General features: G+C 58.8%; 44 protein-coding genes and 3 pseudogenes. 12 read left to right on the top strand and 35 right to left on the bottom strand.

Going from position 1 to position 57,671, the window contains the following annotated elements; all coding sequences use genetic code 11:
• Positions 1–95 precede the first annotated feature (95 nt).
• Positions 96–2,657, top strand: a complete 2,562-nt coding sequence (locus tag IB238_RS00230; RefSeq protein WP_192242309.1) for an FAD-dependent oxidoreductase — start codon at positions 96–98, stop codon at positions 2,655–2,657.
• Between the two features lie 69 nt (positions 2,658–2,726).
• Here IB238_RS00230 and IB238_RS00225 read toward each other — a convergent pair whose 3' ends face one another.
• Positions 2,727–3,152 carry a TIGR02594 family protein gene (locus IB238_RS00225; RefSeq protein ID WP_192242308.1) on the bottom strand — a complete coding sequence of 142 codons (426 nt, stop codon included), beginning with the start codon at positions 3,150–3,152 and terminating at the stop codon, positions 2,727–2,729.
• Positions 3,153–3,169: 17 nt separating this feature from the next.
• A complete protein-coding gene (locus tag IB238_RS00220) occupies positions 3,170–3,322 on the bottom strand; it encodes a hypothetical protein (protein ID WP_192242307.1) in 153 nt (50 codons plus the stop codon).
• Positions 3,323–3,607: 285 nt separating this feature from the next.
• Between IB238_RS00220 and IB238_RS00215 the strand changes: the two genes are divergently transcribed.
• The 4 genes from IB238_RS00215 (at position 3,608) to fabI (ending at position 9,005) form a co-directional block, all read left to right on the top strand.
• Positions 3,608–5,860, top strand: a complete 2,253-nt coding sequence (locus IB238_RS00215; protein WP_192242306.1) for a DUF3141 domain-containing protein — start codon at positions 3,608–3,610, stop codon at positions 5,858–5,860.
• Positions 5,861–6,021: 161 nt separating this feature from the next.
• Positions 6,022–6,987, top strand: a complete 966-nt coding sequence (locus IB238_RS00210; RefSeq protein ID WP_192242305.1) for a phosphate acetyltransferase — start codon at positions 6,022–6,024, stop codon at positions 6,985–6,987.
• 5 nt (positions 6,988–6,992) lie between these two features.
• Positions 6,993–8,162 (top strand): acetate kinase, encoded by a 1,170-nt coding sequence (locus IB238_RS00205; protein WP_192242304.1) that lies wholly within the window; start codon positions 6,993–6,995, stop codon positions 8,160–8,162.
• 60 nt (positions 8,163–8,222) lie between these two features.
• Entirely contained in the window at positions 8,223–9,005 is a 783-nt protein-coding gene (gene fabI / locus IB238_RS00200) for an enoyl-ACP reductase FabI (RefSeq protein WP_192242303.1), read from the top strand.
• A 24-nt stretch (positions 9,006–9,029) separates the two neighbouring features.
• On the opposite strand, the gene IB238_RS00195 is transcribed toward fabI, so the two are convergent.
• From IB238_RS00195 to IB238_RS00165, 7 genes are all read right to left on the bottom strand, one after another.
• Positions 9,030–9,869: an alkaline phosphatase family protein gene (locus IB238_RS00195; RefSeq protein WP_192242302.1), complete on the bottom strand. Its 840-nt coding sequence runs from the start codon at positions 9,867–9,869 to the stop codon at positions 9,030–9,032.
• A 90-nt stretch (positions 9,870–9,959) separates the two neighbouring features.
• Positions 9,960–11,549: an ABC transporter substrate-binding protein gene (locus IB238_RS00190; protein WP_192242301.1), complete on the bottom strand. Its 1,590-nt coding sequence runs from the start codon at positions 11,547–11,549 to the stop codon at positions 9,960–9,962.
• 68 nt (positions 11,550–11,617) lie between these two features.
• A complete protein-coding gene (gene ugpC / locus IB238_RS00185) occupies positions 11,618–12,682 on the bottom strand; it encodes a sn-glycerol-3-phosphate ABC transporter ATP-binding protein UgpC (protein WP_246723455.1) in 1,065 nt (354 codons plus the stop codon).
• Positions 12,683–12,713: 31 nt separating this feature from the next.
• Complete coding sequence (locus tag IB238_RS00180) at positions 12,714–14,750, bottom strand: aldo/keto reductase (protein WP_192242299.1); 2,037 nt, start codon at positions 14,748–14,750, stop codon at positions 12,714–12,716.
• A gap of 20 nt (positions 14,751–14,770) precedes the next feature.
• A complete protein-coding gene (locus IB238_RS00175; protein ID WP_192242298.1) occupies positions 14,771–15,619 on the bottom strand; it encodes a carbohydrate ABC transporter permease in 849 nt (282 codons plus the stop codon).
• A gap of 1 nt (position 15,620) precedes the next feature.
• A complete protein-coding gene (locus IB238_RS00170) occupies positions 15,621–16,601 on the bottom strand; it encodes a sugar ABC transporter permease (protein ID WP_192242297.1) in 981 nt (326 codons plus the stop codon).
• Positions 16,594–17,823: an extracellular solute-binding protein gene (locus IB238_RS00165; protein WP_192242296.1), complete on the bottom strand. Its 1,230-nt coding sequence runs from the start codon at positions 17,821–17,823 to the stop codon at positions 16,594–16,596. Before IB238_RS00165 ends, IB238_RS00170 begins: the two co-directional genes overlap by 8 nt.
• 104 nt (positions 17,824–17,927) lie before the next feature.
• Here IB238_RS00165 and IB238_RS00160 point away from each other — a divergent pair, with 104 nt between their 5' ends.
• Together IB238_RS00160 and IB238_RS00155 are read left to right on the top strand one after the other, a co-directional pair.
• A complete protein-coding gene (locus IB238_RS00160; RefSeq protein WP_246723454.1) occupies positions 17,928–18,878 on the top strand; it encodes a helix-turn-helix domain-containing protein in 951 nt (316 codons plus the stop codon).
• Between the two features lie 222 nt (positions 18,879–19,100).
• Positions 19,101–20,255 (top strand): acyl-CoA dehydrogenase family protein, encoded by a 1,155-nt coding sequence (locus IB238_RS00155; protein ID WP_246723555.1) that lies wholly within the window; start codon positions 19,101–19,103, stop codon positions 20,253–20,255.
• 418 nt (positions 20,256–20,673) lie between these two features.
• Here IB238_RS00155 and IB238_RS00150 read toward each other — a convergent pair whose 3' ends face one another.
• From IB238_RS00150 to IB238_RS00080, 15 genes are all read right to left on the bottom strand, one after another.
• A complete protein-coding gene (locus IB238_RS00150; RefSeq protein ID WP_192242293.1) occupies positions 20,674–21,357 on the bottom strand; it encodes a 3-oxoacid CoA-transferase subunit B in 684 nt (227 codons plus the stop codon).
• A 5-nt stretch (positions 21,358–21,362) separates the two neighbouring features.
• Positions 21,363–22,091, bottom strand: coding sequence for a CoA transferase subunit A (locus IB238_RS00145; protein WP_192242292.1), 729 nt, complete (start codon positions 22,089–22,091; stop codon positions 21,363–21,365).
• A gap of 33 nt (positions 22,092–22,124) precedes the next feature.
• Positions 22,125–23,009 carry a CoA ester lyase gene (locus IB238_RS00140; protein ID WP_192242291.1) on the bottom strand — a complete coding sequence of 295 codons (885 nt, stop codon included), beginning with the start codon at positions 23,007–23,009 and terminating at the stop codon, positions 22,125–22,127.
• A gap of 128 nt (positions 23,010–23,137) precedes the next feature.
• The gene (locus IB238_RS00135; RefSeq protein WP_192247223.1) at positions 23,138–24,370 is read right to left on the bottom strand and encodes an AMP-binding protein; all 1,233 of its coding nucleotides are present in this window, start codon (positions 24,368–24,370) and stop codon (positions 23,138–23,140) included.
• Positions 24,371–24,414: 44 nt separating this feature from the next.
• Positions 24,415–25,260, bottom strand: a complete 846-nt coding sequence (locus IB238_RS00130; protein WP_192242290.1) for an ABC transporter ATP-binding protein — start codon at positions 25,258–25,260, stop codon at positions 24,415–24,417.
• Between the two features lie 129 nt (positions 25,261–25,389).
• Positions 25,390–26,739 (bottom strand): ABC transporter substrate-binding protein, encoded by a 1,350-nt coding sequence (locus IB238_RS00125; RefSeq protein ID WP_246723453.1) that lies wholly within the window; start codon positions 26,737–26,739, stop codon positions 25,390–25,392.
• Positions 26,740–26,797: 58 nt separating this feature from the next.
• Positions 26,798–27,883, bottom strand: coding sequence for a branched-chain amino acid ABC transporter permease (locus tag IB238_RS00120; protein WP_192242289.1), 1,086 nt, complete (start codon positions 27,881–27,883; stop codon positions 26,798–26,800).
• 13 nt (positions 27,884–27,896) lie between these two features.
• The gene (locus IB238_RS00115) at positions 27,897–28,853 is read right to left on the bottom strand and encodes a branched-chain amino acid ABC transporter permease (protein WP_192242288.1); all 957 of its coding nucleotides are present in this window, start codon (positions 28,851–28,853) and stop codon (positions 27,897–27,899) included.
• 8 nt (positions 28,854–28,861) lie between these two features.
• Positions 28,862–29,659, bottom strand: a complete 798-nt coding sequence (locus IB238_RS00110) for an ABC transporter ATP-binding protein (protein ID WP_192242287.1) — start codon at positions 29,657–29,659, stop codon at positions 28,862–28,864.
• Entirely contained in the window at positions 29,656–31,581 is a 1,926-nt protein-coding gene (locus tag IB238_RS00105; RefSeq protein ID WP_348648178.1) for an AMP-binding protein, read from the bottom strand. The genes IB238_RS00110 and IB238_RS00105 overlap by 4 nt, the downstream gene beginning before the upstream one ends.
• 37 nt (positions 31,582–31,618) lie before the next feature.
• Positions 31,619–32,089 carry a MaoC family dehydratase gene (locus IB238_RS00100; RefSeq protein WP_192242285.1) on the bottom strand — a complete coding sequence of 157 codons (471 nt, stop codon included), beginning with the start codon at positions 32,087–32,089 and terminating at the stop codon, positions 31,619–31,621.
• Between the two features lies 1 nt (position 32,090).
• On the bottom strand, positions 32,091–34,100 hold the full coding sequence (locus IB238_RS00095) for a biotin carboxylase N-terminal domain-containing protein (RefSeq protein ID WP_192242284.1): 2,010 nt from the start codon (positions 34,098–34,100) through the stop codon (positions 32,091–32,093).
• Positions 34,101–34,105: 5 nt separating this feature from the next.
• Positions 34,106–35,707, bottom strand: a complete 1,602-nt coding sequence (locus IB238_RS00090; protein ID WP_192242283.1) for a carboxyl transferase domain-containing protein — start codon at positions 35,705–35,707, stop codon at positions 34,106–34,108.
• A gap of 351 nt (positions 35,708–36,058) precedes the next feature.
• Positions 36,059–36,688 carry a TetR/AcrR family transcriptional regulator gene (locus IB238_RS00085; protein WP_192242282.1) on the bottom strand — a complete coding sequence of 210 codons (630 nt, stop codon included), beginning with the start codon at positions 36,686–36,688 and terminating at the stop codon, positions 36,059–36,061.
• A gap of 167 nt (positions 36,689–36,855) precedes the next feature.
• The gene (locus IB238_RS00080; RefSeq protein WP_192242281.1) at positions 36,856–37,404 is read right to left on the bottom strand and encodes a MaoC/PaaZ C-terminal domain-containing protein; all 549 of its coding nucleotides are present in this window, start codon (positions 37,402–37,404) and stop codon (positions 36,856–36,858) included.
• Between the two features lie 129 nt (positions 37,405–37,533).
• On the opposite strand from IB238_RS00080, the gene IB238_RS00075 reads away from it, so the two are divergent.
• Positions 37,534–38,682: a CoA transferase gene (locus IB238_RS00075; protein WP_192242280.1), complete on the top strand. Its 1,149-nt coding sequence runs from the start codon at positions 37,534–37,536 to the stop codon at positions 38,680–38,682.
• 476 nt (positions 38,683–39,158) lie between these two features.
• Here IB238_RS00075 and tnpA read toward each other — a convergent pair.
• From tnpA to IB238_RS00050, 5 genes and pseudogenes are all read right to left on the bottom strand, one after another.
• A pseudogene (gene tnpA, locus IB238_RS00070) lies at positions 39,159–39,593 on the bottom strand (IS200/IS605 family transposase).
• A 576-nt stretch (positions 39,594–40,169) separates the two neighbouring features.
• Positions 40,170–41,240 (bottom strand): adenylate/guanylate cyclase domain-containing protein, encoded by a 1,071-nt coding sequence (locus IB238_RS00065; RefSeq protein WP_192242279.1) that lies wholly within the window; start codon positions 41,238–41,240, stop codon positions 40,170–40,172.
• 3 nt (positions 41,241–41,243) lie between these two features.
• On the bottom strand, positions 41,244–41,735 hold the full coding sequence (locus IB238_RS00060; protein ID WP_246723452.1) for a Rab family GTPase: 492 nt from the start codon (positions 41,733–41,735) through the stop codon (positions 41,244–41,246).
• 15 nt (positions 41,736–41,750) lie between these two features.
• Complete coding sequence (locus IB238_RS00055; protein ID WP_246723451.1) at positions 41,751–44,405, bottom strand: OmpA family protein; 2,655 nt, start codon at positions 44,403–44,405, stop codon at positions 41,751–41,753.
• 10 nt (positions 44,406–44,415) lie between these two features.
• Positions 44,416–45,081, bottom strand: a complete 666-nt coding sequence (locus IB238_RS00050) for a hypothetical protein (protein WP_192242277.1) — start codon at positions 45,079–45,081, stop codon at positions 44,416–44,418.
• 367 nt (positions 45,082–45,448) lie between these two features.
• On the opposite strand from IB238_RS00050, the gene IB238_RS00045 reads away from it, so the two are divergent.
• Positions 45,449–45,835, top strand: a complete 387-nt coding sequence (locus tag IB238_RS00045) for a YkvA family protein (protein ID WP_192247217.1) — start codon at positions 45,449–45,451, stop codon at positions 45,833–45,835.
• Positions 45,836–45,984: 149 nt separating this feature from the next.
• A complete protein-coding gene (locus tag IB238_RS00040) occupies positions 45,985–47,391 on the top strand; it encodes a DUF1254 domain-containing protein (RefSeq protein ID WP_192242276.1) in 1,407 nt (468 codons plus the stop codon).
• A gap of 277 nt (positions 47,392–47,668) precedes the next feature.
• Here IB238_RS00040 and IB238_RS00035 read toward each other — a convergent pair whose 3' ends face one another.
• From IB238_RS00035 to IB238_RS00025, 3 genes are read right to left on the bottom strand one after another with little or no spacing between them, the layout of a single operon-like run.
• On the bottom strand, positions 47,669–49,108 hold the full coding sequence (locus IB238_RS00035) for a DUF1254 domain-containing protein (protein WP_192242275.1): 1,440 nt from the start codon (positions 49,106–49,108) through the stop codon (positions 47,669–47,671).
• 51 nt (positions 49,109–49,159) lie between these two features.
• A complete protein-coding gene (locus IB238_RS00030; protein ID WP_246723450.1) occupies positions 49,160–51,070 on the bottom strand; it encodes a DUF1254 domain-containing protein in 1,911 nt (636 codons plus the stop codon).
• Positions 51,067–52,866 carry an adenylate/guanylate cyclase domain-containing protein gene (locus IB238_RS00025; protein WP_192242274.1) on the bottom strand — a complete coding sequence of 600 codons (1,800 nt, stop codon included), beginning with the start codon at positions 52,864–52,866 and terminating at the stop codon, positions 51,067–51,069. Before IB238_RS00025 ends, IB238_RS00030 begins: the two co-directional genes overlap by 4 nt.
• Before the next feature lie 190 nt (positions 52,867–53,056).
• Here IB238_RS00025 and IB238_RS00020 point away from each other — a divergent pair.
• A pseudogene (locus tag IB238_RS00020) lies at positions 53,057–54,762 on the top strand (Na/Pi symporter).
• 433 nt (positions 54,763–55,195) lie between these two features.
• Here IB238_RS00020 and IB238_RS24415 read toward each other — a convergent pair.
• The 3 genes and pseudogenes from IB238_RS24415 to IB238_RS24410 all read right to left on the bottom strand — a co-directional run.
• Positions 55,196–55,289, bottom strand: a pseudogene (locus tag IB238_RS24415) (NAD(P)(+) transhydrogenase (Re/Si-specific) subunit beta); the annotation flags it as partial.
• A 46-nt stretch (positions 55,290–55,335) separates the two neighbouring features.
• A complete protein-coding gene (locus tag IB238_RS00010; protein WP_192242273.1) occupies positions 55,336–55,911 on the bottom strand; it encodes an XdhC family protein in 576 nt (191 codons plus the stop codon).
• An 87-nt stretch (positions 55,912–55,998) separates the two neighbouring features.
• Positions 55,999–56,415, bottom strand: coding sequence for a hypothetical protein (locus tag IB238_RS24410; protein WP_246723666.1), 417 nt, complete (start codon positions 56,413–56,415; stop codon positions 55,999–56,001).
• Here IB238_RS24410 and IB238_RS00005 point away from each other — a divergent pair.
• Complete coding sequence (locus tag IB238_RS00005; protein WP_246723552.1) at positions 56,392–57,663, top strand: recombinase family protein; 1,272 nt, start codon at positions 56,392–56,394, stop codon at positions 57,661–57,663. The genes IB238_RS24410 and IB238_RS00005 overlap by 24 nt on opposite strands.
• Positions 57,664–57,671: the final 8 nt, after the last annotated feature.

Raw genomic sequence — 57,671 nt, 5'->3', positions numbered from 1 at the left:
TCGTGCCGTACGATGATTATGTCGTAGACAGGCTGTAGTCGCAGCTTGGCGCGTTCTAATATCCGGCGCAAAATTTCCAACTAGGGTCGCAATCAATGGCAGAGTTTCCGAACAAGGCGAAGGTCGTAATTGTTGGTCTGGGCGGGATCGTCGGCGCGTCGATCGCCCATCACCTGATTGAACGTGGGTGGGACGATATCGTCGGCATCGACAAGTCCGGCATCCCGACCGATATCGGCTCGACCGCGCATGCCTCCGACTTCTGCTACACGACGAGCCACGACTATCTCTCGGTCTGGACCACGCAGTACTCGATCGATTTCTTCGAGAAGATGGGCCACTACGCCCGCATCGGCGGCTTGGAAGTGGCCCGCACCGGCGACGATGTCTGGATGGAAGAAATCAAGCGCAAGCTGACGTCCGCGAAGGCTTTCGGCACGCGCGCCCACTACGTGTCGCCAGCGGAAATCAAGGAACGGTTCCCGCTGATCGAGGAAGATCAGGTGATGGGCGGGATGTTCGATCCCGACGCCGGCCTTGTCATTCCACGCTCGCAGACGGTTGCCGGCAAGCTCGTCGATGCGGGTGAAAAGTCCGGCAAGCTGAAGGTGTTCGGCAACACGCCGGCGACCTCGCTCCTCGTCGAGAACGGCCGCATCAAGGGCGTCGTCACCCATCGCGGTACGATCATGGCCGACCATGTAGTCGTCTGCGCCGGTATCTGGGGCCGCCTGATCGCCGAAATGGTCGGCGAAGACCTGCCGGTCATGCCCGTCGACCACCCGCTGACCTTCTTCGGCCCGTACAACGAATTCGAAGGCACCGGCAAGGAAATCGGCTTCCCGCTTCTGCGCGACCAGGGCAACTCCGCCTACATGCGCGACACGGGCGATCCGAAGACCACCGAAGGCGGCCAGATCGAGTGGGGCTACTACGAGACCAAAAATCCGCGCCTCTGCCACCCGCGCGACATCCTCGAAAAGCACGAGGCGCGCCTTTCGCCCTCGCAGCGCGACCTCGACATGGAACAGATCCTCGAGCCGCTGGAAAAGGCCATCGAACTCACGCCGATCCTCGGCGAACTCGGCTACAACGAAGGCCACTCCTTCAACGGCCTGCTTCAGGTATCGGCTGCCGGCGGCCCGTCCTGCGGCGAGAGCCAGAAGGTGCGCGGCCTCTGGTACTGCGTCGCGATCTGGGTCAAGGACGGCCCGGGCTACGGCAAGCTGATCGCCGACTGGATGACGGACGGCCGCACCGAGATCGACCACAACGGGATCGATTACGCGCGCTTCTACCCGCACCAGCTGGAAGAGAAGTTCATCGAGGGTCGCACTTACGAGGCCGCCCAGAAGATTTACTTCCCGGCGGTTCACACCCGCGAGCCCTACGCCACCGGCCGCAATATCAAGCGCTCACCCTTCTACGAGCGTGAGAAGGAACTCGGCGGCTACTTCATGGAACTCGGTGGCTGGGAGCGCGCGCACGGCTATGCCGCCAACGAGCACCTGCTCGAAAAGTACGGCGACAAGGTTCCGGTGCGCGAGAACGAGTGGGACAGCCGCCACTTCTGGCGCGTCTCCAACGCCGAGCATCTGGCGATGAGCGAGGATTGCGGCATCGTCAACCTCTCGCACTTCCACATGGTGGACATCGAGGGACCGGATCATGTCGAACTGCTCGAATGGCTTTGCGCGGCCAAGATCGGCGGCGATGGCAACATCGGCAAGGGCATCTATACCCACTTCCTCGATGATGAGGGCATGGTGCGCGCCGACTTCACCGTCTTCCGCATGGCCGACCGCTGCCGCCTCGTGAACGGTGCCGATGCCGGCCCGCGCGACTTCCATTACATGAAGCGCGTCGCGCAGGATCGCGGCCTTGACGTCACGATCACCGATACTTCGGAAAAGTACATCACCATCGGCATATGGGGTCCGAATGCCCGCGAGAACCTGAAGAAGGTAGTGGCGGACCCCGCCGGGCTCGACCAGGAAAACTTCGCCTTCGCCGCGATCAAGCAGATCGAGATCGCGGGCAAGCCGGTCACCGCCTTCCGCATTTCCTATGTTGGCGAGCAGGGCTGGGAACTGCACATGAAGTACGAGGACGGCCTTGCCGTCTGGGATGCGTTGCGCGCCACCGGCGTCATGGCCTTCGGCGTCGAGACCTATGCGAACTCGCGCCGCATGGAGAAGAGCCTGCGCCTGCAGAACGCCGACCTTCTCACTCAATATAACCTCATTGAGGCAGATCTTGCCCGTCCGAAGGTCAAGGACGCCGACTTCTGCGGCAAGGCGAAGCATCTGGAGTACAAGGCGCGAGCCCACCAGCCGGCCATGCTTTGCACGCTCGTGATGACGGAGAACACCGACAGACAAGGCGTGAAGCGCTATCCGCTCGGCAACCTGCCGGTCATGGATCCGGAAACCGGCAAGGTGTTGGTCGACGAACTGGGCCGCCGCTCCTACACGACTTCCATCGCCTTCGGCCCGACGATCGGCAAGAACATCGCCCTCGCCTATCTGCCGCATGCCTACTGCCAGGAAGGTCGCAAGCTGAACATCCAGTACTTTGCCGAGACCTACCCGGTCGAGGTGGTCGGCATCGGTTACAAGCCGCTCTACGACCCGGAGAACCTGAAGCCGCGGACCTGATCCACCGGCTGCATTCAGACTTCGATACGTGCCCGTTCCCCAGTGGAGCGGGCACCGTCATTTGTGCCATCAGCGTCGCACGGCCACGATCGAACTAACCTTATACCTCGACAATTGAACCCGGTCCGACTGGTTACCTCCAAACAGGTAAACGTATTGGCGCTTGGTATCGAAGTGATGGAACAGGCTGACATGGAACCTCTGCTTTCCTGTCCGCATGACCACGACGTCTCCCGGCCTTGCGAAGCGGGTCAATACAGGTCTGCCGAAGTTTTTCCATGATACGGCCATGTTGGGATTGGCCGGCGGTTGACGGGAAGACCGCTTGGCGACGTAAGCTAGGAACGCCCCGCACCAGGATGTCCTTCGGGCATTGACCCCAAGGAAGGATATAGAACGCTCATGCATGTTATTGAATTTCGTGGCCATACTGAGCATGTCAGCCTGGGCGGCCGTGGCAAGAATCGTGACAATGACGGCTAGAATAACCCTCATTCTTTTCTCACCATTGCTCAGACCGCGTTGACGATCCAGACCATGATGGTCGCAATGTACATGCCAATCAGGGCATAAATCGGGAGAAATCGGTCCTCATATTTAAGTGGAGCAACGAAGAAGCTGACGCCCTCCGCGCGCCCTTCGATCTGAACTGAAACGTTGATCACGGACTGGATGCGCCTCGGTCAGTCAAGCAAGACAGGACACGCCCGAAGGCCGCCGACTGTCATCTTTTGGTCACGAGCTTCCGCCACCCTGTGGGCGCTCATTTTTTCTTTCGTTGCCTAGGCTCCCAGCAGATGCGTAGATAACGAAATGAAAAAGCTTACACCGAAAGGAACGGCCTCCAACCAGAGTATTTCCACGGAATACAATCGGATAAGTTGCGACATTTTATAGCTTGTATGCTGCAACGCAGCGTGGCAGTCTTGGCATGAACGAAGGAGTTTCGCATGAGCATTCCTTCTAACGGGCAGAACAAAGACGAAGTCTCGTTTCAATACAATCCATTCGGACCCGCGTTCGACTATGCGGTTGATGCAGCGCAGCGAAGCCTCCTCTTTTGGGACGTCATGCGCCAGCGCGGCAACCAGTACCGCGCCCATGTGGCGAAGACCGCACCGCACGTGCTCAGCTACACGCCGGAAATCCTGATCGACGGCCGGACGCTGGAGCGGCCCGTCAACTACGCGCTTGTCCGCATCGTGCCGCCCGAGGGGGTAAAGGTCGATCAGACCCGCCGGCCGTTCGTGGTCGTCGATCCGCGCGCCGGCCATGGACCGGGCATCGGCGGCTTCAAGGCAGACAGCGAGATCGGCGTCGCCCTTCGCGCCGGCCATCCCTGCTACTTCATCGGGTTCCTGCCGGACCCGGCCCCCGGCCAGACGATCGAGGATATTGCCCGCGCGGAAGCCGTCTTCCTCGAAAAAGTGATCGCGCTCCATCCCGATGCGGACGCCAAGCCATGCGTCGTCGGCAACTGCCAGGCGGGCTGGGCGGTGATGATGCTCGCCGCCCTCCGTCCTGAACTGTTCGGGTCGATCATCATTGCCGGATCACCGCTGTCCTATTGGGCGGGCGTGCACGGCAAGTATCCAATGCGCTACAGCGGCGGCCTGCTCGGCGGAAGCTGGCTGACAGCGCTCACCAGCGATCTCGGTCAGGGCAAGTTCGATGGCGCCTGGCTGGTGCAAAATTTCGAGAACCAGAATCCGGCGAACACCTATTGGACCAAGCAATACAACCTCTATTCGAAGATCGACACAGAGGCGCCGCGCTACTTGGGTTTCGAAGAGTGGTGGGGCGGCCACGTCAATCTCAATGCCGAAGAGATCCAATTCATCGTCGATGAGTTGTTCATCGGCAACAATCTCGCGGCCGGCCGCATCAAGACCTCGGACGGATTCACGATTGATCTGCGCGATATCCGTTCGCCGATCGTCGTCTTCTGCTCCAGAGGCGACAACATCACCCCGCCGCAGCAGGCCCTCGACTGGATCCTCGATCTCTACGATGATGTCGACGACATTCGCTCGCACGGCCAGACGATCGTCTACACCATTCACGAGGACATCGGCCATCTTGGAATCTTCGTCTCCGCAGGCGTCGCACGCAAGGAGCACGGCGAGTTTGCCGGGAACATCGACCTGATCGATGCTTTGCCGCCCGGGCTCTACGAGGCGATCTTCGAACCCAAGACCAACGAGACGGCCGGCGTCAATCTCGTCGACGGCGATTGGATCATGCGCTGCGAGGCGCGCACGCTCGACGACATCCGGGCTCTTGGCGGCAATGACGCGGCCGATGACCGCCGCTTTGCCGCTGCGGCACGGGTTTCAGAGATCAATCTGGCCCTCTACCGAACCTTCGTGCAGCCCTGGGTGCGCGAACTCTTGCCGAACGGATTTGGGGAATGGTTGAGTAAGCTCCATCCTTTGCGGCTCCAGTACGAGCTGCTTTCCGACGCCAATCCCATGATGGCGCCCATCGCCGATCTGGCAACGCAGGCTGCGGAAGAGCGCCGGCCGATCCCCTCCGACAACCCATTTCTCGCTCTCGAACAGACCATGTCCCGGCAGATCGTGGCGGGCCTCGACGCCTGGCAGGGATGGGTCGAGGCAGTCTCGGAAGCGACCTTCCTGTCCGTCTACGGCTCGCCGGTCCTTCAGGCCGCCGCAGGCATCGACCCGGCAGATGAGACCGCACAACGCAGGGCGGGCAAGACGGGCCTCCACCGGAGAATGCTGCAGTCTCGGAAGGCGGAATTGAAGGGTCGTATCGACGAAGGCGGATTGCGAGAATGCCTTGCGCGCGGATTACTCTATGTATCCATGGCGCGCGGGGGAGCCGACGAACGCGGTTTTGCCGCTATCCGTCGCCTGCGCAGGGTCGAAGACGGTATGCCGCAGATGTCCTTGGGTGAATTTAAGTCGCTCATCCGCGACCAGTTCCTCATGCTGCTGATCGATGAAGAGGCCACGCTTGCGGCCATCCCGAAATTGCTTCCGGCCGATCCCGACCTGCGCCGCAAGGGCCTTGCTGCCCTCGAAACGATCGTCAAGGCGCGCGGCGAGCTGCCGGAAGAGGCCACGCAGCGCTGGCAAGAAATCACCCGATTGTTCCAGCTCAATGGCGATCCGTCGACGAAACCGACCAAACCGCCAGAGCAAGCAAAGGCGCCGCATGTCAAGGTCGTCAGACGCTAGCACGTTGTCCTTTCAACCGGACACACACCGAATGGAAGGACCGTGCGGAAAATCAAACCGTTGCAGCGCCGCGTATGCCATATGACGCGACGCCACCGGGTGGCTGGACCGCCAGGCCCGGTTGCGCAGATGAAGAGGCAAACGAGAGTGGGGATGGTCACATGGTGGAAAGTAGCAACCCTCAACAGCCCGGCCTGCACGAAAAATACGAGCACCTGATTGCACGGGCGCAACAAGCGCCCTCCGCAAAAACGATCATCGTGCATCCCTGCGACGAGACCTCGCTGCGCGGAGCGATCGAGGCGGCAGAGGCTGAACTGATCGTGCCGATGCTTGTCGGCCCTGCACACAAGATCACCGCCGTGGCCGCGGCCCATGGCCTCGACATCTCGTCGCTTGAGATTGTCGATGTGCCGCACAGCGATGCGGCGGCGGCCAAGGCCGTGGAGCTCATTCGCGAGGCGAAGGGCGAACTTCTGATGAAGGGCAGCCTGCACACGGACGAACTCATGCGTGCCGTCACCGCGTCGGCAACGGGCCTACGCACCGAGCGGCGCATCAGCCATGTCTTCGTCATGGATGTGCCGACCTATTCCGAGACGCTGTTCGTCACGGATGCAGCGATCAACATCGCGCCTGATCTCGATGCCAAGCGGGACATCGTACAGAACGCCATTGACCTCTTCACCCAGGTTGGCCTTGGAACGCCTAGGGTGGCGATCCTCTCCGCCGTCGAGACGGTCACGTCGAAAATCCCCTCCACGATCGATGCCGCCGCCCTCTGCAAGATGGCCGAGCGCGGGCAGATCACTGGCGGGCTTCTGGAGGGCCCACTTGCCTTCGACAATGCGATCGATCCGGAAGCCGCGCGGATCAAGGGCATTTCCTCGCCCGTTGCCGGCCGCGCGCAGATCCTCGTCGTGCCCAATCTGGAGGCCGGAAACATGCTGGCCAAGAACCTGACCTTCATGGTGAGAGCGGATGCCGCGGGTATCGTTCTCGGGGCCCGGGTGCCGATCATCCTCACCTCGCGAGCCGATTCGGTTCGCACCCGGCTCGCCTCCTGCGCAGTCGCGGTCCTGTTGGCGGATGCGCGGCGCCACATTCCTTCCGTCGTGAGCGTGTGAAACTCATGGATACGATTCTTGTCGTCAATGCGGGCTCTTCCAGCCTCAAGTTCGAAGTCTTCGCCATCGCTGATGGCTTGAAGAAGCTGCTTCGTGGGCAGATGGAGGGGATCGGAACAGCGCCGCGTTTGCACATCAAGGGCAGCGACGGCCAGGTGCTGGCGGAAAACGCGCATGCGCCTAACGATGTCCCCGATCTGATCACTGCGATGCGTTTCGTCGGCGCATGGCTGCGCGAACACCACGAGGGCCGCCTCGTTGCCGTGGGTCACCGGGTTGTCCACGGCGGCCCGGACTACGACCGGCCGATCCTGCTCGACGAGGCTGTTCTCACCGATCTTGAACGCCTGGTGCCGCTCGCGCCACTGCACCAGCCCAACAATCTTGCGCCGATCCGCGCCGTGCTGGAACGCCGCCCGGACCTTCCACAGATCGCCTGTTTCGATACGTCGTTCCACAGGGGACACAGCCTGGTGGCGAGCCACTATGCCATTCCCGAGCACTTCTTCGAGGAAGGCGTAAGGCGCTATGGCTTCCACGGCCTTTCCTATGAATATGTCGCAGGCAAACTGCACGACGTGGCGCCGGGGATCGCAAACGGCCGGGTGATCGTAGCCCATCTTGGCAGTGGAGCTTCGATGTGCGCCCTTTTGGGGGGCAAGAGCATCGAAAGCACGCTCGGCTTCACCGCCCTCGACGGCCTGCCCATGGGCACGCGCTGCGGACAGATCGACCCGGGCGTCATTCTTTATCTGCTCCAGCAATTGGGAATGGCTCCAAAAGAGGTGGAAAACCTCCTCTACAAGGACTCCGGCCTCAAGGGTCTTTCCGGCGTCAGCAATGATGTCCGCGCGCTTCTGGCGAGCGACGATCCGCGCGCCGCCTTTGCCCTTGAGCATTTCGTCCACCGCATCGGATTGAACGCCGGGATGCTTGCGGCTGCCCTCGGCGGCCTGGATGCCTTCGTCTTTACCGCGGGCATTGGCGAGAACTCGCCGGTGCTGCGGGCGCGCATTGCCGCCAAACTCGAATGGCTGGGGGCGAAGATCGATCCTGCCCGGAATGCCGCAGGCGAACTGGATATCTCCACACCCGACAGCAAAGTGCGCCTGTACGTCGTTCCAACCGACGAAGAACTGATGATCGCGCGTCACACGCTGGCCCTACTGAATTGAGACCGGCAACCGGCGTTGTCGGTCACCATTCGCCATTTGTATCGAACGGAGAGCGTGCCAATGATTCCTGCGGTCAAGGCAAAGCTGTTGGAAGGCAAGAGAGGGGTGATCGTCGGCATAGCCAACGACCAGTCAATCGCATGGGGTTGCGCCAAGGCATTCCGCGCGCTGGGTGCAGAACTGGCTGTGACCTACCTGAACGACAAGGCCAAACCTTACGTCGAGCCGTTGGCGCGCGAACTGGAGGCGGAGATCGTCATGCCGCTCGACGTCGCCGTCCCAGGGCAGATGGAGGCGATTTTCCAGCGGATCGAGGAACATTGGGGCGAGATCGATTTCGTTGTGCACTCCATCGCATTTTCGCCGAAAGACACGCTGCAGGGGCGCGTCGTCGACGTTCCACGCGATGGCTTTCTCACGACGATGGAGGTTTCCTGCTGGTCCTTCATCCGCATGGCGCATCTGGCCGAGCCGCTGATGAAGCGCGGCGGAACGCTCTTCACCATGACCTACTATGGCAGCCAGATGGTGGTGAAGAACTACAATGTCATGGGTGTCGCCAAGGCCGCGCTGGAAAGTGCGGTTCGCTATATTGCTGCGGAGCTAGGGCCAAAGGGCATTCGCGTACATGCGATCTCACCCGGACCACTCGCCACGCGCGCCGCTTCAGGCATTCCCGAATTCGATGAACTGCTGCACAAGGCGCAGGAAACCGCACCGACCCGCAGCCTGGTGAGCATCGACGACGTCGGCATGGCGACCGCCTTCCTCGCCCATGACGCGGCAAGGCTCATCACCGGCGAGACGCTCTATATCGATGGGGGATATCACATCATCGATTGAATGGGTGTGCAGGGCTGTCGCAATTCAGCGGAGAAACGGCTCTCCTCTCATCGTTTCCGGTACCGGCACGCCAAGCCGCCTGAGGATTGTGGGCGCCAGTTGCAACTGGTCGAGCAGGGTATCCGCCTGCGGCCCGTATCCCGAACCGAAGTAATACAAGGCAAAGTCCTGCATCTCATCATCATGGCCGCCATGATGGCCGCGGTCCGTTTGGCCGTGGTCAGCGGTCACGATCACTTCATAGCCAGCGTCACGCCACCGTGGCAGGTAGGCGGCAAGCATGCCGTCCATAACGTAGACGGCATGATCCATCTCATGGCAGTCGTGGCCAAAACGATGCCCCATCGAGTCCAACGTGCACGTGTGCAGTATGCCGTAGTCGATATCAAAGCGCTTTGCCAAAAAGGTCAGCGTTGCGAAGAGATCCACGTCGCTGGGCGTCGCCAGATTGTTTCGATTGGCGCCCGTCATGGTGTGGAATCGCCCGTGGGTGATGGGACCGCCAGGTTCGTCGTACTCCAGGTCGTCGACGAGGTCGAATGGGTAGGATCGAAAGAATTCCGACCAGTAGGAATGGGTCACCGCTCCCGTCTTGCCACCAGCTTTGGTGACCTCGGAGAAGATGTCGGGCTGCCGAACACGGAACCGATTCTCGTTCGAGAGGATGCCGTGCACCTGGGGCGAAACGCCGGTGTGGATCGAAGCATAGCAGGATGCAGAAGTCGAAGGTAACACCGACCGCATCTTCCAGACCTTCGCTTCGCCCGATCGCACCCAGCCTTCGAGATTTCCCATCAAACGACGCCAATTCTTGTAGGGCACGCCGTCGAGGATAATGAGCAACAGCTTGGACTTGAGGGGCATCGATGTCTCCGTAAGAGCGGCGCAGAAATGGGGGCATTGCGCGGCTTTCTACGCGCAATGCCGTTGTTCCGATGTTGTTGTCAGTGATCGTCAGGCGTTTACCCAGCACTCCGAAAGCGCGTAGCCATCCATCAATTCGCCATTTGGATTCTTGATGTAGCCGCCGACCTTGGTGCTGGCGACCGCATCGATTGTTTGGTTGAAGATCGGTACGATCAGGCCGCCCTCATCACGCATCAGCACCGCCATGTCGTGATAGATCACCTTCCGCTTTGCTTCATCAAGTTCCGCGCGAGCGGCGAATAGCATCTTGTCGAACGCCGGGTTCTTGAACCGCGTGTCGTTCCAGTCCGCTGTTGAGAGATACCCTGTGGAGTACATCTGACCCTGGGTGGCGCGGCCGCCCCAATAGGACAGCGAGAATGGCTGCTTGTTCCAGACCTGGGACCAATACCCATCACCTGGCTCGCGCCTGATCTCGATCGTGATTCCGGCTTTGGCAGCGCTTTGCTGATAGAGTTGAGCCGCATCGACAGCACCTGGAAAGGCGACGTCGGAGGTCCGCAGCAGAATGGATCCCGAGTGGCCCGACTTCTTGTAGAACTCCGCCGCCTTTTCCGGGTCAAACTTGCGCTGCTCGATGCCCTCAGGGAACAACGGATAGACGTTGTTGATCGGGAAGTCGTTGCCGACAGTGCCGTACCCCTGCATGATTTTATCGAGGATCTCGTCGCGATCCATGGCGAGCTTGAGTGCCATTCGAAGGTCATTGTTATCGAATGGCGCGGTGTCGCAGAACATGTTGAAGGGGTAGTAGCCCTTGCCGTCGACGTTCTCGATCGTGACGCCGGGAACGCGTTTGACCATGTCCACGACCTTGGGCTCCACCCGATTGATCATGTGCACCTGCCCACCTTGCAGCGCTACCAGCCGTGCCGTCGCGTCATTGATGACGATGATCTCGATCTGGTCGGCATGGGCCGCCTTGTCGGCCTGCCAATAGTTGGCAAACCTTTCCCCACCGTGCCGCACGCCCGGCTCATTGACGGTAACCTTGTAGGGACCGGCGCCGATACCGGCATTCGGATCGTCCTTACCTCCATTCGGCTGGATGATCAGATGGTAGTCAGTCATCAGGTAGGGGAAATCGGCATCCGCCTCGGCCAGGGTGACGATGACTTCCTTGCCGCTCGCCTTGATACCCTTGATGTTCCTGAGGATTCCAAGCGCACCCGACTTTGCCTTCTCATCGGCGTGACGCTCGATCGTGGCGGCGACATCCTCGGCCGTGACCGTCTTGCCATTGTGGAACTCGATCCCGTCACGGATCTTGATCGTCCAGGTCTTGGCATCAGCCGAAGAGCCGATCTCTTCAGCGATCAGATATCGCAATCCGCGTTCCGGCGTCAGACGGACCAGGTATTCACCCCACTGCTTGCCGAAGAGATACGAGACCTGGCTCAGGCTAAGCGCGGGATCAAGGCTGTTGGTTGATTCACCGCCCTGCAGGCCCGCCCTGAGAAGGCCGCCCTTCACCGGCGTCTGCGCGAAGGCCTTCCCCGCGAGCGTTGAGGCGATTGCGGCGGACACGCCGAGCGCAGCGGCCCGGCCAAGAAAAGCCCGCCGTGAGATATGGCCCCGGGCGGCGGCATCTGCGAGAAAATCAAGTTCTGTTTTCATTTTTCCCCTCTCTCCTTTTTGTCAATGCTTCCAGATTCGATTTACAATCCTTGTTAGCTCCCCAAGGTTCATCGAAGCCGCTTGCCGTCACTGTCGAAAATCAGCGCATCACCGGACGTGAAGGCGAGCCGCACCGTGTCTTGCGGGTGCGTTTCTCGGAAGCCTTTTCGCTCGACGAGCAGTTTTTCCCCGGTCGACAGGCACCCATGCCAGACCGATGTTCCACCGAGGTTCTCGACGACATCGACGGTCATCACGAGGTGCGCCTCGCCGGCTCCGTTCGCGTCGAAGTGCTCCGGCCTCAAGCCCACGATCACCTTGGTTCCCTTGGGGAGCTTCGCCTCGATGGCCGGCTTGAAGGTGCAGTTGCCGACTGTCAGCAGGCCGCGCGCATCGGCGCGCGCCTCCAGAAGATTGATCCTCGGCGATCCGATGAAGCCTGCCACGAAGACGTTGTCCGGATTGTTGTAGAGGTCCAGGGGTGAGCCGATCTGCTCGATCCGCCCCGCCCGCAGCACCACGATCTTGTCCGCCAGGGTCATTGCTTCGACCTGGTCGTGGGTGACGTAGATCATCGTCGTCTTGAGTGTCCGGTAGAGCTTCGCGATCTCCACGCGCATCTGGACGCGAAGCTCGGCATCAAGGTTCGACAGCGGTTCGTCGAACAGGAAGGCCTTCGGGTTTCGGACGATCGCGCGGCCGATTGCGACGCGCTGGCGCTGACCGCCCGACAATTGCGCAGGTTTTCGCCCGAGAAGCGGCTGAAGCTGCAGGATTGCGGCGGCCTCATCGACACGCCTGGCGATCTCGGCTTTCGGCGTGCCGGTCATGAGAAGCCCGAAGCCCATGTTTTGCGCGACGGTCATGTGCGGATAGAGCGCGTAGGACTGGAAGACCATCGCGATCTCGCGGTCGCCGGGGTCGACCTTGTTGACGATCCTCCCGTCGATGCGGATTTCGCCGCCGCTAATCTCCTCAAGCCCAGCAATCATCCGAAGCAACGTCGACTTCCCGCAGCCCGAAGGTCCGACGAACACGCAAAATTGCCCGGGTTCGATCGAGAGATCGATGCCGTGGATGATATCGAGCTTGCCGAACGATTTGCGTACCGATCTAAGTTCAATTCCGCTCAAGCAGCCTTCCTCCCTCTCCGGCTCGCGCCCGTCATCCTGCTTTGTGCTTTGGCGCCGCGGCGCCATAGGCAAGCCACTCGAGATCCTCCGGCGAAAGGGCGATGTCGAGTGCCTCGAGGCTATCATCGAGTTCCCCCAGGGTGCGGGGGCCGATCAGCGGGAATGAGGGAAAGGGCTGGGCGAGGACATAGGCCAGCGCGACGTGGATTGGGCGCTTGCCGAGGCGCCGGGCAAGTTCGATGGCGCGATCGCGGCGCTCGAAATTTCCTTCCGAGTACCAGGCGCGCACAAGCTCCGCGTTGTCGCGCTTGTCGCGGCCGGCGCGCTCGGTAAAGAAGCCGCGGCCCTGACTTGACCAGGCAAAGTTCGGCATTTGACGAGCGGTCAGCCAAGCCCTTGACGCCTCGTCCGAGGAAGCGACGCAGCCATCCCACAGCGGCACCAGCATCTCGGCCAGCGAAAAATTGTTGGACAGGACGCCAGGCAACTGCCTGCCGTTCTTTTGCGCATAGGCGATGGCGTCTTCCATGCGTTCACGAGTCCAGTTCGACCCGCCGAACGGTCCCCGGATGCGGCCCGCCCGAACCTCCGCGTCCATGGCGTCGACAAACTCTCCGACGGGCACCGCCGGGTTGTCCCGGTGCATGAAATAGATGTCGACATGGTCGGTCTGCAGGCGCTCAAGCGACACGGCCAACTGCTTGCCTATGGCTTCTGGTGTGCAGAAAGGCGTGTGGGCGCCCTTGCCAATCAGGACGACATCGTCACGCACGCCGCGATTGCGCTGCCACTGGCCAAACAGCGCTTCCGGCACGCCCTGGGCATAGTGAAACGCCGTATCGAAAAGGTTGCCGCCTTGCTCGAAGAAGGCATCGAGCAGAATGCTTGCCGAGGAGAAGGTACGGAAATCCTCAAAGCCGAGCGCGACCACAGATGCAGGACGCGCCAGGCCGTGCAAAGCCTTTTTTGGAATGCGCTTCAAGCGCGCCTCGAGCTTTCGTCCGGAAAGGGTCGTGGTGCGATTTTCCGGCTTTTCGACGCTGAACTCGAGCCCGGCGGCCGCGCGCCATTTGTCCATGACGCGAAGGTTGCCGAGACTGTCGGCCCAGCTCATTCCGGGCCAGGAGAACTCCTGGAGCCCTTCCTGTATGGCCCGCCCGGCCGCGTCGACCTCGAATGCATAGAGCCAGCCCTTCTCCTCTACGGCAATCGTTTCGCTGCCCCCGTCGGATGGCAGGACCCTGATGTTGCCGACGCCGCCTTCCTTGCCGCTCGCGAACCAGAAACTATCGACCTCGATCCGCCCGCGGCTGCCGAATATGCGCAGGACGTTGTCCTGAGCGACGGAAACTGAGCACGACACTTCGGCAATGATGCCGTTGTCGAAATGCAAAACGGCCGATGCCCATTCGTCGACGCCGGTCTGCCCCAGATGGGCGCTGCCGGTGACCGATTGCGGATCGAGAAACGGCTTGCCAGCGGTCGCTCCGGCAATGAGCCTGGCCATCGAGATCGGATAGCCTCCGACATCCATGATGCCGCCGCCGGCGAGCGCGCTGGAATAGAGACGGTGTTCTGGCAGGACGGAGGGCATGGCAAAGCCGAAGCTGGATTTGATCAGCTGCACCTCACCAATCGTCCCCTCTGCGACCAGTTCTGCCAACCGGCGCGTCTGCGGATGCAGGCGGTACATATAGGCTTCACCCAGGAATTTTCCGGTCCTGCGCGCTACATGCATCATGGCGTCGGCTTCGAAGGCCGTCAGCCCCATGGGTTTTTCAACCAGCACATGCTTGCCGGCCTCCAGCGCCTTGATCGCCCATTCCGCATGCGACGGGTGCGGGGTCGAAATATAGACGGCGTCGACGGTGTCATCGGTCAGCAGCGCGGCATAGCCGTCGTGGATGCGGGCTCCGGGGAAAGCATCGGCAAGCCCGGGCTTGCCGGGATTGCGGGCGCCGATCGCGACCAGTGTTCCGGTTTCCGAATGCGCGATACCAGCGGCAAAGGCTTTGGCGATGTTACCGGGGCCGATGATCCCCCAGCGGATTTTCTGCAAGCTCGTCATATTGGCTCCAAGGACCCGTTTCAGCCTTTCGTCGCGCCGAAGGTAAGGCCGGCGATGAAATGGCGTTGCATGAGAAAGAACATGATGACCGGCGGCAGTGCGGCTATCAGTGAGGCTGCCGAGATCAGGTTCCAGACGGCCACCCATTGGCCGTTGAGGGAGTAGAGGCCGACCGTCACCGGCAGCGCGTGGCTGCCCTGGGCCAGCACGAGCCCCCAGAAGTAGTCGTTCCAGACGAAGGTGAAGACGAGAACGGCGAGCGCCGCGATGGCGGGACGCATCAGCGGCAGCACGATGTGCCAGAAGATGCGGAACTCCGAGACACCTTCGACACGCGCCGACTCGATCAGCTCGAAAGGCATGGCCTTGATGAAATTGCGCATGAAGAGCGTGCAGAAGCCGGTCTGGAAGGCGACATGGAAGGCGATCAAGCCGCCGATCGTGTCATACATTCCAAGCTTCAGCGTCAGCTCGCGAACCGGCACCATCAGGATCTGGAACGGCACGAAATTGCCGGCAACAAACAGGAAGAAGATCAGCAGGCGTGATCTGAAATCGTAGACCGCGAGCGCAAAACCGGCCAGCAACGACAGTGCAAGCGCACCCACGACGGTGGGGATGGTGACCTTGAACGAGTTGAGAATGTACTGGCCGATCGGCGAGTTCTGGAAGACTGTCGCATAGTTGCCGAATGCCAGGTGGGACGGCCAGCCGAAATAGTTTCCGGCGGCCAGGTCACCGGCGGGTTTCAGGGATGTGAGGGCGACGCCAATGAGCGGCAGGAGCCAAATGAAAAGCACGGCAGGAACGGCAATGGCGTAGCGCCATTGAACGAATGTCGAGCGGTGCTGGACGGGTGTCGGGAACATCCTAGCCGCCCGCCTTTTCGTCGCGCATCATCCGCCAGACGAAACCGGAAATGAACGCCATCATGATGAGGAACAGGATGACGGCGATCGCCGCGCCATAGCCCATGCGGAAGCCGTATTCCGACAGCGCCTGCTCATACATGAAATACGACAGCACGGTGCTGGCTCCATAGGGACCGCCTTTGGTCATGATGGAGACCAGGTCGAAGGAGCGTAGCGCGCCGATGATGGTGACGACGACCGCAATGAAAGTCGCCGGCATCAGTTGCGGCAGCACGATGTGCCAAAGCATGCGCCAGCCCTTCGCGCCGTCGAGGCGGCCTGCCTCGATCTGTTCCTTCGAGACGTTGTTGAGCGCCGCAAGGTAGAGGATCATGCAATAGGCGATCTGAGGCCACAGCCCGGCAGCGATGATGCCGTAGGTGACGTAGCGCTCGTCGGCCAGGATCGCCACTTCTCCGCCGGTCACGGCAAGGATGAGGCGGTAAAGCAGGCCGAAATCAGGAGCGTAGAACCACGAGAACATCAGTCCGACCACGACCTGGCTTATGACGAACGGAAAGAAGAAAAGAGACTTGTAGATACGGATGCCGAGGATCGTCTGATTGAGAAAGATCGCGAGGAACAGGCCGGCCGGCAGCGCGAGGAAGTACAGGGCCAGCCACAGAAAATTGTTCCGGAGCGCCGTGTAGAAGACGTCGTCGTCGAACAGCTCGGCATAGTTGCCGAGCCCGATCCACGTTTTGGCTCCGATACCGTCCCAGTCGTAGAACGAAATCCAGATGGATTGGAAAATCGGCGCGATCACATAGACGGCGAACATGATGCAGCCGGGGGCCAGGAAGGCCCAAGGCGCCAGCTTGCGCTGGTTTTTCTTCCACCAACCCGACACCGGCGATATGGCCGATCTCCGGTCGTTTACGGCTGTGCGTGAGGAAGGGAGCGGCTGTTCCGCCGCTCCCAGGGGCGCATTGCTATTCATAGACGCGCCCGCGCACCTTTTCGAGACGTTCCAGGATCGCATCGAGCCGGTCAGGCTTGACCATGAATTCCTGGAACCCTTCCATGCCGGCCTTGGCCATGTCGGCCGGCGCATCGCGATCGTAAAATTGCGCCAACCCATGCGCGGTGGACAAGAGTTCGAACCCCGCGTTCAGATAGACGTCGTCGGGGCGCGCAGCCTTGCTGTTCACCGGAAGCTGGCCGAGAATGGCATTGGCTTCGGCCTGAACCTCCGGTTGCGCCAGATAGGCCAGGAACTTCTTGGCCTCTTCCTTGTTCTTGGCGCCCGAGGGGATGTGGATCGTGTTGGTCGGCGCGTCTTCCGAGCGCGGCACACCGGGTGTGATCTCGGGAAAGGCCGCAAAGCCGAGCTGCTCTTCCGTCAACCCGCCTTCCTTCAGGTTGGCGACGGCGAAATTGCCCATCAGATACATGCCCGCCTTGCCCTGGACGACCAGCGGAATGGCATCCTGCCAGTCGAGCGCGGCGTGGTTGTCGATGAAGTATCCAGGCTTCACCAGTTCCGCCCACTTCTCGAACACCGCTTTCACCTTCGGATCCGTGTAGGCGACGCGTCCGTCCGTCAGGTCCATGTGGAATTCGTAGCCGTTGACACGGAGGTTCAGATAGTCGAACCAGCCGGCCGTCGGCCACAGCGCCTTCGTACCGATCGCGAAGGGCTTGATGCCCGCGGCATTCAGCTTCTCGCTCACGGCCTTCAGCTCATCCCAGGTTTTCGGCGGCGTGAGACCGTGTTCGGCAAAGATGTCCTTCCGATAGTAAATGCCCCACTGGTAGTAGGTGAAGGGCATGCCCCACTTCTTGCCGTCGATGGTCATCGACGAGGCCGCGGATTTCAGTGATTCATCGAGCCCGTTGGCGGCCCAGACATCATCGACCGGCTCGAACAGGCCAGCCTTGACGAAGGGCGCCATCCGATTGCCCGCAAACCAGTTGACGAGATCGGGCGCATCTGCGGTCAGAAAGTTGCGGATCGCGGACTTGTATCCCTCGTTGTCGAAGTAATTGACCTTTACCGTTATTCCGGGATTGGCCTTCTGGAAACCATCGACAATGTGCTCCAGCGCCTTCTTGGATTGCGGCCAGGACATGTCCGAATTGAATACTATCTCCCCTGCCGATGCGCTCGTTGCGAACATGATCGCAGCAGTACCTAATGTTGCGGTGTATGAGAGCCTCATCTCGAAGTCGTCCTCCTCCGACGTTTCACTTTCAAGGATTGTGTTCTCAAAGCCCGTTGCACATCTCCCGTTGCGCCCGGTTCTCGCGCTGCTAACCTATGCGCTTGGAAAGCAAAGTCTCATGGGATGGGAAGGTCGAGTTGTCCGAAAGTAAGAATGTCGAACAAATTGCCTGGCGCCCCGGTGCGAGCACGATCGAAGCCACGCCGACGAGGCTTCAGATGTTTTATCGGCACCCGCCCGCGATGACCTCACCGCACTGGCATGCGCAGGTCGAGGTCAACTTCATCATGCGCGGAGCGGTCCGCTACCGGATGGCGAACCACGAAGTGCTTTTGTCGGAGGGAGAGCTCGCCCTGTTCTGGGGTGGGCTGCCGCATCAGATGGATTGGAGCAGCGACGACTCGCTCTACGCCGGTGCCCATCTGCCTCTCGTCTATTTCTTTCGGCTGCAGTTGCCGACCGATGTGTCGACGCGGCTGATGGGCGGGGCCACTCTGGTAACCCGCGCGACTGGCATGGCGGACTACGAGAATTTTCCGCGTTGGTTCGACTATGTATCTTCCAGGGACCAGCTGAAATCGGAACACGCGGTGGATGAACTGCTGCTCCGTCTGGAGCGCGTGAAGTTTGATCCATACAGCACGATTCCGGTAAAGTTGAGCGACAAGCGGGAAGCCAACCCCTTCGACTACCAGTCATCCCGATCCGTCGCGCCCATGTGCGACTACATTGCTCAGAATTTTCGCGAAGAGATCAGTTCTGCGGACATCGCTGCGGTCGCCGACCTGCACCCCAAATACGCCATGAACCTCTTCCGCCGCACGACGGGAATGACCTTGAACGGATACGTGAATCTGCTGCGACTCAGCTACGCTCAGGCTCTTCTCACCGAAGACAATTCGAACGTCTTGCGTGTGGCAATGGATAGCGGTTTTGGCTCACTGAGCGCGTTCAGCAAATCTTTCCGAAAACTCGCCGGCATCTCCCCATCGGACTTCAAGCGCAATCGCGGTGGTCGAAATCCGCTACGCCGGCATTCCGACTGGACATAGGGCGTCCCATACGATTGGCGTCCACTTGGCCAGATTGATGAGGAACGTCTCCTCATACCGATGCGGTCGTGCGCGATTCATTTAGCCCCGTGATCAAATGCGCTGCCACTCACAGGCGAATCCCAGTGCACTCCACTTGACCACTCGATTTTGTCAGCCTAACATTAGTTAGGTAAAGCATTGTAGGAGCATATTGTGACAGTCAACGCAGACAGTTCGACATTGGCTACATCTCAAGCGTCCCACTGGTTCACGCCAGAGCATGAAATGCTACGGGATCAGATACGGCGCTTTGTAGCTGAAGAAATCAAACCCCATGCGGATGCTTGGGAACGCGACGGCTTAGTGCCGCGCGAAGTCTTAAGGAAAATGGGAGACCTCGGATTCTTTGGTATCCGTTACTCCAGCGAGTATGGCGGCTCGGAGATGGACACCCTCGCGACCGTGGTCCTCGCCGAGGAGCTTGGACGTTCAACCTACTCGGGTGTTGCGATTACCGCCCTTGTCCACACCGATATGGCATCGGTCCATCTCTACAACGCCGGCAACGAGGCGCAAAAGTCGCGCTGGATGCCGAGAGTGATCGCCGGCGAGACAATCGTGGCTGTTGCGGTAACCGAACCCGACGCCGGTTCGGACGTGAAGGGAATTCGAACGACGGCAGTTCGCAAAGGCGACAACTACGTCATAAATGGCAGCAAGACATTTATCACGAACGGTGTGCACGGTGACCTCTACTGTGTCGCCGCCAAGACGGATACGGCCGGACCCGCTAGCCGGTCTGTGACGATGTTCCTGGTCGAAAAGGGAACCCCGGGCTTCAGCGTCGGACGGGCTCTCGACAAGCACGGTTGGCGCTGCTCGGATACGGCCGAACTCGTCTTTGACAATTGCGTCGTTCCTGCAGAGAACATCCTCGGCGAGGAAGGTCGCGGCTTCTATGCGATCATGCGGAATTTCCAGAATGAGCGGCTGGTGCTCGGTGCGATGGCAATGGGGGAAGCCCAGGCCGCACTCGACCTGACCGTCGACTATGTCAAGACACGGATGGCGTTTGGCGCCCCGCTTTACGAAAAGCAAGCCATTCGCCAACGGCTGGCAATGCTCTCCGCAAAGGTGGAAGCCGGTCGCCAGTTGGTCTACGCCATCGCGTGGCGAGATGCTCAGGGCGAAGATGTCACCAAGGAAGTTTCGATGGTGAAGGCGTACTGCGGCGAACTCGTGAACGAAGTCATGTACGATTGCCTCCAATTCCATGGCGGCTTTGGTTACATGCGCGAAAGCGCTATCGAGCGCATGACGCGTGACGCTCGAATTCAGGCGATTGGCGGCGGTGCAACCGAAGTGATGCTGGAAGAAGTCGCCAAGAGGCTCTGATCATCCACTTGGCGTGATATCTGCGATCGGAGAGAAATCTCCGATCGTCAGTCCGGAACACGCAATAGAAGCATCCGAGTTTTTAGCGACCCGTTTTAGCGGTGATCTCGGACTACGAGATGCAGCCATTCAGCTTCCGTCCAAGGTGATCCTGTCCCCGGGGCTCAACCCCGTTGTAGGCCAAACTGTGATCGCATCCAGCCGCCACTCCGCCGTGTCTGGCTAAGTCTGACAGCGCACAGTCGGCTCATTGCTCGCGGAAGGCTCAACCCGCCGCTAGGCATAGCGACCCTATCATTGGCGCCTTCACATCCCGCAACGAAGCGCCCGAAGCTCAGACCGCGGCCCGATGCGACCGCATTTGGGGCAGTTGCTCAATCGCCCCAAATAGGTGCCCAAACTACTGCATCAGCGCTCTTTAACCAGACTTCGCTGAAACCGCTCGGCTCAAAGCAACTTTGAAATCAGCGCCGGTCCTGGACCTGATCTCATCAAGGGCAACGCCATCCGCCAGCTCGGTTAGCGTCATGCCGCTGCCGCCCTTCTTGTCGATTTCAAAGACGCCAAGGTCGGTAATCACCACGTCCACCACGCCAGCCCCCGTCAGTGGCAGGTTGCAGGCGTCCAGGAGCTTCGGCTCCTCAAAGCCATCCTTGCCCTTCGCGACGTGCTCCATGACCACGATAACGCGCTTGACCCCTGCCACGAGGTCCATGGCGCCACCCATCCCCTTTACCATTTTTCCGGGGATCATCCAGTTCGCGAGATCGCCATTGGCGGCCACTTGCATGGCGCCGAGAATCGACAAATCGATATGACCGCCGCGGATCATCGCAAAGGAGTCCGCGCTCGAGAAATAGCTGGTGGTCGGCAGCTCGGTGATGGTCTGCTTGCCGGCGTTGATAAGGTCAGCATCCTCCTCCCCCACAAAAGGAAAAGGGCCCATGCCGAGCATGCCGTTTTCCGACTGGAGCTGAACCCGCATTCCCTTTGGAATGTAGTTCGAGACCAGCGTCGGTATGCCTATGCCAAGATTGACATAAAAGCCGTCGCGCAGTTCGCATGCCGCACGCGCAGCCATCTGTTCACGGGTCCAGGCCATTCGTCTTACTCCTCCACCCCGACAGGCGCGACTAGCGGCCGTTCGCGGACCGTTGTTTGCTCAATGTGTTTGATCGGATTCGGAACGTGCACGATGCGCTGCACGAAGATGCCTGGTGTGTGGATACAATCAGGGTCGATTGATCCGGCCTCGACCAGATGCTCGACTTCCACAACGGTCATCTTCGCGGCGGTGGCCATCATCGGATTGAAGTTACGCGCTGTCTTCCGGTAAACGAGATTGCCTTCCGTATCGCCTTTCCAGGCATGGACCAAAGCGACATCGGCAAAAATTCCACGCTCCATGACGTATTTCTCACCATCGAACTCACGCACTTCCTTGCCCTCGGCAATCACGGTGCCGACCCCGGTCCTGGTAAAGAAGGCTGGAATACCGGCGCCTCCGGCCCGCAGTCGCTCAGCCAGCGTGCCCTGCGGGTTGAATTCGAGCTCGAGCTCTCCCGACAGGTACTGCTGGGCGAACAGCTTGTTCTCCCCCACATAGGAAGAGATCATCTTGCGGATCTGGCGCGTTTCCAGAAGACGGCCCAGGCCGATGCCGTCCACGCCCGCATTGTTGGAAACAAAGGTCAGGTCCTTGGCGCCGGACTCCCGCACCGCTTCGATCAGGGCCTCGGGAATGCCGCACAGACCGAATCCGCCCGCCGCAATCGTCATGCCATCCTTGATGAGCCCGGCCATCGCCGTGGCTGCATCCTTGAAACATTTGTCCATCGAACTCTCTCTGTTAAGCGATGCCGGCCTTGTTCATTGCGGCCCGTTGCTTGCGGCCAGCCCCGCAAGAAGGCGCTCAGCCCTGAGCAGATGCGGGCGGTCCAGCATTTCGCCGTCAACGGCTACGACGCCTGCACCCTTGTTTGTTTCGAAAGCCTCAATCACTTGTCGCGCTTTCTCCACCGCTTCTGCTGAAGGGGTGAATGCTTCGTTGATCACCGGAACCTGCGCCGGATGGATCGCCATCTTCGCCACAAAGCCGTCGCGGCGGGCCATTCGGCATTCTTCTTTCAAACCAACCGTGTCGCGGAAATTGGTGAAGACGGCATCCACGGCATCAACGCCTGCCACCGCCGCACCGAGCAACGTCAATGAGCGCGCCAGGCGATAGGGATCTGTGTAAGCCCCATCGTCCCCCCGGTTCGTCTCGGCACCGAGATCTGCGGAAAGATCCTCGCCGCCCCAGGCCAACCCTGTGAGGCGGTCGCTTGCTCCGGCGAAAGTCCCAAGAGCAAACAATCCAGCCGCATTCTCCGTGGCAATCGCAAGTATCCGGGTCGAGCCATCTACGAGGCCGAAGCCGGCCTCCCGAACCGCGAGCTTGGCCGACAGAAGCGTCACATCCGCACCGCCGACAGTCTTGGGTAGAACGATCCCATCCGGCGCAGCCTGCATGATCCCGTCGAGATCGACATCCGTCATACCGGTGGTCAATCCATTCACGCGTACGTAGAAACGAGGCCGGCCGACCTTGTTTCTATGTTCCGACAGAAAAGCGGATGTGATCTGCCTAGCCTCCGTCTTGGATTGGAGGGAAACGGAATCCTCCAGGTCGATAAGAAGAGCGTCGGCATCAGTGGCCAACGCCTTCTCAAGTTTCTTCTGGCTATCACCGGGCACAAAAAGAAGAGATCGCATCAGGCGTTCCTTTGTATGGATGGATGCAATTTTGAAGAAATCTGTGGCGGTGCGATTGGCAAAAAATCCAATGGATCGCTTATGCAAAGCTCAGTTCACCTGCAGAACGGGAGCTTCACAGTTCCCACTCACGCGTACGTCCTTTGATCTTCGATGACCTTGCCGTCATTCGGAAGGCTGCCTACGGAAACAAGGGAAACCATTCCCTTCAACTTCGTGACATTGTATAAGGTCGCCCCGATGACCTCCGAAAATTGCTCTGATTGTGTGTGAGTTTCTGCGTAGAGGGTCATGCAGTCCGCGTTGTTTTTTCGGGTGACCAACAACCGCAGGCGGGCGAGCTCCGGATGACGCTGCCCGATCTGCGCAATCTGCTCCGGCCGTACAAACATTCCCTTTATCTTGGCGGCCTGGTCTGCGCGGCCCATCCAGCCTCCGATACGCATGTTGGTCCGGAAGCTTGTGCTCTCACCGGGAATGACACGCGACAGGTCGCCCAGAGCCAGACGTATGATCGGATTTACGGCGTTGAGGGTTGTAACAACGATTTCGCCGACGTCGCCGGCCGGAACAGGGATCCCTGTTCCGGGATGTACGATCTCGAGAATGATGTCTTCGTTGACGGTCATCCCCTCGCTGGAAGGTGTCTGGTAGGCGATTACTCCGGCGTCCGCCGTTGCATAGATTTCACACGACAAGATACCCCTGTCTGATAATTCTTTCCTCAGGCTTGCGGGGAACGCTGCACCAGACAGGGCTGCCTTTCGTATGGACGTGATGTCGCGGCCATTACTGTCTGCCGCATCCAGCAAGATCTTCAGAAAATCAGGTGCACCGCAGTAGGCGATTGGCCTGTAGGCCTCGATCAGTTCGAGTTGTTGCTCGGTGTTGCCGGGGCCAGCGGGTATCACCGCGCAACCAAGTGCGCGCGCACCCGAATCCATTATGAAGCCGCCCGGCGTCAGATGGTAGCTGAAGGTATTCAGCATCACATCACCCCGACGGAGCCCGGCGGCGTAGAGGCCGCGCGCAGCGCGCCACGGGTCGGGAACGTCTGCCTCGGGTTCAAAGATAGGGCCCGGCGATCTGAAAAGGCGTGCGAATGAACCCGGGCTGTTCAAGATCAGACCGCCGAAAGGCAGGGCCGCCCCCTGGAGGGTCGGAAGCTCGGCTTTGCGCAAAACAGGCAATGTCGCCAGTGCTTCGCGATCGGTGATCTTGTCCAGATCAAATCCGCGGAGTCTCTCGGCATACGCCGGCGCCAGGACGGCGCGCTTCAGCGTTTCCGGCAGCGAGGCGAAGAGTGCGGCTTCACGCAGAGCCGGCGCCCGGGTCTCCAAGGCATCGTATGGCTCAGTCATGATCCCGCCCATGTCTTTCGTATCACGCATCGCAATTCTTCCTGTTATGCCAGCCAACGCTTGCGGCGCTTGTAGGTTTTCACCTCGCGGAACGACTTGCGGTCACCATCGTTAACGCCAAGATAGAACTCCTTCACGTCCTCGTTCTCACGCAGCATCTCGGCCGCCCCGTCCATGACCACGCGCCCGGTCTCGAGTATGTAGCCGTAGGTGGCATATTTCAGCGCCATGTTGGTGTTCTGCTCTGCCAGCAGGAAGGATACGCCTTCGCTGCGATTGAGCATGCGGACGATCTCGAAGATCTCCTCGACAATCTGCGGCGCAAGCCCCATGGACGGCTCATCGAGCAGGATCAGCTTCGGGCGCGACATCATCGCCCGGCCAATGGCGCACATCTGCTGCTCGCCGCCGGAGGTATATCCCGCCATCGACGTGCGCCGCTGCTTCAAGCGTGGAAAGTACTCATAGATCGCTTCCAGATCACGGCGAATGGCGGCGTTTCCATCCCTGCGGGTGAATGCGCCGGTGAGCAGGTTCTCCTCGATGGTGAGATGACCGAAGCAGTGACGGCCCTCGAGCACCTGAATGCAGCCGCGCCGCACGAGCTCGTTGGGCGAAAGACGATCGACCCGCTCGCCAGCAAACTCGATCGAACCTTTGGTGACATCGCCTCGCTCGGCATGGAGCAGGTTCGAGATCGCCTTGAGGGTCGTCGACTTGCCGGCGCCATTTGCACCGAGCAGTGCAACGATGCCGCCCTGCTGCACGGTCAAGGAAACCCCCTTCAACACCAAGATGACATGGTCGTAGATCACCTCGATATTGTTGACGCTAAGGATCGTGGCGGGCTCGGCTGCCGGCGGAGAGCTTGTAGTGCTGACTGCTTTCATCGAATCTTCTCACTTAGAGCACGGATCATCAGACCACTGGATATATGAGAGCGGTTCACGCCCGCAGAGGAAGGGGATGCGGCTTTCCGGCCGAAGCGGGCCGCATCCCTGACAATCAAGCCGAGCTTGTTAAGGATTGTCGCAGGGTTCCGTTCGCTGCGGCCAACCCGTGTTTCGTTCGGCGTATTCTTTCGCGGCCGCTGAAATTAGGGGCATCACGAGATCCGGCATCGGCTCGATGTCGTCCGAAGAACGGACCCATTTTTCGCCGTCCCACTGCTGAATGAATGCTGAGCGATGTCCGTTGTGGTCAGAACACGAAAGTTGGATGGGGCCTGCGAAACCTTCCAACCCGATTTCCTTCCACCGTTCAGCCGTAATGTTCAGCGTTTCGATGCCACGCCGCATATCCTCGGGGGAGATGACCTTCTTCCCGGTCAACTGCTGAGCATTGCGGATGCTTTCCGCGACCAAGACAGAATTGTAAACGCCTCGATTGTAGAGAACGGCACCGAGCTTTTCTTTCGTCGCGTTAGACTTTCCGGTCTCAACCAAGAGGCGATCGATGTCCTGGATCGCCGGGAAATCACTACCGACGCCATGCCAATTGAGGACCTTGAAGCCCTTGCCAGCTTCACCGACGGACCTGGCGTCATCTTCGCTTGGCCACCAGATCGAAACGATCTTGTCTGCCGGGAACCCGGCTCTTGAAGCTTCCTTGAGGGCCGTCGGGTTCATTGCACCCCAACCGAACAGGACGATATAGTCTGGACGATCGCGCCGAATTCCCAACCACTGAGCGGCCTGGTTCTGCATCTCTTGTGGCGCGACCGGGTATTGCTTCAGGTCAAAGCCGATACTTTTTGAGAGTTCCTCAAGCAACGGAATAGGCTCTTTGCCGAAGCCTCCATCGAGGTAGAGATAGCCGATGCGTTTGCCTTTCAGGCTCTCCAAGCCACCTTCCTGATCGCCGATGTATCGGATGATCATCGCGAGGCCATCCCAATACGTATTGGGCGGGTTGAAGATCCACGGGAAGACGTTCCCGTCTGCCGAGGCCGACAAGCCATGAGCCATGGAAAGAACCGGGATTTTGTCGACGGCCGCACGCGGAACAATGGCAAGCGCAGTACCCGTAGTCCAAGGACTGATAACGACCGGCTGCTTACCTTTTACCGCCTCATAACACTCGATACCTTTCTTGGTATCATAAGCCGTTTCACATTCGTCGACGAGGATCTTGACCCCTCCAATACCGCCGTCGCGTTCGTTCAACATCTCCATGTAATCGCGCAGTCCATCTGCGACGTAACTACCTTGAGCCGAGAACGGCCCGGTCCGGTAGGTGAAGTAGGGCACATAGATCTGCTCCTCCGCAGCAGACGGTGCCGAAGAAAGAAGCGGAAGCGAAAGAATGGCTCCGCACAACAACTTCTTCAGTCTAAAAGCGTTCAATTTTTCCTCCACTTGAACAGCCAACGATATTTCCGAAACACACAGGATAGATCTTCTCCCGACACCCGAAGGGCGCAGTCGCTCAATATGGATATGGCCAGACACGAAGCTTCTGCTTGGCGATCTGCCATAGGCGCGCCAACCCGTGCGGTTCGACGATCAGGAAGAAAATGATGAGGCCGCCGACGATCATGAAGCGCAGATGTTCGATCGTGTCGGCCCCGATGCTGATCCCGAAAGGTGAAAGGATCAGGGGCAGCCCGAAACTCAGAGCAATCGGGATGATGTAGATCAGCGCCGCCCCAAAGAACGAACCTATAAGGCTGCCCAAACCGCCGATGATCACCATGAACAGGATGAAGAAGGACTGGTTTATGTCAAAGACGTCGTTTTCGGCGCTGCCATACCAGAGGAAGACCAGCAGAGCACCGGCGACACCGCAGTAGAAAGAAGAGACAGCGAAGGCGAGAAGCTTTGTCTGAAGGAGGCGGATTCCCATCAACTCGGCGGCCAGGTCCATGTCGCGCACAGCAATCCATGTCCGTCCGATACGGCCATGCACAAGGTTCGATGCAAACCAGGTGAGCGCGACGACGATGGTGAGCACCACGAGATACCGTGCCTGCGGCGTCGCGGTTGCCCCGACAATCGGAATGCCGAACAATGTGCGAAGCGGCGTTTCGATTGCGCCTGAGACGTTGTAGTTGACGAGCCAGGGGATACGGATGAAGCACCATTGCAGGAAGAACTGGGCGGCGAGCGTCGCCACAGCCAGATAGAAGCCCTTGATGCGCAAGGACGGCAGGCCAAAGAGAACGCCGACCGCAGCCGAGAAGAACCCCGACGCCAGGATCCACACCACGATGTTCACGCCGGGAAACAACGTCGTCAGCTTGTAGCAGGCATAGGCACCGACGCCCATGAATGCGCCCGTCCCGAGGGACAGCAGGCCGGTGTAGCCGGTCAGGATGTTGAGCCCGATTGCTGCGAGCGAGAACACCAGGAACGGTATCAAAACGGCCTGAAGCAGGAAGTCATTGCCCAGGAAGGCAAGACAATAAGCACCCAGGATGATCGCCCCAAGCCCGATCCTGTCTTCGCGCAAGGGAAAGATCGCTGCATCGGACACGTAGTTCGTCTGGAACTGGCCAGCTTCGCGGTAGAACACGGACGAAACTCCTTCAAATTCGTTCGATGATTTTTTCGCCGAACAGGCCTTGCGGTCTGTAAAGCAGGAAGAGAAGAGCGATGGCATAGGCGAGCCACGTTTCGATGCCACCGCCGACGAGTGGCCCCCAGTAGAACTCGCCGAGCTTCTCGCCCACACCGATGATGAGCCCGCCGATGATGGCGCCCGGGATCGATGTGAAGCCTCCAAGGATCAGGACAGGAAGAGCTTTGAGAGCGATGACCTGGAGCGCGAAGGAAACACCCGAGCGGGCGCCCCACATGATGCCTGCGACCAGCGCCACGATGCCAGCCGCAAACCAGACGATGACCCAGATCTGATTGAGCGTGATGCCCACGGAGAGGGCTGCCTTGTGGCTGTCTGCCACCGCGCGCAGCGCTCGGCCGATCCGGGTCTTGGAGAACAACAAGGCAAGCACACCAATCATCACGGCAACGATCACGGCAGCTGCCATATCGAGATGCTGCAATCGGACAACCCCGCCGAACATCTCCAGTTCGGTAGTTCCCTGCGGCAGGTAAAGAGGCCCGGTGATCATCTCGCGCGGACTGCCACCGAAGATCAGTTCGCCGAGACCGATCAGGAAATAGGTCAAGCCGAAGGTCGCCATGAACAGAATGATGTCGGGCTGATTGACCAGAGGACGCAACACGACCCGCTCGACCGCAACGGCAAGAACGAACATGGCAGCGACGGCGAGCAGCAACGCGAGGTAGGCTGGAACACCCTTCTCATAGAGGCCAACCAGGATCAGGGCCGCGAAAACGACCATGATGCCTTGCGCGAAGTTGAAGACCCCGGAGGCCTTGAAGATGAGCACGAAGCCGAGCGCGATCAGCGCGTAGAGTGCGCCCGATACAAACCCTTCCCAAAGCGTCTGGACGAGCAGATCGGGGGCCTCGGCCATGAAGATGAACGGCTCGATGAAGATCTTGAAAAGAATATCCATGCTGTCCCTCAATGCGATACGCCAAGATAGGCATCGATGACGCGCTGATCGCGCCTGACCTCATCTGGCGTGCCGTCTGCAATCTTGCGCCCGTATTCCAGCACGACCACCCGGTCCGAAAGGTCCATCACCACGCCGATGTCGTGCTCGATCAGGGCAATGGTGGTGCCGTATTGCTGGTTCGCCTCAAAAATGAAGCGGGACATGTCCTCTTTCTCTTCGAGGTTCATGCCGGCCATCGGTTCATCGAGCAACAGAAGTTCCGGCTCCATGGCAAGCGCCCGTCCGAGTTCGACCCGCTTCTGCAGCCCGTACGGAAGCTTTCCGACAGGCGTTTTGCGGATGTGTTGGATCTCGAGAAAATCGATGATCCCCTCGACGACGCGCCGGTGTGCCACCTCCTCCGCCATAGCCGGGCCATGACGAAAAAGCTGCCAGAAGAAGTTCGAATTCATCTTGATCGACCGGCCGGCCATGATGTTGTCGAGCGTCGACATGCTCTTGAACAGGGCGACGTTCTGGAACGTGCGGGCAATGCCGCCCCGTGCCGCTTCATTGGGCCGCATCTTGTTGCGGTTTACGCCCTTGAAGGTGAGCCGGCCTTCGGTCGGAAAGTAAAAGCCGTTGATGCAGTTCAACATCGACGTCTTCCCGGCTCCATTCGGCCCGATAATGGCGCGGATTTCGCTCTTCCTGATATCGAAAGACACGTCGGTGAGCGCGCTTAGGCCCCCAAATTTCAGCGACAGGTTCTCGACCGAAAGCAGGACTTCGCCTTTGCCGATGGCATGATCTGGAGCTCTCATTCCGCAGCCTCCGGTAAAGAAGTTGGTTGTTGGACGCTGCTAAGATCTACGTCCCTGATCGTCACCCTCGCGGACAGCACGCCCTTGCGCCCGTCCTCAAAGGCAACCTCCGTCGAGATGTCGGCTGCGGTCGAGCCGTCGTAGAGTGCCTGGATCAACGGAGCGTATCGGTCCGCGATGAAACTGCGGCGAACCTTCTGGGTGCGCGTCAGCTCACCGTCATCGGCATCGAGTTCCTTGTGAAGGATCAAGAAGCGCTTGATCTGCGCGCCCCGCATGCGCGGCTCCGCAGCGAGCGTACGGTTCACTTCGACGATATGCTTGCCAATCATATCGTAGACCAGAGAATGGCCCGCCAGTTCCTGATAGGACGCATAGGTCAGACCAGTTCGCTCGGCCCAGTTGCCGCACGCCACGAGATCAATGTTGATGAAGCAAGAAACGTAGTCTCGTCCATCGCCGAAGCAGACCGCTTCCTTGATGCTCGGATAGAACTTCAGCTTGTTCTCCACGTATTTAGGCGGGAACAGCGACCCATCCTGCAATTTTCCGACATCTGTGGCGCGGTCGATGATCTTGAGATGACCGGTCTCATCGAAGAAGCCCGCGTCGCCCGAACGCACGAAGCCGTCCGAGGTCATGGTTTCAGCGGTCTTTGCCTCGTCCCTGTAGTATCCCATAAAGACGCCGGGCGAGCGGTAGATCACCTCCCCATTCTCGTCGATGCGGATCTCGATCCCCGGTGCCGGCCGGCCGACCGTGTCGGCACGGATCTGGCCGTCAGGCTGAAGCGTCAGATAGATCGACGCTTCGGTCTGCCCATAAAGCTGCTTCAGATTGACACCGATCGAACGGTAGAACTTGAAGATCTCCGGCCCGATCGCCTCGCCTGCGGTGTAGGCTACCTTGATCTTCGTCAGGCCAAACTGATTGCGAAGCGCGTCATATACGGAGACCTTTCCAAGCCAATATAGAAGGCGATCAACGGCTCCAACCCCGCTCTCCCGGTTCAAGATCTTCTCGCCGACCTTATTGGCGTGCTTGATGAAGAAATTGAACATGCGGCGCTTGAGCGCGCCAGCGTCCTCCATTCGAACCATGGCGTGCGTCAGCGTCTGCTCGAAGAAGCGCGGCGGCGCAAACAGGTAGGTCGGCCCTATTTCGCGCCGATCATCGTCCACGGTTTCCCGGCTCTCCGGGCAGTTGATGCAAAGCCCAGCAATGATGCCTTGCGCATAGGAGAAGATGTGGTCGCCCGCCCAGGCCAGCGGCAGATAGGCAATGATCTCGTCGCCTTCCTGCAGATTGTCGAACTCGCAGCCTATTTTGCTGGCGGCTATAATGTTGTCATAGGACAACATCACGCCCTTCGGAGCGCCGGTCGTCCCCGAGGTGTAAAGAATTATCGAGAGATCCGATCCGGTTCCCGCTTCAAGCTCTTTCTGAATAATTTCTGATTCTGCCGGATCAGCAAGGAGGGCCCTGCCCTCTTCGATCACCGATGCGATCGAGCGCAGCCCGGCCTGGCTGTAGTCGCGAAGACCTTTTTCCCGATCATAGAGAATGACCGTCAGTTGCGGGAGACGCTCTGAAATGGACAGAAGTTTGTCTACCTGCTCTTGATCCTGGACCGCGGCATAAATGACGCCGGCATGATCCAGCACATAGGCCAGCTCTTCAGCGACGCTGTCGGCGTATACGGGAACAGGGACGGCGCCGAGCCACTGGGCAGCGGCGATGGTCCAGTAAAGGTAAGGCCGATTGTGCCCGACGATGGCGATCTTGTCGCCACGGCCGAGACCCATTGCCCGCAAGCCGGCTGCGTAACAACGGACGATCTCACCGGTTTCCTTCCAGTTCCAGACACCCCAAATGCCGAGATCCTTGTGCCGGAAAGCAACCCGCGTCGGGCGCTCGCGCATGTTCCGCACCAAAAACTTAGGGAGAGTATCTACATCCCTAGTCATTCTGTGCGTCCGTCACTGGCCGACATCTCATCAAGGCGGCGCGGGAGCAGCGGGCGACCTCAATGCCATCTTGATTGAAGCCCTGATGCAGGAAGTTGACGATGCCCGCACCCTCTCGCGACGCGCTCAGGCGAACCGCCTCTACCGTCGTGCGCACGCGAAGGGTATCGCCATGGAACATCGGAGCGGGAAACCGAACGTCGCTCATGCCCAGATTTGCGATGGTGGTGCCCAGTGTAGTGTCGCCGACCGAAATCCCGACCAATACGCCAAGGGTGAAAAGCGAGTTCACCAAGGGGCGCTTCCATTCAGTGCGGCTGGCAAAGTCAGCATCAATATGGAGCGGCTGAGAATTCATCGTGAGACAGGAAAACCAGACGTTATCCGCCTCCGTGATTGTGCGGGTGATGGCATGGTCGAAGACCATCCCCACCTCGAATTCTTCGAACCATAGTCCCGCCATGCTAGCCTCCCGTTGCATCTTCAGAAACGATCGTCATCAAGCGCTTCCCAGCTCGAACGCTTTCGCCGGCTCGACAGCCGAGATCCGTAACCCGCCCCGCTTTTGGAGCCGGGAGCGACACCAGCAATTTCATGGATTCAATCACCGCTACGGTCTGTCCGGCGTCGACCAGGTCGCCGTCGGCCACGCAGACATCGACAATGATGCCAGGCATGGTCGTCATGATGGACCCGTCGGCCGCACTACCGCCTTTCTGCCCGGAAGCCGTCTCCACCTCGAGTTCGACATCCAACCGGTATGCTTCACCCGCAAGACGTAGAGCGATCTCGTTTCCAACTGCGGAGTACACGCCGCGTACCAGTCCTTGATCCGTCTCGACAAAGAAATCAGATCCCTCCACCCTGATCTGGAATTTGCTCTGTCCATCGGGCAAATCAACGACACGATGGCCATTCGGCAGCCCGCAGACCTTCGCTCGAAGGATTTCCTCGTCATCGGTGATGACTACGGACGCGCTTGCCATCCCACCGGATGACTGCAGCACTCTAAAGCCCGTGAGCGACGCCCATGGCGAACATGGATCGAGCGCCCTTGTGCAGGCACTGGTTTCCACGCGCAGCGCTGCGGCAACGGCGCGGGCAAGATCACGATATTTCCTCGTCGGGCGCCAGCCACCTTCAAACGCAATATCGATAAAGTCGGTTCGCGCTTCCCCGCCGGCAAAAATCGGATGAGACACAGCATCAGCCAAGAACGGAAGCGTCGTTCCAAGACCGAGAACGGCAAAGTCTCTCAGCGCGGTTGCCAGCTTGGCGGAGGCTTCTTCCCGGGCTTTTCCCGTGGCAATTGCCTTGGCAAGCAGTGAATCGTAGTAGAGTGAAATCTCCGAGCCTGCCTCTACTCCGCTGTCAACGCGAATGCTTGCGGGCTCCTTGTAATGGGAAATCTTCCCCACCTCCGGCCGGAAGCCAAGATCCGCGCGTTCTGCGGTGATACGTGCCTCGATGGCATGGCCTGAACAGCGGATCTGCTCCTGCGCCAGCGGCAACGGCTCTCCGTTGGCTATCCGGATTTGCCATTCGACCAGGTCGGTGCCGGTAATCTCCTCGGTCACTGTATGCTCGACCTGGAGGCGCGTATTCATCTCGAGGAACCACGGCTCGTCCTGGCCATCTTCATAGATGAATTCGACCGTTCCGATGCTGTCGTAGCCGATTGCACTGGTCAGGGCGACCGCGCGCTCGAATAGCTTGCTGCGTACCCGCTCATTCAGATTGGGCGCAGGGGCCTCCTCCAGGACTTTCTGGTGATTTCGCTGAACGGAACAATCCCGTTCGAAGAGATGCACAACATTGCCGAGTTTGTCCCCGGCAATCTGGACCTCGAGATGCCGCGGGCGCTGCACGAGCCGCTCGATCAATACCGAAGAGTCACCGAATGCCGATTCAGCTTCACGGCGGGCCAGATCGAGAGCCGCCGGCAAGTCATCGGCATGCATGACCCGCCTCATCCCCTTGCCCCCGCCGCCGGCGGAAGCCTTGATCATCAGCGGGAAACCGATGCTGCGGGCTTCATCGAGGAGACGCGACGTCGATTGGTCATCTCCGATGTACCCGGGCACGCTGGGCACGCCGGCTTTCAATGCGATCTGCTTGGATTCGATTTTTGACCCCATAAGCTCAATGCAATTCGCCGAAGGGCCCACAAATATGATTCCCGCCTCGGCGCAAAGCTTCGCGAGGATCGTTTTTTCAGACAGGAAACCGTAGCCCGGATGGATGGCGTCCGCGCCGGTTCGGATGGCCGCATCGACGATGGCCTGGGCGTTCAGGTAGCTTTCGCGGGCAGGGCTCGGGCCGATCCAAATTGCATGATCTGCAGAGCAAACGTGTAGAGCATCGCGGTCGGCATCCGAGTACACAGCAACGGTGCGAATACCCAGTTTCCGGCATGTGCGGATCACACGACAGGCAATTTCACCGCGGTTGGCTATGAGAAGGGAAGTGATCATGGCGACTACATCCGATAGACAGGGCGATTGCCTGACAATTCGAGTTCGTTAGCCGCGAGCGAAAGGCACAGGCCCAACACATCGCGCGTCTGCTGGGGCTCAATGATGCCGTCGTCCCAAAGGCGTGCGGTTGCATAGTAGGGGCTGCTTTGCTCTTCGAACTGGGCGCGGGTCTGCGCGCCGATCCGTTCGATCTCAGCCTCATCGGCAGCACCCCGGCTAATACTTTGGCGCCTTAGTTCTGTGACAACGGTCGAGGCGACATCCGGGCTCATCGTCGCAATCCGGCCGTTCGGCCAGGAGAACATGAACCTGGGACGGAACCCGCGGCCGCACATGCCGTAGTTGCCGGCGCCATAGGAACCGCCAATGACGACGGTGTACTTCGGCACGCGAGCGTTGGAGACCGCATAGACAAGTTTGGCAGAGTGCTTCGCGATGCCGTTGCGCTCCGCTTCGGTTCCAACCATGAAACCGGTGATATTCTGCAGGAACAACAACGGTATGCGGCGCTGTTCGGCCAGTTCGATAAAGTGCGCGCCCTTGACCGACGATTCGGCGAACAAGACGCCGTTGTTGGCCAGGATCGCAATCGGAAATCCATGTATCGAGGCGAACCCGCAGACAAGAGACGAGCCGTAAGCAGGCTTGAACTCCTGGAATTCGCTCCCATCAACCATGCGCGCAATGACTTCCCGCACATCGTAAGGCTGCTTGAGATTGCAGCCCACGATTCCGCCAAGCTCATCCGGATCGTAGAGAGGCGGAACAGCGGGACGAATCTCCTGACTGCACGATGCCGGCCAGTTCAGCGCTGCGACAATGCTCCTGACTTTTGCGAGAGCTTCCATTTCAGAGTCGACGAGATAGTCCGTCACACCCGAAATGGTGGAGTGCATCTCGGCTCCGCCAAGCGTCTCCCCGTCGACAATCTCATTGATGGCCGCCTTTACGATTGGGGGACCACCGAGATGAATTCGGCCCGTACCCCGCACAATGACAACTTCGTCGGAGAGCGCCGGAATATACGCCCCTCCGGCCGTGCATCCTCCGAACACCGCGGAAATCTGCGGCAACCCTTCCGCCGACATCCTGCACTGCTGGTAAAAGGTACCGCCGAAGTGATTCCTGTCGGGGAACACGCGATCCTGCTCCGGGAGGAAGGCTCCGCCGCAATCGACCAAGTAAATGCAGGGAAGCTTGTTTTCGGCAGCAATTTCCTGCGCACGAAGGTGTTTCTTGACGGTTTCACTGAAGAACGACCCGCCTTTGACCGTCGCATCATTGGCGATAATCATGCACGGGATGCCTTCGATGATGCCGATACCCGTTATAATTCCGGCAGAGGGAACCTGATTTTCATACATCCCCCACGCAGCAAGCGGCGAAAGCTCCAGGAAAGGGGAAAGCGGATCGACAAGGTGGTCTATTCTGGCACGAACCAGAATTTTGCCCCGCCCCTTGTGCCGCTCCGCAAGGAGCTCTCCGCCACCCCGAAGGATGCCGCTATGGTGCTCTTTCAGCTCACCTATCAAGCCGCGGTACGCCTCGGTATTCGCTTTGAAAGCAAGGCTATCCGCCTGAATTTGACTCTCGATTTTGGCCATCAGTACTCTCTCACTTCGCCATCAACCTAACGTTCGTTAGATAAATGCGCAAGAGACGAATTGCGTTTTTTTGTGCGTCCGCAATGCCCTCGAAAGTTCCGGCGAAAAGCGCATCCTGCCGGCCTCTGAACTCAATTCAAAAAACAAGGACGCTTTGCCGTCGCCGTGCCCCAAGCGCGAAGTGGATCGCCGGGTGAATGGTGGCGTTGTTGGCAAGCCAGCTCAGCGGCTCACGCTCTGAAGGTGTCGACAGACATCTGGCCCGATGCCGCGGTTGCCGCACGAGTTCGAGTTACGGAACTTGCCGATCGCGGAGACGAACGAAAGATGGGGCCGGGCGAATATCGGGCTCTAGGCCCTGACGACAATGGTGGCAAACTCATCAGCAATTTTATCAATGCTCATTTTCTCCGGATTGTACCATTCCCCCGCGGAATTCATTGCCCCGATCAGCATCAGGACAACCGATTTCGAGGAAACTCCCTGCGGAATAAGAGAAGCATCTTCAATTTCGCCGATCAGTTTTCTCCAGACGCCCTCATATTCTCGGCGGAATACTATGTTGCTTTTCCTGATCGACTCCGGAAGATAGGTGAATGTTTTAACGCTGGATGACGTGAAATTACTGTATTCAAGATAAGAAAAAAGGTGCGCCTTGATCGCGACCCTCAACCTTTCCTTGGGAGTGGCATCCGCAGGACAGGATTTAAGCGCATCCAATACGTGGCTTTGCACAATCGCAATTCCGTCATTGACGACCGTCTCGACAATTTTCTCTTTTGAATCGAAATAATAGTAGACGCTACCCGCCTTTATGCCGACCTCTGATGCAATCATTCGCAGTGTGGTGGCTTCATAGCCGTGGGTCCTTAGGAGGCGCGCTGCGGCCTCCAGGATGGCGTCCCTCGACCCTCCCGGACTTTGCGTTTGATTGCGCCCTTCTTTGGTGTTCCCACGTGGTTGCGCAGCGTTCTTCGGCACGAGTATGCTCCCTCACCTGCCAATATAATTCACGACCCATAGTCTAAGTTGCATCAGACTCATAGAGCATCCGGCAGTTTGACTAATGCTCAATGCGATATGCAGCAAACGCCAACACGGAACCGCCGTCGCTCTCTACCAAACCATTCTGTCGGAGCGCAGGCCCATCACTCCCCATGATATCGGCGTTCAACCATGAAAGTAGCCCCAAAGCGGAGAACGACGTCCCTGCCGTTCTCGAGCGCGACCCCTTCTACCGTGACAATCCCGATATTTGGGCGCGTTCTCGAGCGCCGTGCCGCAACCCACTCTGCCCGGACATCGATGCGTGCGCCCGGTCGTACGGGCCTGGGAATCTCCGTTTCCCTCAGCCTCAGCCCGGCTACACTCTTTAGCTCAGACGTTGCTCGAACGAAAATGCCAAAGCAGGCGGCCAGTGTGTGCAGGCTGGATGAGATTAACCCGCCGAAAATCGTCTCTCGTGCGGACTCAACACTGACGTGAAAATGCTGAGGGTCGTACATCTCCGCAAAGGCAACGATTTCCTCCGAGTTGAACACGAAATTTCCGCATTCAAATTGCGCCCCGATCGGGAGATCCTCGATATAGCGCCAGGCATGTTGGTTCACATGGAACGCTGAGGACGGGCCAATTGTCTTAGAACCTCTTGATTTGTCTTTTCCATTGAAAAATTCGAAATCTTGATTGGCTTCCACGATTTGACCTCACGCCCCGAGCGGCCCTTTTGGGCCAGATTGACATTCTTATGATTCAAGCTAACGGTAGTTAGATAACTGTCCGACAGGATATATGCAAAGAATTTCGCTGTATGAAAGGTTGCCAGATTGACCGAGGCACCCAACCCAACCGAACCGACTGGCTACGCATCTTACTGGCCCGAGCCTGCAAAAGGCATCCATGGGCAGTTTCTTGCTGGGGTGCGCGTGCTGGATCTGTCGAGGCACTTGCCCGGCCCGTTGTGTACGCTCCTGCTGCGCGATCTCGGCGCTTCCGTGCTTAAGATAGAACCCCCTCCCGGAGATGAACTAAGACAACTCGGTCCGCCCGGCATTCACGGCGATTCTATCTACTATGAAGCCATCAATGCGGGTAAGGCGAGCCTTACGGTCGACCTGAAAACCTCAGCGGGCAAAGAGCTGATCTTAAGCCTTGTTGATGAAGCCGATATCCTGATTGAATCCTTTCGCCCTACAGTCATGGCGAAGCTCGGCTTGTCCGCAGACGTCCTGAGAAAACGGAATCCACGCCTAATCTTTTGCTCTGTCAGCGGTTTTGGCGCGGATGGTCCGCGCGCTGCACAGGCCGGACATGACATAAACTATCTGGCGTTGGCTGGCGCACTGTCATTCAACGGTATGAAAGGGCGCCCGCACTTCTTCGAGCCGCCCATAGCCGATGTATCCGCCTCGATGATGGCGGCGATCACGATCTTGGCCGCCCTCAACCGGCAATCACACAGCAATCAGGGATGCGTAATCGACCTTGCGCTGGCCGATGTTGTGATGCCGCTCCAAGCCTTCCGTATCGCAGAGCTTGTTCACGGCAATGTACCCACCCGTGAGACCGGGCCGCTGAACGGCGGTTGGGCCTGCTACAGGCTCTACGAAACAGCGGACGGGAAATGGATAAGCCTCGGAGCTGTAGAACCGAAATTCTGGGCTGCGTTCTGCGATACTACACAGCGCCCGGAATGGAAGGATCGCCACACCGATCCCCTACCGCAGACAGAGCTCATATCGGAACTTGATGCGTACTTCCGTCAGGCAACGCTGACAGAACATATGCAACGGTTCGAGAAAGTGGATTGCTGCATAGCGCCGGTCGTGGACCTTTCCGAGGCTGTCAACGATCAGCACGCATTAGCCCGGCAACTCGTACGCCAAGGCCCGGATGGGCTTTTGCAGGCGCTTTTCCCAGCACGCATAGACGGCACGGCGCCGGAAGTACGGCCACCGCTCTACCGGGCGGACTAGAGAAGTCGGCCGCCATACTCATCCAGAATTATGAGCGGAGTTATGAATGAGTTTAGCAGCAGGTCGCTGGCCGCCGAGTGCTCTATGCCCGCGCATTGAACGGAGTGCTACCGCACCTTGCGCCATGATGCGGCCCGATCGATGCGGATATCATCATTATCCCATCAAAGATAATCAGTAGCTAGATCTGCAAAACATCGCACGCGCCGAGAACCAGTGTAAACCAATTATCCAACACTGCTGCGCTTCAAGCCCTAGAGTGCACCACTCTCCAGGTCGTTGAGGCTACAATCGCGCTTCATCGCCGAGGCGCCGATTTTGCAGAGAAGCTGGAGGCCGGCGAGCTCGACATATCAGAAACAAAGAAGGTCCTCGACGCTTGTCTGGAGGAGCTTTGTGCTCGCTATATAGGTCATGACCTCCACCAGAGGTGGAGGTTTGAAACGCTGCGCTTTTAGAAGCGGTTTTGCTATAAGTTAATGGCTACGGTTAAAGAGGTCGGCAAAGTCAGAAGCTTTGTCGGCCTTTTCCTGATTACGGATATACCGTCTGGCGACCTGCTCATCCAGCCGTTGCGACGAAGTACCCACGCGCCCCAAAAGTGATAACCTTTGTAGCGCCGCTTGCGGGCGTATTTGTTGGCCGCGTAAAGGGCCGTTTTGCCCTTCAGGAAGCCCACAATGTGCAACACCGAGTATGTCGGCGGGATCAATATCAGCATATGCACATGGGTACACGGGTCGGGCATAAGATGCCCTTCCTCGATCCGGCATTCCTTTTGAAGAGCAAGCCGAAAGGTCACCCAATTCCCGCCGTACGTCGCCGTAAAGGCGTTTCGTTCGGTACTTACTCGAAAAGACCACATGGTATGTGCAGTCCCACGTCGCGTGCGATTGCGATCGTTCTTCCATAAAACCTCCGTTCTATGTCTCGGCCAGCCTAGCGGTCCAAACACGGAGGTCTCTCAATGAAGATGTAGTACTCATCCAGCCCTCCACCGGAGGTGGAGGTTCACTTTGCTTACAAGAATAAAGCCCGATCGCGAGGATCGGGCCTTTCTAAGTTTGGTTGCGGGGGCCTGATGGCATGGAGACTTGTAAATTCTCAGCCTCAAATCGGCCCAGCATTGACAATCTCCACTTACACCAGGAGCGGCCGTTACGCAGAATAATCTCGCCGTCCGAAATGCGGCCGGTAGCGGTCTGTCCGCTGCTAACATGCCCGACACGTAAAGCGGACACGTGGAGCCTTGGTGCCAAGATTTGGATTCGCTCAAAGCCAACATATAAAGATTCCTTTACATCGATCTTGGCGTATCCAACGCGCTCCCTCATTGCCTGGCGAAAAGGAACGGATGGCCCTCCAAGGACAGACCTTTGGCGGTCGCTCGGTGGTCGACTGCTTCGCGTCTGCGGACATTCGAAACCATGATGTTTGATTAGCTTGAGATGCAATGCGTTCCAGGGTCGGCACTGCCAAGCGGCCAATCAAGCCGGGAGCCGCCACATTCGCACACGGCCTGTACCACGCAATTCCGCTTCCTCGAGTGGGTCGCAAGCAAATTTTGGTCCAAGCAGTTGGTGAGTTGCGTCCGAAATACGGATCTCATCGGGCTCCGCGGACGTTTGAATGCGTGAGGCGAGATTAACGGTCTCGCCCCACAGGTCATAGGCGAACCGCCTTTTGCCTATGACGCCAGCGACGATTGGTCCCGAATGAATTCCAATTCTGAGCCTCAGCGGTTCTCCTGCGAAGCGTTCGCGCTTAACCGCCTTCCGCAGTTCAAGTGCATAGTGCGCGAGGGCTTCTGCATGATCAGATCGCGAGGTGGGCAGGCCAGCGACAACCATCACACAATCACCGATTGTCTTTATCTTTTCGCAGCCGTATCGTTCCGAGAGGCGATCCGCGGCCTTGAAGAAGTAATTTAAGATAGCGAGCGTCGTCACCGCTCCGACGCTCCGCGTTCTCTCGGTAAAACCGACGATGTCGGCAAACAGCACACTCACCTCTGCGTGGTTGTCTGCAATTTTTTTGTGCGCTTTTAACCGCTCCGCGATCGGCGCCGGAAGAATGTTGAGGAGTAGGGATTCGGCGCGCTGGTATTCACGCGACAATCCCTCCTGGCTCTTCCTCAATGCCTCGTTCGTCGATTGTAATTTCTCGTTGAGCTGGCGCTCCCGCTCTTGCAGGAGCGTCATTTCATAAGCCTTCTGTTGAAGCCGCTGCTTGTTGTCGCGTTCGGCAGTGGCGTCAAGAAAGAGCAGCCACACGCAGGCATTGCCGGCAAAAAGATGAAGGTCCGCAACGCGCCCGCTGGGCAATTCGACCATGGCCATATGATATGGAAGCTCCGGGCAAGGCAGCAAACCTTCCATAAATTCAAGCTGATCGACAACAGGCTTGCCAATGCGAAGCGATGAGAACCCGTAATGGTTAACGTTACCACCCTTCGCAGCTATGCAAAGCTGGGCGTCAATTTTCAGATATGCGACAGAGTGCGCATTGTAGAAGAAATCGTAAATCCAGCTTCCGACTTCTCTTGGCAATCTATGCATGGTCTATTTGGCAACCATCGAAGCAAGCTGACGAAACGCATCATCAACATGTTCACCCGAAAGCGCACTTGTTAGATAGATTTTCCATCCAAGTTGCCTGAATTCGTTAATCTCACTATCCGATATTGCCCACCGATCGGCCAGGTCGGATTTGTTGAACAGCAATACAAACGGGATAGCGCCGAATTCGGCCTCGGCCCGCTCGCGCAGAGTGAGCGCCACGGCAAGAGTAGCGGCGCGGGTTCCATCGACGACAAGCACGAGCCCGGCCGCACCTCGCACATTGCTGACACGGAATGAGCCGATATCGTCTTCGCCGGCCAAATCCCACAAAATCAGATCCACGGTTTTGTCCGGGAGTGCGACACTCTTCTTGTCGATTTTCACTCCCACCGTGGTCAAGTAGGTATCTGAAAAGATGCTTTGCACAAACCTGCGGACCAGACTCGTCTTTCCGACAGCGAACCCACCCAACATGCAGATCTTTTTTTGCAATACCCTAGCTCCGCACTACTCTAGGTTTACCGTAATCGAAACCCGGCGATTGGTGGAACTCCCAGTTCGACTATTTTCAGGCACCACCGGCTCAAAAGTGCCAGCGCCCCGAACCAGCAGCAGTTCCGGAGCGACGCCGCGCTTGTTGAGAAGCGCACGAACTGTCTCGGCGCGGGAGGCGCTGATCGACACGTTGGCCGTCTCGCGGCCCGTGGCGTCCGCATGGCCGGTCAACATGAACCGCGCTGTTACGCCTGACTTGCGGGCCTTTTGGGCGAATTCCTTTATTTGATCCGCCAACCTGTCGAGGACCGGCGTCTGTTCTGGTCCCGGCACAGCTTTGCCGGAGTAGAAGAAAATATCGGTCGCCTGGATGGCCTCTCTCAAATAATTAAGTTCTGCAAGGTTCAGCTCATGCAGCTGCGAGACATCCAGAACCACTCCGTCCGCCGAAAGCTCTTCTGCGGCGGCCCGCGCCCGGTTGATCCAGTTGGCAGGAGCCTCACCCACGACAACGATGCGGCCCTTGACGATCGAAAGCAGAACAGATTTGGGCGGAGCCAGCGACGCCGTCAGCCGCTTCAACACGAACTCCGGCTCAAGGCTCTGATAGAATTGCCATTGCGAATGAACGCGGGCGGGATCGACCTGCGTTCCGGACAACAGCGACTGCGGGTCCGCGCCAAGCGGGTCTCTCAGGCCGGCAATATAGAATTGGCCATCGCGCACCTTTTGTTCGGCAACGATAATGCCCGGCTGGGTCCCCAGTCGCGACACATAGACCTGCCAGTGCTCCGCCGCGCGTGCTTCGGGGCTCACATCGCGGACCTTGGCGATATCGAATACCGGTCCGCCTGCCGAAAGCTGTCGGGCCGCTGCGCGCGCCCGATCTATCCAGGTGTCGGGAGCTTCACCCTCGGCAACAATGCGATCCTTGACGATCGAAAGTCGGACTGTATCCGGCGGAGCCAGCGACGCCGTCAGCCGCTTCAACACGAACTCCGGCTCAAGGCTCTGATAGAATTGCCATTGCGAATGAACGCGGGCGGGATCGACCTGCGTTCCGGACAACAGCGACTGCGGGTCCGCGCCAAGCGGGTCTCTCAGGCCGGCAATATAGAATTGGCCATCGCGCACCTTTTGTTCGGCAACGATAATGCCCGGCTGGGTCCCCAGTCGCGACACATAGGCCTGCCAGTGCTCCGCCGCGCGTGCTTCGGGGCTCACATCGCGGACCTTGGCGATATCGAATACCGGTCCGCCTGCCGAAAGCTGTCGGGCCGCTGCGCGCGCCCGATCTATCCAGGTGTCGGGAGCCTCACCCTCGGCAACAATGCGATCCTTGACGATCGAAAGTCGGACTGTATCCGGCGGAGCCAGCGACGCCGTCAGCCGCTTCAACACGAACTCCGGCTCAAGGCTCTGATAGAATTGCCATTGCGAATGAACGCGGGCGGGATCGACATGCGTTTCAGACAAAAGCGACTGCGGGTCGGCGCCAAGCGGGTCTCTCAAGCCGGAAATGTAGAAATGTCCGCCCCTCGCCGTTTGTTGGGCGACGATGATGCCCGGTTGGGCCTCAAGTCGCGACATATAGGCCTGCCAGCGCTGCCCGGATTGCCAGGAAAGAAAGAACCAACCGCCTGCCGGAATCAACACCAGCAGGACTGCAGCCGCCACCAGCCACGGAAATCCCTGGTTTGAGTCCTCCTGCTTCAGTTCAACGCAGGTCTGCAACTGCGTCTCTATGCCGGCTAACTGAGAACCGTCGCCGTCAAACTGCTCTAAAGCCTGCGAGTATTCATCATGGATGCGAAGCAACACATCGCGAACTATTTCATGCAATTCCTCTGGCGGATTTCCCCGGATCACCGCAACCAAGGTCGCAAACGGTCCAACTTCTGACCAGAGACGAAGCTCCCCAAAGCGGATAGTGTCCAGGCCGCTTTGTTCTTTCTCGTTAAATGAGTCTTTGACAAAGTCTTGAATTGCACTGAGCATCGAAGAAATGAGTTGAGGATCCTCGCTCGTTGCATTATCGGCAGTTACATGCGCGATCAAAAGCCCGGAATTTCGGTCAATGAGAAAGACATGTTCTACACGATAGACAAGAGAATGCTTCAGAACAACTTCCGAGAAGCTGGCACCAGTTCTCCAAGCCTCAAACCTCCACTTGAGCCCATGCCAGGTAAATATATGTCTTAAAGTTTCATTCAGCGACTGAAAGGTCTGGTCGATCTTTTCCCCGATCGACTTGCGAATTGCCGGCAGAAACACCGGGTATAATATATCCGTCAGCGTGCGCGGGCTCTTCTGGATCGACCGCTGCACAGCCCTTTCGACGGCTGGCGCAATGGCCTCGCCGAGCTGCGCATGAGGCGCCCGTGCGGCTGCACTGGGAAGAACGCCGCCCACTGCTTCCGCAAACTGCTCCGGTTCGCCCAGCAGATGTGTAACTCGTGAAAGCTCCGAAATTTCGCGGCCGACCAGCAACTGGCGCAGCGTTTCCATACGACGATCGGCGGTTGGAACTCCGTCGAAACGCACATGATGGTCCGGATCAACGTTCCGGGCAATTTCGACCAAAAGACTAGCCAGAGCCGCGCGATCGATCTCGGTATCGTTCGAGGCGGCACTTTGAGGAGGCCTGATTGGGTCGACGGTCGACATCAAGCTCCGATCAACTCGCTTTCCAGCCACGTTCCGAGTTGCTATTGCTACCGCCGGAATCCTGATTTATGCATTTTGCAACCTCGACAAACAGGCCAGCCAAAAGATTTCTGTCGGTCTTGACGTGGCTGAGATCGGAAAACATTTTCTCCATTAGCATCTGAATGCTTTCATTCTTTTGCTTGATTTCCTCACGCAGCAAATGATCGGTTCGATTTATCCGGTCCGCAACGTCGCGCTCAAGCTCGCTCAATTGATCCGACAACGCGCGCACCTGCTTTTCAAGCGCCTGATTTTGCTCGCGAAGATTCCTGTCAATCTCCTTGTCGGCATCGGCTCGTGCATCTTTTTCGCTCCGCAATTGCGCCGCGAGCGATTCGACCTGCTTCTTTGCATTTGACTCGTACGTTTCAAGATTGCGCTTGGCCTCGGATTCGACATCCTTGAAGCGCTGCAGGAACCGTTCTTCAAGCTTGGAAAAACGGCGGTCATAGTCCTGCATCTGGTTGCCGAACAGCAGATCGCGTATCTTGTCGACACCTACAGCGTCACCGGAAATCCCGCCCTCGCGGGCCTGGGCCGCCATGAAGTTCAGCCCGTTTCCCTCTGCATTACCTATCAGACTTTCGTCCGCCTTATTCGCAGAAGAAGCGGTAATAGAGGATTCCTTTGCCATCCTTATGCCCCTCCATTTGAACGCCTGCCACAGTGCAGGAAGAATGTCAGCAAAATAGCTTACCCACAAGCCGGAATCCTCTTGACGCAAGCCGATTTCTGACGCAGCGCGATTGACTCAAGCTGATTCGTGACGCAGCCGAGCGCTACGGCACTGACGTAGCAACGGAGGGGCGAGTTGATAAAAGTCACGTCATGAGTAGCGAAATTTGCCAATGACTGCCTAGGGCGCAATCCAGTAGTCCGGCCTTGTCGCTGGCGACGTCTGCTTTCGGGAAGCGGCCAAGCTGGTCTCTACGGCCGACATGAAGGCGCATTGCGGACATGTGCCTGGTGATCTCCAAACGTCTATCTGGTATGGGTCGGTCATGTGGCTCACTTCCCTGAAAACATGGGCGCGATCCGTAAAGCGTGACGTCGTTGCGCTTTGGATCGCCGCCCGTGACGCACGCACACCGCTCACCGCCAAAGTCGTCGCCGGGACAGTTGCTGCCTATGCCCTCTCGCCCGTCGATCTCATACCGGATTTCGTCCCTGTTCTTGGATATTTGGACGATCTGTTGATTGTGCCGCTCGGCATTCTGCTGGCAGTTCGATTGATACCGGAACATCTCATGGTCGACTTCAGAATGCAGGCAGAACAAATAATCCAGCGGCCAACCAGCCGTCTCGGCCTGGTGGCAATCGTCGTCGCGTGGACGATCCTTGTAGCTGCCGTCACTTGGTTCGCATGGCGAAAATTCGACGGACCTTGATTCGCGAAGCAAGTAGGCAGCCGCGGCGGTGATGTCTACCATGGGGCGCATAGTTGCCGCGAAGGTTTGGCCGTTCATGGCCTTGAGCCCTTTTGCATTTTTCAGCGGTTCGTCCCATGGTGGTAAGCTACGGGGCGGAGGATCGGCTGATGAAGTTCTTCGTACTTTTGTGCCTATTGTTGGTAGGCAGCGTTGCCCATGGCGCAGAACAGGTGCCGCGACAGATCGCCGACAGAGAAATCCAACGCAAGGCCGTGCAGGCCGTCGTTTGGGGTATGCCTGCCGTCAACTATGACCTGATGCGCCAGGAAATGCTGACGAAGACACCCGGTAAGGTCGGTCAAGCCATCTATTGGGGTCGTCCGCTCGACTGGAAGAACCAGACGCTGACGCCAAATCCCGACGCTCTTTATTTCATGGTTTTCTTCACGACCAGGGATGGACCGGTGGTTCTCGACCTGCCGCCGGCTGAAAACGACGCGTCCTTCAATGCCAACATCGTAACCGCCTGGCAGCTACCGCTGGAAGATGCTGGGCTGCATGGCGTCGACAAGGGCCAAGGCGGCAAGTTCGTGATCTTGCCGCCCGGCTACACGGAAAAGCTACCCGAGGGCTTCATCCCGCTGCAGTCGGACGTGCTTGGCGGTTACATGCTGCTCCGGTCAAACTTGAAAAGCCACGGCGATGCCGATGTTCAGGCGTCGATCGACTACGGCAAGAAAATGAAGGTCTATTCGCTGTCCGCTGCCGCCAATCCGCCCGAGACGGTGTTCACCGACGTGAAGGACGTTCTCTTTGATTCCACGATCAAATGGGACGCGAGCTTCTTCGACAATCTCGACCGCGTCGTCCAGGAGGAGCCATGGATCGTCCGTGATCGGGTCATGATCGATCAGTTGAAATCGATCGGCATCGAGAAGGGCAAGCCTTACAATCCCGATGAGCACATGAGATCGCTGATGACATCGGCAATCGAGGAAGGCCGCGCGCTGCTGGAAGCCAGATATGACGCCGGGTTTCCGCCCTTCTTTTCGGAAACGAGCCGTTGGACCTTTCCAGGATATCCGAGCATCATACAGGCCTCCCAGCATGGCTTTGACGAGGAGAACGCTTATCCGGTTGATGATCGCGGCGTCACCTATAGCTACGCCTATATCGGCATCAAACGGCTTGGGGCCGGGCAGTTCTACTCGATCTCGATCCTCGACAAGGATGGCAACGCCTTCGAAGGCAGCAAGACCTATCAGCTTAATGTTCCGCCGAACGTTCCCGTCGAGCAGTACTGGTCGGTAACCGCCTATGATCGTGAAACCCATGCACTGATCAAGAACATGGCGCGCGCCAGCCGCTCATCACAGATTCCCGAGCTTCAAAAGAACGCGGACGGGTCGATCGACCTCTATTTCGGTCCAAAGGCTCCCGATGGCGGGGAAGCAAACTGGGTGCCGACCGATCCAATGCGGAAGTTCGAGCTGATGTTTCGAGCTTACGGCCCGACCAAGGACTTCTTTGACAGGAAGTGGGTGCTGACCGACGTCGTCAAAGTTCGCGATTAGCGAAGGTGATACACGGTAGCACTGCCGCCAGTGGCCCACAACGGACATAGATGGTCTGGTCACTGGAGGACAGCTTCGCGCCCATTGCGGCAGGTTTTGCCGTATCCCGAAAGCGGACGTTTCAACACGGTCGCGAGAACTACCGCTCGCCGGGCTGGCGGTAACCCAGACCGATGTTCTGCTGCGCGTGGTGACCCTTTTTTGCGGCGCGGCCTCCGACACTACGGACAAGCTTGGCGGCCGAGCCCCGCTCTGCCCTTGCAAATGGGCATTTGGCTTATCTGACCTTCTCCACGTCCGGCAACGTCCACGTCTTGTCGAAGAGCGCCTTCTCCGGCCCGTACAAGCGGAAAATGAGAAAGAATGGTTTGCCACCAGTGGGAAGCCAGTTGGCTTCCAGCCCGTCCGGCGACTTCGGACCGAAATAGAGATCTATCGCGCCGTCGGCGCTCGCTTTGAGATCCGCCTTCTCGTATGAGGAAATCCCGACTTTGCTCGCATCCCGAACAAAGGCTTTGGTCTCCATACTGTAAACAATAGCAGACCAGAAATCACGGGCGGGTACCTCCTTGGGCACCTTGAGACGATAGAGGCTCGTTCCATCAAACAGTGCGCCTCCGCTGTCACGCATGGCCAGTAAATAGAACGTGCCCGCGCCGAGGTACTTCGGCAACCACGTCGCCCAGAAATAGATGCCACCGGCTCGCTCGTCGATCAGGAGTTCATCCGCCGTTGCAAACGGGAAGCCTGCCTCGGCTTGTTCTTTGGAAAGGTGGGCGCTTTGCCACTGGCTGCCTGGCCAGTATGGAATCAGAGCCTTTCCTGGTGTCGTGAAATAGTCTTGCATCATTGCATAAGCGAGTTTTATGGCTTCTTGAAGCGTCCTTTGGGTCTGGCTGTCGGGCTGAAACGGCTGCCCCTTGCTGATGCCTATGCTCGACAGCATGCCCATCATCGCCAAGTCCTTTTCCTGGACGGGCTCTTCGGTAATGACTGCTGCCAGGTCCGCAAAATAACTGATGTCATAAGCAGGGAGGGTATTCCAGGCTTTCGGGAACACGTCGATATAGCGGCCCGTCCTGGTTGGATCGCTCAGTGGATAGGCCTTGAGTTTCTTGGAGTAGGCCACTGCCTCGGCAAGTGTTCCGCCGTGGACGGCAATCGGACGCAGCGCCACATAGGTATGATAGGTCTTTGGACGGCTAACCAAGTAGCCGTCAGGCAGCGGCTTGTCGTACCCTGGCGGCAAGACAAGGTATTTCCCTCCCTTGCCGGCGTCTTCGCCTTGCGGCCCGACATCGGCGAGCGGCACCTGCCAAGCGTCGATGATGCTACCAAAGAACACCGTCCTATCGGAAGCCGGCGGAACTTCCAGAACAACCGGACCATCCGTCGTGTCCAGCATCACGATGACATTAGGCGTTTGGTTATTCGCGGTGAGAAATGCTTGCCGCGGCCCGAACAACTGCGACGAATACAGGATGTCACTAAACGTTGCACCGAGGTCCCTCTCGGCGCCGCGGCGAAGTCCCATCATGCTCACTGCCGATATGCCCCAGATCGCAGCCTGTGTGCCGCGCTGAAGCATCTGCTGGTGGACCAGTTCCTCGTGGGTCGAGGCCGGGTCCTGCTGTGCACTCGCCGACGTTTCGCCGAGCATGGCGATGACAAAAAGCACGCGCAAAATGGTAATTCGGGAAACAGAGTGTGCGAGCATGATCTCCCTCCACAACCATGTGATCGTGACGTCGACCGGAGAACGACCAAACTACACTGTGTGTTCGATCTCGCCCGGCCGCCAGGTTTTGTCGAACCACGGCTCGAGTGGGCCATAGAGGCGCAGCATCGCGTTGAAGCCTTTGCCCGGAATGGTCTGCACCCAGTTGCTTTCCCTGCCGGACGGCGCCCTGGGGCCGAAATACACCTCCACCGAAGTATCGGGATTGACCGCGATACCTTCGCTCAGGCTGCCGATGCTCGGGAATTGCTCGTCGGTCTGCAGCATCGAACGCGTCTGGTTGTCGTAGAGGAGGATCGACCAGAAGTTTTTCGCCGGAATATTCGAAGGAAGGTGAAGCCGGTAAGCCTTGCCCCCATTTAGCGGCCGGCCCTTCGAATCAACGAAGGCGAGGGCATATTGCGATCCAATGCCGACCACTTTGGCGGACATCGCCGGAGTGATGCCGGTGGCCATGAAGAAGAAGAATGAGCGCGGATCCAGCAGGCGGACGCCCGCCTGTTCGAATTCATGGCTGCCACCGACGAATGGCACGCACCAAGCACTGTTTGGGTAAAGGAAGGCTTCCTTCTCACGCGAACGGAATGCGATCGCGCGTGCGGTGGCGCCGCCGACCGCAGCGGCTTCCACCAGGATCCTTCTCATCCGCTCGTCGGGCGCGAAGGGCTTGCCATGCTCCAGGCCCATCGAAGCGAGCAATCCGAGCGTTTCCGGGTCAATTGCCGAGTTCGGCTCCTCCTGAATCACCTCGCTTAGCTCGTCGAAGAAGGTGGCGTCCATCGCGTGGATGGTGTTGAACGCTCGGCCGGAGGCGTTGACGAAATTCGTCGCAGGCGGATTGGAGGCCTCTGCCAGCGCGTAGATTTTCAGTCGCTGCTTGAAACTCTCGACCGCGGGCTTCGGGTCACCGTTCACCAGGAAGCCACGGGTGACGAACCAGTTGCCGTAGGTCGGCGATCTGAAGACAAAGTACCCGTCAGGCGTTGAGCCTCGATACCCCGGCGGCAGAAACAGGAATTTGCCACCTTGGCCCTTGTCCGGTCCTGCGTTGCCGAGATCGGCAACATAGTGAAACCAGAAATCGTCCACAAGACCAAGCGTGTTGGGTGGGCTTTCGATCACGACTGGGCCGTTCTTGAGATCGATCCATGCACTCGCATAGACCGTTTCGGCGTTGGCCGTGAGAAACAGCGTGCGCGAGTCCACGAGTGTTTCGAAGATGAGGACAGTCCGGTTGTCGGGGCCGAAGGAGCGGATGCCGCGACGCATGGCGACAAGGGACGTAGGCGGCAGAGCCCTGAGAAACGCCTGTACGGCGCGCTGGAAATCAAGGTTGTCATAGACTTTCTGCACCGTTTCATCGTCAGGAAATCCGTCAAAGAATCGCAGCGTTCCTAGCCGCGTATCGAGCTCGTTCGGCGTAACGATTTCCGGCGGAATGTCCGTCGTATATGCCCGCCTCGCGGGTACTGTCTCCGCGAGGCGGCAGTAGGCATCGCGCGTAGCGCTGTGGCTGCAAGCATTGCGCTTCCAACCGTCAGCACGTCGCGGCGGATGAATGTGGTTTGATTGATCATCTGGTCTCCTCCCTATTGGATTTGATGAGCACCAGGTCAAAAACGAATGACCGCCCCTACGTTCGGGCCGTGTAGACATAGTGGACAAAGACGAGCCTTCCGGCGAGGTTTTGCAGATGGTGGACGCCAGGCCGGCTTCATCAGCTTGTCGACCCCAAAATCGGTCACCGCTCTCCGCGGACTGTACGTCGCCTTTTGGCGCAATCTCGTCGTCCGCCTTGTCGCTGGCAACGTCCGCTTTCGGGAAGCGGCCAAGCTGGTCTCTACGGATGATATGAAGGCGCAAAGCGGCGGATAGTAACGCCCAATAACCCATAGGGAGGATATAGGCTTCTGACTGCTGACGACCCATTTCTTTCGTCATGCCGGTAGAGCTGCAAGCCTCAGTCCCATGCGAAGACGCTCGACGTCACCGGGCTCCCTCAGGTAGGACACGTCTACAAGCCAATCGACATATTCCGCGGGACCGGCGGTTGCATCCCCCCGCCACAAGGCGGAGAGAGAACTGATGAAAATTTCGCCGCAACGTTTGGCCTCGTCGCCGCGGCCGAGATGCCCATAGCAGGCGGCGCGCCATGCCATGTCCCGCGGGTGTCGAGCAGGCGTATCGAAAGTCCGTTGCTCAAGAAGGACGGCGGCCTCGCTATACCTTTCGAGTTGAAACAACAGGTGGGATCGGTAGTAGTTGTACCAGGCTGGATACATCGGATTGAGGCGGAACGCGGTTTCCGCTGCGGCAAGCCCCTGTTCCGCCCTTCCCATGGCCCCTTCCTTCCAAGCCCAGACAATCTGGATGATCGGATCGTTCGGGTTCATCTGTCTCGCTCGGTTCAGATGGTGTTCAGCCCGATCGAAGTCTCGCCAGGTCAGGCACATGTATCCATAGGCGTAATGCACCCGCGGATCGTTCGGATCCAGCGCCAGCGCCTCTTCGGCACACTGCAAGGCTTTGATCCGGTTCTCGTCGCTTTCCCGCGGAATGCCGATCCCTTCGTCGGTCGCGTAATTCAGATGCACGAAAGCCAAACCTGTGTAGGCGCGGGCGAAAGACGGGTCGATCTCCAAGGCTGCCTCGAAAAGTGCCTTTGCGCGGTCCTGAGCTCCAGGGTTGAAAGAGTCTGAGAGACGGTTGCCTTGAAGGAACAGATCGTAGGCCCGCATGTCTTCCGGCCGTCTGCGGCGCGCCGCGGTTTCGCTGTCGTCCCTGACCCGCTGGGCGACCGTTGCAACGATGGCCTGTGCTATCTCTTCCTGGATCAAAAATACGTCGTCGATCGCCCTGTCGTATCGTTCGGCCCAAAGATGCGTAGCATTTTTCGTCGCTACAAGCTGGGCAGTGACGCGTATCTGTTCTCCTATCCGACGGACGCTTCCTTCGATCACGTACTGCGCATTTAAAAGTCGTCCTATCTCCCGCAAATCGGCTGCCTGACCACGAAAGGCGAACGAAGAGTTGCGCGCGAGGACCGTCAGTTCGGGAAACCGGGAAAGTTCGGTAATGACGTCCTCGGTCATTCCGTCGCTGAAATAGGTTTGCTCGGCATCGCCCGACATGTTTTCGAACGGAAGAACTGCGATCGTCGGCTTCTCGATCATGGTGTCTCGGTGCCGCACGTCACCCGTACCAGCGACTCTAAGGTGATAGGCTTTTACCGCGCGATCGATGTTCTTGAGATGCTGTTCGCCGGCATATTCGAACACCGCGTCGACTTTGCCGCTGACGTGTTCAAATGCGGAGCCGGAGATTAAAACGCTGCCCGGACGGCAAAGCTTCTCCAACCGTGCTGCGATGTTCACTCCATCTCCCAACAGGTCGTCACCGTCGATAACGACATCTCCAAGATTGATTCCCATGCGGAAGGTCATACGGGGACTTCCGGCATTTGTTACCGGCAGCGCGGCGATGGACGACTGGATTTCTACCGCGCAGGTTACCGCTTCAACGATGGACGAGAACTCAGCCATGAGCCCATCACCCATCAACTTCACGATGCGGCCGTGATGACTTGTAATGGCCGGCTTAATTGGCGATGCGAGGAGACTTTTAAGTGTCTCGAGAGTGTTGGCCTCGTCAACCTCCACGAGGTGCGAGTAGCCAACCAGATCGGCAACAAGAATAGCGGCGAGTTTTCGTTCCAAGGGACTGACCTCATCGGCCATGCGACACGTCGAACGGTCTTAACGCAGACTACACCCGCTCTACGGAGCAGGCGAGCTATCTGCCTGTCTGTTTGAAATCAGCTTTGATCTCATGTCAAAGTGGTGTTCCTTGGCGCAGGGGAACCTTGTCCCCCTCTTGGCGCTTTTCTGATGCGATCACCCCCAAACAGACCGCGGGAAAGAAACGCGCATGTTGACAGCCATTACCACTCTCGGCGGCGTCGGGCTGTTCCTACTCGGCATGACCGTCATGGCCGACGGCCTGAAGGCGCTGGCAGGATCAGCCCTGCGCACCGCCCTCGGCCATGCGGCGTCGACGCCGCTCTCGGGCGCCTTCTGGGGAGCGATCGTCACGCTGCTCGTACAGTCGTCGAGCGCGGTCACCATGACCACGATCGGCCTCGTCAGCGCCGGGCTGCTCACCTTTCCGCAAGGGCTCGGCCTGGTCTTCGGCGCCAATGTCGGCACCACGGGCACCGGCTGGCTGGTGGCGTTGATCGGCGTGCGCGTCTCGCTTTCAGCCTAAGCCCTGCCGATGATCTTCATTGGCGCTCTGGCCAAGTTGCTGGGCGGCGGGCGGATCGCGGCGGCGGGCGGCGCCCTCGCAGGTTTCGCGCTGGTGCTTTACGGGCTGACGACGCTCCAACAGGGCATGCAAGGTCTTGCGGAGAGCCTGCATCCGTCTGACCTGCCCGCGGTGCTCGGCATGCCGGGGGTAGGCTGGCTATCAGGGTCGGTTGGCCTCATGACCCTGATTGTCGTCGGCTTGGCGATGACCGCGGTCATGCAATCCTCGACCGCCGCTATCGCAGTGACCATCTCGGCCTTCTACGCCGGGGCGGTCGGCCTGGAGCAGGGTGCAGCTCTGATCATCGGCCAGAATATCGGGACGGCGACGAGCTCGGCGCTTGCGGCCATCGGCGCCAGCACGACGGCCAAGCGCCTTGCGCTTGCCTATGTGCTGTTCAAGGTGATCGCGGCGCTGATCGCCATCGCGGGGCCTTTCCCTTCACGGCGGCGCTAATGAGGGCTCTCGTCGCGTCGGCCGACGGGATGACGCTGCTTGCCGCCTACCACACGGCGTACAACGTCATCGGCGTCGCGGTGCTCCTCCCGGCGACGCAGTGGTTCACGCGCGTGGTGGAGCGGCTGCTGCCCTCCAGGCAGACGGCGCTGCAGCGCGCGCTCGATCCGAGCGCGCTCGCCAGTCCGGTGATCGCGGTCGAGACTGCCCGGCGCGTCGTGGCTGATGTGTTGGCAAAGACCGCCGCCTCGCTTTCCGCGCAGCTTTCCGGCGCGGCCGGCCGTGTGGTGGAGGACACCCAGGCCGCCGCTGCGGCGCTCGAGGAAGTCAGGGCTTTCCTCTCCGAACTCAAGGAGCCGCCCGAGACCGAGGCCGAGCAGCACCGCATGACCAGCACGCTGCACGCGCTCGATTACGCCTCGCGCCTCGTGGAAGTCGTGGCGGAGGGCGGGGTCCCGGGACAGCCTGCCGGAGTCGCCGATCACCTTCGCGCCGCCGAGCTGTGCGAAAAGGCCCTGCGTGCGGCGGAAGCGGCCGGTCGTTCGATTACCTCCGAAGCCGCCCTTAGCGCGCAGGCCGCACCCATCGGCTGGAGCGTTTCGTCTGAGATCGCCGCGGCGCTCGCCGAGGTGGCGGTCGCAGCGAGGGAGCTCCACTCCCTGCAGCGGGACTATCGCGCCGCGACGCTGGCCTCGGTTGCACCAGGAAAGCTGACCGCGGCGGAAGCCTTCGCGCGGATCGACGCTGTCCGGTGGTTCAACCGGATCGCGCATCATGCCTCACGTTCGGTCGCGCACCTCCTGGGCCGTAGCGATGACGGTCTGGCCGGTAGCCCCAACCAGAAAGTAGCGGAGGGAGATGAGTCCAGTTAATCCCCCGGGCGTCGTGAGCGGACATGGCGTAGCGGCAGCGATGCCGCCAAGTTCGCTGGCCGGCTGAAGGCTACCGACCCAACCACCTGCCCAGCAGGAAAGAGGAGCCGCCTGCGGGCACCTGGAGGAACCAGGGTTTGCATTTCGTCGCTTGTGATGTCCGCTTTCAGGATCGGTCAATGTAGATCTGTATGACCAATGCGGACACCCCACGAGGCTCAATTGCAGCGCTGGGCCGTTAGAAGTCGGCCCTGCGCGATCGTGGGAGGTGCAACACAATTGTTAGGCCGCCCGTTTTGCCGATCGACGGACATCTGGGAATACCGCCATGATTCCGGAGGTCAATGAACGGCGCGGGGCAGCAACCACTCCCGCAAATCTATCCATGCTGCGGGCGAGTTCTGCGGCATCGAGCAGTCTGTGTTGACCGCCTCGCGCCCGAGGAGCCGACCAGCGACGCCGGTGACAATGAGCAGATCGTTGCCGAGCGTGAAGCCGATCGCCGCCGCCCAACCGGAATAGATGTTGGTGGCTGCCTGAGCCGTCTCGGCAAGGTTAACCTGATATCACTGATCATGGATAGGCGGCCAGTCGAGCTGCGGAAACGTCGGCCAGTACCGAAATTGCAAGTAAGGATGCATCGCGCGTCGGCCCAAAAAGCCCGATCGGTGCCTTTATACGGTTCAGTGCTTCATCATCGATACCCAAGCGTTTCAATCTATCGTGGCGTCGCTTCTGAGTGCGCGTACTTCCAAGTGCTCCGATATAAAAGGCAGACGACTTCAAGCTAGCCAACAAGATCTCTTCCTCCGCATCCAGGTCGTGATGCAAAAGTGTGACTGCACTGAATCTGTCAATATTTTCAAAGCAGCTAGATCCCTTGATTGTTGAAACATCATGGCCAGCTGCGCCGGCTATTCGTGCAACGGCTTCGACTTCTCCCGTCTGCCCCGAGGCCGCAATAGCTAGGTGTGACCCGAGTGAACGCGCTGCGCCACCCCTAATTTCAACAAGCGTCGCAATAGCCGCGCCTTCAGCTATTGCCTCTTTCACGGCGAATGCCAGAATTTCTTGTAGATCATCGCTCACGCCTGCGCGAATCGGTGTGATAACTGGCCGATCATGAACTGCTAGCAGCCAACGCCCCATTTAAATTTCGCCAGCTGCGATGGTGTTAGTGCCAGTTACCGTCTTGTGTGGGCGCCCAGTTGAAGGTTTCCGCCGGCATTTTGTAGATCATCGGTATTTTTCATCACGCTCTAGCAGCTCAATCGAAAGACCCTCCGGGCCTTCAATGAAACACATCCCGAGCACAGCGCGAAGATCCTCAAGGAACTTCGCTATCGCGACGCCGATATCTGGACCGTCCATGCCGGCACGCCGGTGACCGACCTCGAGATGGCGTTGCGTGCCGCGCTCAGCCATGAACTGGTTGAGCAGATCCGCTACCGCACGCGCGAAGGCATGAAGATGGCTGTCCAGAAAGGTAAGGCATCCACCTGCCTCGCCTACGGCTACATGCTCTCCCAGCAGCGCGATGCGAACGGTGATCGTATCAAGGGCCTGCGCGAGATCGATCCAGGCAAGGCAGAGATTGTTCGCCGTATCTTCACGCTCTATGCCGACGGCATGTCGCCACGCGACATCGCCCAACTCTTGAACAAGGAGGGCGTCCCTGGCTCACGGGGCCTGAAGTGGCGCGATACCGCCATCCGCGGCCACGTCAGCCGTGGCACCGGCATCCTCAACAATGAGAGCTACATTGGCCGCATGATCTGGAACAAGCGCAACTACCGCAAGAACCCAGCTACCGAACGACGCACCGCGCGCGTCAATGATGCCAGCGCGTGGGTACTGACGGACGTACCGTCTATGCGCATCGTCCCCGACAAATTGTGGCAGCGCGTGAAGGAACGTCAGAAAGAGATCGGTGAATTGTTCGATTTCGGGCAGAGCAACCGGCTGAACGCGACGCATCGCCCGGAATATCTGCTCAGTCACTTGCTCGAATGCGCGGAATGTGGCGGCCCCTACGCGATCTCCGGCAAGGACCGCTATAGCTGCACCAACCGCAAAAAGCGCCTGCCGATCGACGATCTTGGCGGCGCCTGCTGTGGCAACAGCAAGACCATTACTCGCCAGGAACTGGAACAGCGCGTTCTCGATTGCCTGCCCGCTGCCTTCTTTTCGATCGGGGTGTTTGACACGATGTCGGCGAAAGCGATCGAACAGGAGGCTTCCAAACTTCGTCGCCCGGAAGCGGAGCGCGAGCACATGAAGCGCGATCTGAAGGAACTGGAACGCAAGCAGAAGAACATCATCCAGCAGATCTCGGACCGCGCCTTGCAGGACCGCCCGCCCCTTGCCGCCCTCGACGATATCCTCGATCAACTCGAGGTCCAGCGGACGGCGCTGGCAAAGGATCTTGATGCCTTCGCAACGTCGGAACCAGACATGACGGCGAAGATCGAAGAACTGAGGAAGCGTCACGATCCCGCCCAGACGGAACTACGCATGCGTCATTTCTTCCTGCAGGCGCGCCGCGGCAAGAACGAGGATGCCAAACGTCAGATCATGCCGATCGTCCGATCGCTGGTCCAGAAGGTGGTGATCGGCAAGACACCGGGCCATCAGCCGGCCACGCTGGAAGTGCACGGCCTGATCGCCAGCATCCTCGCACAGATGGACGTGCTGGATTACATGGAACGCCGCTTCGTCGCCGAGGTGCACACGGATTTCATCGAGAAGCTGGAGGCTGGCGAGATCGAGACGAAGGAGAAACAACAAAAGCTCCTCGACGCTTACGCGGAGGAGCTTTCGGCAAAACGACTTGAATGGCAAAATATTCAAGCTTCAGTGGTTGCGGGGGCAGGATTTGAACCTGCGGCCTTCAGGTTATGAGCCTGACG

Origin of the sequence: Rhizobium sp. ARZ01, assembly GCF_014851675.1 — a bacterium.
In the GTDB taxonomy this organism is placed as follows: Bacteria; Pseudomonadota; Alphaproteobacteria; order Rhizobiales; family Rhizobiaceae; genus Mycoplana.
The sequence above is the reverse complement of the archived record's forward strand: the minus strand, read 5'-3'. Positions and strand labels throughout refer to the sequence as shown.

Bases quoted from the DNA above. Each gene is read 5' to 3' on its own strand.
- IB238_RS00225 (WP_192242308.1), bottom strand. From the start codon at position 3,152: ATGAGGGTTATTCTAGCCGTCATTGTCACGATTCTTGCCACGGCCGCC.
- IB238_RS00095 (WP_192242284.1), bottom strand. From the start codon at position 34,100: ATGATCACTTCCCTTCTCATAGCCAACCGCGGTGAAATTGCCTGTCGT.
- IB238_RS00210 (WP_192242305.1), top strand. From the start codon at position 6,022: ATGGTGGAAAGTAGCAACCCTCAACAGCCCGGCCTGCACGAAAAATAC.
- IB238_RS00180 (WP_192242299.1), bottom strand. From the start codon at position 14,750: ATGACGAGCTTGCAGAAAATCCGCTGGGGGATCATCGGCCCCGGTAAC.
- IB238_RS00145 (WP_192242292.1), bottom strand. From the start codon at position 22,091: ATGGACAAATGTTTCAAGGATGCAGCCACGGCGATGGCCGGGCTCATC.
- IB238_RS00030 (WP_246723450.1), bottom strand. From the start codon at position 51,070: ATGACGAAAGAAATGGGTCGTCAGCAGTCAGAAGCCTATATCCTCCCT.
- IB238_RS00170 (WP_192242297.1), bottom strand. From the start codon at position 16,601: ATGAATAGCAATGCGCCCCTGGGAGCGGCGGAACAGCCGCTCCCTTCC.
- IB238_RS00040 (WP_192242276.1), top strand. From the start codon at position 45,985: ATGAAGTTCTTCGTACTTTTGTGCCTATTGTTGGTAGGCAGCGTTGCC.
- IB238_RS00090 (WP_192242283.1), bottom strand. From the start codon at position 35,707: ATGGCCAAAATCGAGAGTCAAATTCAGGCGGATAGCCTTGCTTTCAAA.
- IB238_RS00065 (WP_192242279.1), bottom strand. From the start codon at position 41,240: ATGCATAGATTGCCAAGAGAAGTCGGAAGCTGGATTTACGATTTCTTC.
- IB238_RS00215 (WP_192242306.1), top strand. From the start codon at position 3,608: ATGAGCATTCCTTCTAACGGGCAGAACAAAGACGAAGTCTCGTTTCAA.
- IB238_RS00135 (WP_192247223.1), bottom strand. From the start codon at position 24,370: ATGACTGAGCCATACGATGCCTTGGAGACCCGGGCGCCGGCTCTGCGT.
- IB238_RS00110 (WP_192242287.1), bottom strand. From the start codon at position 29,659: ATGAGAGCTCCAGATCATGCCATCGGCAAAGGCGAAGTCCTGCTTTCG.
- IB238_RS00035 (WP_192242275.1), bottom strand. From the start codon at position 49,108: ATGCTCGCACACTCTGTTTCCCGAATTACCATTTTGCGCGTGCTTTTT.
- IB238_RS00100 (WP_192242285.1), bottom strand. From the start codon at position 32,089: ATGGCGGGACTATGGTTCGAAGAATTCGAGGTGGGGATGGTCTTCGAC.
- IB238_RS00195 (WP_192242302.1), bottom strand. From the start codon at position 9,869: ATGCCCCTCAAGTCCAAGCTGTTGCTCATTATCCTCGACGGCGTGCCC.
- IB238_RS00190 (WP_192242301.1), bottom strand. From the start codon at position 11,549: ATGAAAACAGAACTTGATTTTCTCGCAGATGCCGCCGCCCGGGGCCAT.
- fabI (WP_192242303.1), top strand. From the start codon at position 8,223: ATGATTCCTGCGGTCAAGGCAAAGCTGTTGGAAGGCAAGAGAGGGGTG.
- IB238_RS00140 (WP_192242291.1), bottom strand. From the start codon at position 23,009: ATGCGATCTCTTCTTTTTGTGCCCGGTGATAGCCAGAAGAAACTTGAG.
- IB238_RS00005 (WP_246723552.1), top strand. From the start codon at position 56,392: ATGTCGCCACGCGACATCGCCCAACTCTTGAACAAGGAGGGCGTCCCT.
- IB238_RS00025 (WP_192242274.1), bottom strand. From the start codon at position 52,866: ATGGCCGATGAGGTCAGTCCCTTGGAACGAAAACTCGCCGCTATTCTT.
- IB238_RS00055 (WP_246723451.1), bottom strand. From the start codon at position 44,405: ATGTCGACCGTCGACCCAATCAGGCCTCCTCAAAGTGCCGCCTCGAAC.
- IB238_RS00150 (WP_192242293.1), bottom strand. From the start codon at position 21,357: ATGGCCTGGACCCGTGAACAGATGGCTGCGCGTGCGGCATGCGAACTG.
- IB238_RS00130 (WP_192242290.1), bottom strand. From the start codon at position 25,260: ATGAAAGCAGTCAGCACTACAAGCTCTCCGCCGGCAGCCGAGCCCGCC.
- IB238_RS00010 (WP_192242273.1), bottom strand. From the start codon at position 55,911: ATGGGGCGTTGGCTGCTAGCAGTTCATGATCGGCCAGTTATCACACCG.
- IB238_RS00050 (WP_192242277.1), bottom strand. From the start codon at position 45,081: ATGGCAAAGGAATCCTCTATTACCGCTTCTTCTGCGAATAAGGCGGAC.
- IB238_RS00115 (WP_192242288.1), bottom strand. From the start codon at position 28,853: ATGGATATTCTTTTCAAGATCTTCATCGAGCCGTTCATCTTCATGGCC.
- IB238_RS00165 (WP_192242296.1), bottom strand. From the start codon at position 17,823: ATGAGGCTCTCATACACCGCAACATTAGGTACTGCTGCGATCATGTTC.
- IB238_RS00045 (WP_192247217.1), top strand. From the start codon at position 45,449: ATGTGGCTCACTTCCCTGAAAACATGGGCGCGATCCGTAAAGCGTGAC.
- IB238_RS00175 (WP_192242298.1), bottom strand. From the start codon at position 15,619: ATGTTCCCGACACCCGTCCAGCACCGCTCGACATTCGTTCAATGGCGC.
- IB238_RS00205 (WP_192242304.1), top strand. From the start codon at position 6,993: ATGGATACGATTCTTGTCGTCAATGCGGGCTCTTCCAGCCTCAAGTTC.
- IB238_RS00230 (WP_192242309.1), top strand. From the start codon at position 96: ATGGCAGAGTTTCCGAACAAGGCGAAGGTCGTAATTGTTGGTCTGGGC.
- IB238_RS00105 (WP_348648178.1), bottom strand. From the start codon at position 31,581: ATGCGCGAGCGCCCGACGCGGGTTGCTTTCCGGCACAAGGATCTCGGC.